The following is a 57,671-nucleotide window of genomic DNA, read 5'->3' on the forward strand; positions in this document are numbered from 1 at the left end:
GAGCCGGTCGCGCGGGCCCAGCTCCATGCTGCGCAGCTTCGGCGTGGGCGTGGGGGTGCCGAGGTCGTAGTCCTGGAGGTAGCGGTAGCCGTCCTTGTTGATCAGCCAGCCGCCCTCCGCTCTGGCCGCCTCGGTGATGAGGATGCCGGTGAACGGCAGGCCGGTCGGGTGGTACTGGACGAACTCCATGTCCTTCAGCGGCGCTCCGGCCCGGTAGGCCAGGGCCATGCCGTCGCCGGTCTTGATGGCGGCGTTCGTGGTGAAGGGGAAGACCTTGCCGCAGCCGCCGGTGGCCAGGATGACGGTCCTGGCGGAGATGGTCTCGATCCGGCCGGTCCTGATCTCGACGGCCACGACACCGTGGACGCGGCCGTCGTCGACGAGGAGGCTGGTGACGAACCACTCGTCGTACCTGATGACGTCCTGGTACTTGAGGGTCGTCTGGAAGAGCGTGTGCAGGAGGTGGAAGCCGGTCTTGTCGGCGGCGTACCAGGTGCGCATCTTCTTCATGCCGCCGAACGGGCGGACGGCGACGCGGCCGTCGCTCTCGCGGCTCCAGGGGCAGCCCCAGTGCTCGAGCTGGATCAGCTCCTGGGGCGCCTCGGCCACGAACGCCTCGACCGCGTCCTGGTCGCAGAGCCAGTCACCACCGGAGATCGTGTCGTAGCAGTGCTCGTCGAGCGTGTCACCGAGGCCGATCACCGCGGCGGCGCCGCCCTCGGCGGAGACGGTGTGGCTGCGCATCGGGTAGACCTTCGACACGACCGCCACGGTGAGCGAGGGGTCCGTTTCGGCGACCGCGATGGCCGCCCGCAGGCCCGCTCCGCCTCCTCCGACGATGAGCACATCGATCATTGAGTCACTTCCCGTGGTCCGGTTGTATCGGGTCCTTCACCCGCTTGCCGTCGTGGCGGATGGCGGACAGGTGGATGCTTCCGTCGTGGTACTCGTGACGGATCCGCCGGCAGCCACAGTCGAAGAGCTGGTCCCTGATGACCAGGCCGTAGCCGTCGTCGTCGAGGAGACGTTCACCGCCGGACTTCTTCCCGCAGGGGGCCGTCTCGGGATCGAAGGGAATCTTCGTACCGGTCATCGCCGATCTCCTTAGATAGGCGAAACGTCATCTCCACACAAGCACCGCGATCAGGTTCGGGAAAGGGTCAGCCGGGCGCGTCCTGGCGCGGCGGCGCCTCGGGGGTCTCCGGGGTGTCGCCGGAGGTCTCGCTCTCTTCGACCTCGGGGGTCTCGTCCGGTTGTTCCCTGGGGTAGTGCAGGTCGAAGGCCGGTCTCTCGGAACGGATCGGCGGCATCGAGGTGAAGTTGTGCCGTGGCGGCGGGCAGCTCGTGGCCCACTCCAGCGAGTTGGCGTAGCCCCAGGGGTCGTCCAGCGTGACCTTGGGCGCGCGCCTGGCGGTCTTGAACACGTTGTAGAGGAAGGGCAGCGTCGAGGCCCCGAGCAGGAACGCCCCGACGGAGGAGATCTCGTTGAGCGTGGTGAAGCCGTCGGCCGCGCTGTAGTCGGCGTAGCGCCGGGGGAAGCCGACCTGGCCGAGCCAGTGCTGCACCAGGAACGTGGTGTGGAAGCCGATGAACAGCGTCCAGAAGTGCACCTTGCCGAGCCGGTCGTCGAGCATCCGGCCGGTCATCTTCGGCCACCAGAAGTAGAAGCCGGAGAACATCGCGAACACCACGGTGCCGAAGACCACGTAGTGGAAGTGGGCGACCACGAAATAGGTGTCGCTGATGTGGAAGTCGAGGGGCGGCGAGGCCAGGATGACCCCGGTCAGCCCGCCGAGCAGGAACGTCACCAGGAACCCGATCGCGAACAGCATCGGCGTCTCGAAGCTCAGATGGCCCCGCCACATCGTGCCGATCCAGTTGAAGAACTTCACGCCGGTGGGCACCGCGATGAGGAACGTCATGAACGAGAAGAACGGCAGCAGCACCTGCCCGGTGGGGAACATGTGGTGCGCCCACACGGTCATCGACAGCCCGGCGATGGCGATGGTCGCGCCGATCAGGCTCATGTAGCCGAACAGCGGCTTGCGGCTGAACACCGGGATCACCTCGGAGATGATCCCGAAGAACGGCAGCGCGATGATGTAGACCTCGGGATGGCCGAAGAACCAGAACAGGTGCTGCCAGATCAGCGCCCCGCCGTTCTCCGAGGCGAAGACCTGGGTGCCCAGCTTGCGGTCCGACTCCAGCACCAGCAGCGCCGCGGCCAGCACGGGGAAGGCCATCAGCACGAGCATGCTGGTCAGCAGCACGTTCCAGGTGAACAGCGGCATCCGGAACATCGTCATGCCCGGGGCCCGCATGCCGATGATCGTGGTGATGAAGTTGACCGCGCCGAGGATCGTGCCCAGGCCCGACAGCGCCAGCCCCATGATCCACAGATCGGCGCCGACCTGCGGCGAGTGGATCGAGGACGACAGCGGCGTGTAGGCGAACCAGCCGAAGTCGGCCGCCCCGCCCGGGGTGAAGAACCCGGCCACCACCATCAGCCCGCCGAACAGGAACAGCCAGTACGCCACCGCGTTCAGCCGCGGGAACGCCACGTCGGGCGCGCCGATCTGCAGCGGCATGACCACGTTCGCGAACCCTGCGAACAGCGGGGTGGCGAACAGCAGCAGCATGACCGTGCCGTGGATGGTGAAGAGCTGGTTGTACTGCTGCTGGCTGACGATCTGCATGCCGGGCGCGGCGAGCTCGGCCCTGATGAACATGGCCATCACGCCCGCCACAAGGAAGAACCCGAACGAGGTGATCAGGTAGAGGTACCCGATGACCTTGTGGTCGGTCGTCGAAAGCCAGGACGCGATGACCGTCCCGGTACGGCGGCGCCTGACCTGCTCGATCGAGGTCTCTCGAACGGTCGTCACGGCTGCTCCCTCCAGCGCGGAGTTTTGCCTGCCCCGATCTACCCATTCCACGCCAACGATCGCCGCGGGGGAAGTCGTTCTTTAACATTCGCGTGCGAGAGCTTTGACAGCGGCCCCGTCCACATTCCGGATAGCCGCCGGTTCACCAGGTGACATCTTCTATCCTTCGTAGCCGAACCGACTCGGAGGAGATGCTCGTGACCGCTCAGCGTGACTACGCCGACCTCGTCCAGCGAGGGCTCTCGCTCGACCTCACCAGGGGCAAGCCGTCGCCGCGCCAGCTCGACCTCTCCAACCGGATGCTCGGGCTGCCCGAGTCGTACCGGGCGGCCGACGGCACCGACGGCCGCAACTACGGCAACCTGCAGGGCCTGGCCGAGCTGCGCGAGCTGTTCGCGCCGCTGGTCCAGGTGCCGGCCGGCCAGCTCGTCGTCGGCGGCAACGCCAGCCTGACGCTGATGCACGACACGATCGTGCACGCGCTGTTGACGCCGATGCCGGGCGCCGCGCGCCGGTGGGTGGAGGAGCCGGAGATCACGTTCCTGTGCCCGGTCCCCGGATACGACCGGCATTTCACGATCTGTGAGCGGTTCGGGATCAAGATGGTCCCGGTGCCGATGAACGCCGACGGTCCCGACATGGACGTGGTCGAGCGGCTGGTCGCCGACGACGCGAGCGTCAAGGGCATCTGGTGCGTGCCGAAGTACAGCAACCCGTCGGGCATCGTCTACGGCGACGAGACGGTCCGCAGGCTGGCCGCCATGACCACGGCCGCCCCCGACTTCCGCATCTTCTGGGACAACGCGTACGCGGTGCACCACCTCACCGACAGCCCGGCCGAGCTGGCCGACATGCTCGCGCTCAGCGCCGAGCACGGCAACGCCGACCGTGTCTTCGTCTACGCCTCCACCTCCAAGGTGACCATGGCGGGCTCCGGCGTGTCGTTCTTCGGCTCCTCGCCGGCGAACGTCAAGTGGTTCCTGCACAACACCTCGAAGCAGTCCATCGGCCCCGACAAGATCAACCAGCTCCGCCACGTGGAGTTCCTGCGCGACGCCGAGGGTGTGGCCGAGCACATGCGGCGGCACGCCGAGCTGCTCGGGCCGAAGTTCGAGCTGGTGGACAAGGTGCTGGCCGAGCGGCTCGGCGACCTGGCCACCTGGACGAGCCCGAAGGGCGGCTACTTCATCAGCCTGGAGGTGCCGCACGCCGCCGAGGTCGTGGCCAAGGCCAAGGCCGCGGGCATCGCGCTCACGCCGGCGGGGGCCACGCACCCGTACGGCAAGGACCCGGAGGACCGCACGATCAGGATCGCGCCGAGCTACCCGGAGCTGGACGAGCTGGAGCAGGCCATCACCGGCTTGGCCGTCTGCGTCCGCCTGGTGGCCGAGGAGCGGGGCTGACCGCCCTCAGCGGTGGCCGTTGCCCCTGAAGCCGAAGATGTACTCGCGCGTCTCGCTCGGATGGAACGAGACGCCGACCCCCGGCTCGAAGGCGACGTTGTCGCGGGTGCAGTAGTAGAGGCTCTCCCAGACGGCCAGGGCCTTCTCCCTGGCCGGGGCCTCGATGCCGTCGCGCTTGCGGGCGCCGTACGAGCCGAGCACGTTGAGCAGGCCGAAGCCCCAGAACAGGCCCGTCAAGCAGAACGGGGCGAGCAGCACCTCGCCCCACTTCGGGTCCTGCCCCATCGCGATCACCAGCGACACGACCAGGTGGACGAGGGCCGCGACGAGAAGCAGCACGTAACCCTGGTTCCTGGCCCACGGCGTGTAGTGGCGGCTGGGGAAGGACAGCCAGACCGCGAGCTGCGTGCGGCCCATGACATGCTTCGACGCGCCCAGGGACGCGGCCATGGGCAGATCGGCGACCTCACGCGCGGCCGGTAACCTGACCCGCCCGATCTTGTACGTGGTTCCGGCGGCGACCGCGCCGGGGACCGCGACAAGCTGGTCAGTCTCCGAACACACCGGGCACCTGACTTCCACCTGGGCAGTCTGGCCTTAAGGAACGCACTGCGCAAACCGTAGGGTGCATAGTGTGAGACCGATTGATGCCTTGGTGAACTCTCTGTCCGAAGCGCGGGTCGTGACCGACCCTGACGTGATCGACTCCTATGCCCGCGATCGCACGTTCCTGGAGCCGGGCAAGCCGCTCGGCGTGGTGCTCGCCACCTCCCGTGACGACGTGGTGACGACCTTGAAGTGGGCCACCGAGCACCGGGTTCCGGTCGTGCCGCGCGGCGGGGGCACCGGCCTGGCGGGCGCCTCCGTCGCCGGGGACGGCGCGATCATCCTGTCGCTGGCCAAGATGACCGCGATCAGGGAGCTCCTTCCCGGCGACGAGATCGCCGTCGTCGAGCCGGGCGTCATCACCGCCGACCTGGACCGGGCCGCCAGGGAGCACGGCCTCATGTACGCCCCGGACCCGTCCTCGTACGAGATCTCCACGATCGGCGGCAACCTGGCCACCAACGCCGGCGGCCTGCGCTGCGTCAAGTACGGCGTGACCAGGGACTCGGCGCTCGGCCTCGAGGTCGTGCTGGCCGACGGGCGGATCCTGAACACCGGACGCCGCACGATGAAGGGCGTCACCGGCTACGACCTGACCGGCCTGTTCGTGGGCTCGGAGGGCACCCTCGGCGTGATCACCGCCGCCACGGTGCGGCTGCGCCGCGCGCCGGTCGCGCCGCCGGCGACGTTCGCGGCCGAGTTCGGCTCGCTGCGCGACGCCGGGGCGGCCGTGTCGGCGATCATGGCGGCCGGCTGCCAGCCGTCGCTCATGGAGCTGCTCGACCGGGCCACCCTGCAGGCCATCGACGAGTGGCGCAACATCGGGCTGGAGCCGACGACGCAGGCCATGCTGATCGGCCAGTCCGACGCGGCCGACGCGCAGGTCATGGCCGAGCGCATGGAGCGGCTGTGCATGGAGAACGGGGCCTCGTTCGTGGCCGTGTCCTCCAGCCCGGAGGAGACCGAGGAGCTGATCGGGCTGCGGCGGCTGGCGTACGGGGCCAAGGAGCGCCAGGGCTCGTGCCTGGTCGAGGACGTGTGCGTGCCGCGGTCGGTACTGCCCGACATGATCACCGCGATCGAGGCGGCGGCGGTGCGGCACGGCGTGCGGATCGCCACGGTGGCGCACGCCGGCGACGGCAACCTGCATCCGGTCTTCATCTTCGAGCACGGCACCGTGGAGCCGCCCCCGGAGGTGTGGGCGGCGGCGGACGAGGTGTTCCGGCGCGCGCTGGAGTTCGGCGGCACGCTCACCGGCGAGCACGGGGTGGGGCTGCTGAAGCAGCGCTGGCTGGCGCTGGAGTCGGGGCCGGTGGGCACCGAGGTCCAGCGGGGGATCAAGGCGGTTTTCGACCCGCTGGGCATTCTCAATCCGGGCAAAGCGATTTGATCTCGGCTTGACCAAGCCGTGACCTTGGGTCCGGATGTGCACACGACCTGGGAGAAAACACTGACTTTTCTCGTCAGAACGTGAAACTTCTGACACGTCCGGCAGACGCCCCAAGCATCACGCTGGTAGCGTTTTGCCACATCTATTGGGTTGTAATGGGGGTCCGACGTGAATCAGTTCCAGCCGTTGGCGGCGGACGATCCGCGGCGGCTGGGGGCGTATGACATCGTCGCCCGGCTCGGCGAGGGCGGCCAGGGAGTTGTCTATCTGGGCAAGAACGACTCCGGGGAACAGGCCGCGGTCAAGCTGCTGCACCACGCCCTGGTGGCCGACGCCGACGCCAGGACCCGGTTCCTGCGCGAGGTCGCGGTGGCGCAGCGGGTGGCCCGGTTCTGTACCGCTCCCGTGCTGCACGCCGACCTTGACGGGAGCCGGCCGTACATCGTGAGCGAGTACGTGCCCGGTCCCTCGCTGCGCGAGCTCGTCCTCAACGAGGGCCCGCGGCGGGGCGCGGCGCTGGAACGGCTGGCGATCAGTACGGCCACCGCGCTCGCCGCCATTCACCGGGCCGGCATCCTGCATCGCGACTTCAAGCCCGCCAACGTGCTCATGGGCCCCGAGGGTCCCGTGGTGATCGACTTCGGCATCGCCCGCGCGCTGGACTCTCCCGGCGCGACGGCCACGGGGATGGCCATGGGGACGCCTTCGTACCTGGCGCCCGAGCAGCTCAGCGGGGCCGCGGTGTCGGAGGCGGCCGACGTGTTCGCGTGGGGCGTCACGATGGTGTTCGCCGCGACCGGCAAGCCCGCGTTCGGCGCCGACTCCATTCCCGTGGTGATGAACCGGATCCTGAACGAGGAGCCGGAGCTCGGGAAGATGGAGGGCGGCGTGCTGGGCGACCTGGTGGCCGCCTGCCTGTCCAAGGACCCGGCCCAGCGGCCCAGCGCCGACGAGCTGATCATCCGTCTGACGGGCCAGCCCGCCCCGAAGGCCGCCATCGAGCCGGTCACCGGCGCCCAGGCCGGCGCGGTCGCCGGCGCTGAGGGATCCGGCGGTCGCACGGGTTCGCAGAGCGGCGCCGCCGGTTCCGGCCAGGGCGCCGGTACAGGTGCCGGTTCCGGGAAGGACTATCCCGGCCCCTGGACTCAGCCGACCGGCCCGCACGCCGTCGGCAGCCCGCTCCAGACCGGTCCGCAGCCCGTGGCCCCGCCTCAGACGGGCGACTACGGCCAGGCCGCGGCCGCCGCGGCCCAGCTCCCCGGTCAGCAGCTCCCCGGTCAGGGTGGCCCGGTCCATGGCGGTGTGCCTGGCGGTATGCCCGGTGGCGCGGCCCAGGGCGGGCCCGGTGGCCAGGCGCAGAGCGGCCAGCAGGGCGGCCGGCAGGGTGGCCAGCAGGGCGCGATGCCGCATGGCGGCCCGCACGCCGGCGGCCCCCAGAGCGGGATGCCCCAGCCCGGGATGCCGGGCGGCCCCGGGATGGCAGGCGCGGCCGGGATCGCGGGTGGGCCTGGGATGGCCGACGCTCAGCCCGGTGCAATGGGTCAGCCCGGTGCCATGGGTCAGGCCGGAGGCATGAACCAGCCCGGTGCCATGGGCCCGGGCGGAAACATGGGGCAGGCCGGAGGCGTCGGCGGCGCCATGAGCCAGGCCGGCGCCATGGGTGGTCAGGGTGCCATGGGTCACCCCGGCAACATGAATCAGGCCGGGGCGCACGGTGGGGTGGCGGCCGGGATTGCGGCTCAGGGTCCCGGTGGGCAGCGTTTTCCGGCGGGAGCCGCAGGTGGAAAGCCTGGTGGGACGGCCGACGGGGCGCCGGCCAAGCAGCGGCGTACGCTGACGCTCGCCCTGTCCGGAGCCGCCGCGGCGGCGCTCCTTGTGGTCGTCGGCGCCGTGGTGGTGCAGGCGAACAGCAAGGAGGTGCCGGTGGTGGCCGTGGGCAACTCCTCCAACAAGAGCACCTCGGGCGACGGCTCGGGCGCGGGCCAGCCGCCGGCCTCCACCGACCAGCAGACCGTGGTCCCGGTGCTTCCGAGCACCGACGTCTCGGTGCCGGTCCTGGACATCGAGACCGAGGACGGCGAGAAGCCCAAGGAGAACAAGGGGTCCAAGGAGCCCATCGCCCAGGTTCCGACCGTGGTGACCGAGGCGCCGCGGCCCCAGACGACCACGAAGCGCCCCGACCCGGAGCCCACTCCGACCAAGAGCAAGAAGAAGGTCGACACGACCATGGTCGAGCCCGACATGGAGCCGACCACCAGGCCGACGACCTCTTCCGGGCCGAACACCACGTCCGCGCCCACCAAGAACCCGACGACCAAGCCGACGGTGAAGCCGACCACCAAGCCCACCACCAAGCCGACGGTGAAGCAGCCGTACAAGAGCACGTTCACCCCCACGAGGGTCTGCGGCCCGGGCTACAAGGTGATCGACAGTCGCTCGCTGGGCAGCGCCACCATCTACCTGGCCTACAACGCCAGCGCCCGGATGAACTGCGTGGCGACCCTGTCGGCCATGGTCTATCCGAACAAGGTCCAGATGAACGCCATCCTCCAGGTGAAGGGCGGCGCCAGCGGGAGCAACCCGGGCAAGTTCACCGCGTACGCGGGGCCGGTGCGCCTGTCGGCGTACAAGAAGTGCGTGATCTGGGGCGGCACCTGGGGCACGAAGACCTGGAAGTCCGGCTGGAGCCACTGCACCTGATCGGTCCACGATGATGAGCCGCCGTCCGGATGACCGGGCGGCGGCTCTCTCTGTTTCCGGGAGCCGCACTGCGCTACGGTAATTGACGTGATCGTCAGATCTCCGATGCCGACGTCCAAAGGTCGGCGGACGCGGGCCGCGCTGCTGCAGGCCGGGCGCGAGGCGTTCGAGGAGCACGGCTACGACGCCGTGCGGATCGACGACGTCTGCGGGCGGGCCGGGGTCTCCCACGGCACCTTCTACACCTACTTCGGCTCCAAGGAGGCGCTGTTCGGCGAGGTGGCGGAGGCGGTGGTCGGCGAGATGTTCGCGGCGAGCGTCGTCGGCGCGGCGGCCCCCGACGACCCCTACGCCCGCATCGAGGCGGCCAACCGGCTCTACCTGCGGGCCTGGGCCGCCAACTCGCGCCTGGTGCGGATGTTCGAGCAGGCCGCCACCGCCGACGGCCGGTTCGGGCGGCTGCTGCTGGAGCTGCGCGAGGTGTTCGTGCGCCGGGGCGCGGAAGGGCTGCGGCGGCTGCAGGAGCAGGGGCTGGCCGACCCGTCGCTCGACCCCCGGCTGACCGCGATCATGCTGGGCGGGATGGTGGAGCACTTCGCCCACGTCTGGCTGGACCTCGGCGAGCAGGCCGACGAGGAGACGGCCGTGGGTCACCTGACCCGGCTGTGGGCACGGGCCATCGGATTGACGTCGGCGTCAGTTCCGGGCAGTCCACGTTCGCCAGGCTCGGCCCCCACGTCGGCGTCGGCTGCGGCTCCGGCGTCGGTTCCGGCCCTGGCGTTTCCGGAGGAGGAGGACGTGTGATCAGGAGCAGGCTCGACACGGGCGGCGAGGAGCACCGGCTGCGGCGCGAGGCGATGCTCGCCAAGCTGGCCGAGCTCGACGCCGAGCACGCCAAGGCGGTGGGCGGAGGCGGCGAGAAATACGTCGAGCGCCACCGCCGCCGCGGCAAGCTCCTGGCCAGGGAGCGCATCGAGCTGCTGGTCGACCCCGACTCCCCCTTCCTGGAGCTGTCGCCGCTGGCCGCGTGGGGCAGCGAGTTCCCCGTCGGGGCGAGCATGGTGTCGGGGATCGGGGTGATCGAGGGCGTCGAGTGCGTGATCACGGCCAACGACCCCACGGTGCGCGGCGGGTCCTCGAACCCCTGGACGCTGAAGAAGAGCCTGCGGGCGGCCGACATCGCGCTGCGCAACCGGCTCCCGTACGTGAACCTGGTCGAGAGCGGCGGCGCGGACCTGCCGACGCAGAAGGAGATCTTCATCCCGGGCGGGCAGATCTTCCGGGACCTGACCCGGCTGTCGGCGGCGGGGATCCCGACCATCGCGCTCGTGTTCGGCAACTCCACGGCCGGTGGCGCCTACGTGCCCGGGATGAGCGACTACGTGGTGATGGTGCGGGAGCGCGCCAAGGTGTTCCTGGGCGGGCCGCCGCTGGTGAAGATGGCCACCGGCGAGGAGTCCGACGACGAGTCCCTGGGTGGGGCCGAGATGCACGCCAGGGTCAGCGGGCTGGCCGACCACTTGGCGCACGACGAGCACGACGCGCTGCGGATCGGGCGGCAGATCGTCCGCTCGCTCGACTGGCGCAAGCGGGGCCTCGTGCCCGGCGCGAACGTGCGCGAGCCCGCCTACCCGGCCGACGAGCTGCTCGGCATCGTGCCCGAGGACCTCAAGGTGCCGTTCGACCCGCGGGAGGTGCTCGCGCGGGTGGTGGACGGCAGCGAGTTCGAGGAGTTCAAGCCGCTCTACGGCGCCTCGCTGGTGACGGGGTGGGCGCGGATCCACGGCTACCCGGTGGGCGTGCTGGCCAACGCGCGCGGGGTGCTGTTCAGCGAGGAGTCGCAGAAGGCCACGCAGTTCATCCAGCTCGCGAACCAGTCGCGCACGCCGCTGGTGTTCCTGCAGAACACGACCGGCTACATGGTCGGCAAGGACTACGAGCAGGGCGGGATCATCAAGCACGGGGCCATGATGATCAACGCGGTGTCCAACTCGACGGTCCCCCACCTGACCGTCGTCATGGGGGCCTCGTACGGGGCCGGCAACTACGGCATGTGCGGGCGGGCGTACGATCCCCGTTTCCTGTTCAGCTGGCCGAGCGCCAAGTCGGCGGTGATGGGACCCGCCCAGCTCGCCGGGGTGCTGTCGATCGTGGGCCGGGCGTCGGCCGCGGCGAAGGGGCGGACGTACGACGAGGAGGGCGACGCGGCGATGCGTGCCATGGTGGAGGCCCAGATCGAGGCCGAGTCACTGGCGTTCTTCCTGTCAGGACGCCTGTACGACGACGGGGTCATCGATCCCCGCGACACGCGTACCGTGCTGGGCATGTGCCTGTCGGCGGTCAACAGCGCGCCGGTGCCGGAGCCGGCCGGGTTCGGGGTGTTCCGGCCGTGATCACCCGTCTGCTCGTCGCGAACCGGGGCGAGATCGCCCGCCGCGTCTTCCGCACCTGCCGCTCGCTCGGCATCTCCACGGTCGCCGTCTACGCGGACCCCGACGCGGACGCGCCGCACGTGGCCGAGGCCGACCTGGCCGTACGCCTGCCGGGCGCGCGGCCCGCCGACACCTACCTGGACGTCGAACGCGTCCTGGCGGCCTGCCGGGAGTCCGGCGCGGACGCCGTGCACCCCGGCTACGGCTTCCTGTCGGAGAACGCCGGCTTCGCGCGGGCCGTGCTGGCGGCCGGCCTGACGTGGGTCGGCCCGCCGCCCGAGGCCATCGCGGCCATGGGCGCCAAGATCGAGGCGAAGCGCCTGATGACGGAGGCCGGGGTGCCCGTCCTGCCGTCGCTCGACCCCGACGCGCCCGGGGAGTTCCCGCTGCTGGTGAAGGCGTCCGCCGGCGGCGGCGGGCGGGGCATGCGGATCGTGCGCGCGGCCGGGGAGCTGGCGCGGGAGGTCGAGTCGGCGCGGCGCGAGGCCACGGCGGCGTTCGGCGACGGCACCGTGTTCGCCGAGCCGCTGCTGGAGCGGGCCAGGCACGTCGAGGTCCAGGTGCTGGCCGACCGGCACGGGAATGTGTGGGCGCTGGGCGAGCGCGAGTGCAGCGTGCAGCGGCGCCACCAGAAGGTGGTCGAGGAGTGCCCCTCGCCCGGGATCTCCGGCGAGACGCGGGAGCGGCTCTACGACGCCGCCGTCAAGGCCGCCAGGAAGATCGGCTACGTCGGGGCCGGGACGGTCGAGTTCCTGGTCAAAGGGGACCGGGTGGCGTTTCTGGAGATGAACACCCGGCTCCAGGTCGAGCATCCGGTCACCGAGCTGGTCTACGGGGTCGATCTCGTACGGCTGCAGCTCGAGGTGGCCGAGGGCGCCGTACTGCCGGCGGAGCCGCCCGCGCCCTCCGGGCACGCGGTCGAGGCGCGGCTCTACGCGGAGGACTCCGGCTATCTGCCCCAGACCGGGGTGTTGCGGCGGTTCGAGGTGCCCGGGGAGGTGCGCGTCGACTCCGGGGTGGAGTCGGGGTCGGTGGTGTCGCCGTACTACGACGCGATGCTGGCCAAGATCGTCGCCCATGGGCCGACGCGGGCGGCGGCGGTGCGCAGGCTGGTGGCGGCGCTGCGCGGGGCGAGGCTGCACGGGCTGACGACGAACCGGGATCTGCTCCTGAAGGTCCTGACCCATGCGGAGTTCGCCGCAGGAGACACCCACACCGACTTCCTCGCCCCGGACGGCCCCGTCGCGGCCGTCACCACGCCCGTCACCACGCCCGCCGGCGCGCCCGCCGTCGACGACCTGGCGGTCCTGGCCGCCGCCCTCGCGCTCGCCGCCGCCAACCGCCGCCGGGCGAAGGTGCTGGCGGGCCTGCCCGGCGGCTGGCGCAACGTCCGCTCCCAGCCTCGCCGGGCCCGCTTCGAGGAGGCCGAGGTCGTCTACGACCCGCTGCCCGAAGGCGTCACCGTGGTCGCCGCGGACCCGTGCCGGGTGATCCTGGAGCGCGGCGGTGTGCGGCGCGCGTTCGAGGTGTCTCGCTACGACGACGGAATGGTGTACGTCGACCACCCCGGCGGCCACGCCGAGCTGACCCCCGTCCCCCACCTCCCCGAGCCGGCCGAGCACGTCGCCCCCGGCTCCCTCCTGGCTCCCATGCCGGGCACCGTGCTGCGGGTCGAGGTGGCGGCCGGTGACCGGGTGACCAAGGGGCAGGCGGTGCTGGTGCTCGAGGCGATGAAGATGGAGCATCGGATCGCCGCGCCGTCGGATGGCGTGGTGGCCGGCGTACACGTGGAGAAGGGCCGGCAGGTCGACGCGGGCGCCGTGCTGGCGATCATCCAGGAGGGGAACTCATGAGCCTGGTGCATCAGGACCTGGCGGGGGGCGTGGCGACCATCACGCTGGACTCGCCGCCCAACCGCAACGCGCTGTCCGTACGCCTGCTCGGCGACCTGTCGGACCGGCTGCGCTGGGCGCTGGCCGAGCCGCTGGCCAGGGTGATCGTGCTGACCGCCACCGGCACGGTGTTCTGCTCCGGGGCCGACCTCAAGGAGCAGCGGCGTTCCGGGGCGCCGGTGACGGCGTCGTTCCCGGAGATCCTGGAGTTGATCTGGGACAGCCCCAAACCGGTCGTCTGCCGCCTCAACGGCACCGCGCGGGCGGGCGGACTGGGGCTGGTGGCGGCGTGCGACTTCGCCGTCGCGCCGCTGACGGCGTCGTTCGCGTTCACCGAGGTACGCCTGGGCGTCGTGCCCGCCATGATCTCGGTCCCGGTGCTCAGGAGGCTGAGCCCGCGCGCCGCGGCCGAATACTTCCTGACCGGCGAGGTGTTCGACGCCGCGACGGCGGCGGAGATCGGGCTCCTGTCGCGTGCCGTGCCGGAGGAGAAGCTGGACGCCACCGTCGCCCACTACGCCGAGTCGCTGATGCGGGGCGGGCCTGAGGCGCTGGCGATCACGAAACGGCTGGTCAGGGAGGTGCCCGCGATGCCGTTCGCGGAGGGGCTGCGGCGGATGACCGAGCTGTCCGCCGAACGCTTCACCTCGGAGGAGGGCCAGGAGGGCATCGCCGCGTACGTGGGCAAGCGGCCCCCCGCGTGGGTCCCGCCGGAGGTGTGAACGTGACGCCCCTGCGCATCGCGAACTGCAGCGGCTTCTACGGCGACCGGCTCTCGGCCGCCAAGGAGATGGTCGAGGGCGGGCCGATCGACGTGCTCACCGGCGACTGGCTGGCCGAGCTGACCATGCTCATCCTGGCCGGCAACCGTCTCAAGGGCCGCCCCGGCTACGCCCCGACATTCCTGCGGCAGCTCGAGGACGTCCTGGGCACCTGCCTCGACCGGGGCATCAAGATCGTGACGAACGCGGGCGGTCTGGACCCCGCGGGGTGCGCGGAGGCCGTGCGCGAGCTGGCCGCCCGTCTCGGCCTCTCCCCCTCCATCGCCCACGTGACGGGCGACGACCTCACGGGCCGCCCGCTCGACCTGCGCAACGCCGACACGGGTGAGCGCCTCGAGGCGACGCCCCTGACCGCCAACGCCTACCTCGGCGGCCGCCCGATCGCCGCCGCGCTGTCGGCCGGCGCGGACGTGGTGGTGACCGGCCGCGTGACGGACGCGGCCCTGGTGACGGGCCCGGGCATCTGGCGGTACGGCTGGGGCCCCGGCGACCTCGACCCGCTGGCGGGCTCGGTGGTGGCGGGCCACGTCATCGAGTGCGGCTGCCAGGCGACGGGCGGCAACTACGCCTTCTTCCAGGACGTCCCGGACCTCGCCCACTGCGGCTTCCCCCTGGCCGAGCTGCACGCGGACGGCTCCTCCGTGATCACCAAGCACCCCGGCACCGGCGGCCTGGTCTCCATCGGCACGGTGACGGCCCAGCTCGTGTACGAACTGGGCGGCCCCCGCTACCTGGGCCCCGACGTGGTCGCCCGATTCGACACCATCACCCTGTCGGACGACGGCCCCGACCGTGTCCGCGTCTCAGGCGTCCGGGGCGAGCCGCCACCGGGCACGCTCAAGGTCGCCGTCAACTACCTGGGCGGCTACCGCAACACGATGACCCTCGTCCTGACCGGCCTCGACGTCGAGGAGAAGGCCCGGGTGGCGGAGGAGGCCATCTGGGCCCGCATCCCCCGGGAGTCGTTCCACCAGGTGGACGTGTCCCTCAGTGGCACGGACCTGCTCCGCGTCACGGTCATGGACCCGGACGAGCGCAAGGCCGGCCGTGCCTTCTCCTCGGCCGTGGTGGAGACGGGCCTGGCCAGCTACCCGGGCTTCTACGGCCTCACCCCGCCGGGCGGCGCCTCGCCTTATGGGGTGTACTGGCCGGTCCTGGTCCCGGCGTCGGAGGTCCGCCCCCGGGTCTTCGTCGACGGCGAGGAGATCCCCGTCCCCGAGGTCGCGGCGGAGCCGCCCGGGACGGCCGTGGCACCGGCGCCGGGCCGGCGGGACGACGCGCGGCGGAGTCCGGCGCCGGCGGGCGTGCGCGTGCCCCTGGGCCGGATCGCCGGGGCGCGGTCGGGCGACAAGGGCGGGAACGCCAACCTGGGCGTCTGGACCGACACCCCCGGCCGTTACGACTGGCTGGCCTCCTACCTGACCGTCGACACCCTCAAAGAGCTCCTCCCCGCCCTGGCCGCCCACCGTATAGACCGCCACGACCTGCCCAACCTCAAGGCCCTGAACTTCGTCGTCCACGGTCTGCTCGGCCGCGGCGTGGCGGCGAGCCCCCGGATGGATCCGCAGGCCAAGGCCCTGGGTGAGGAGCTGCGCGCCCAGGTCGTGGAGCTCCCCTCCGGGCTAGGCCCCTGACAGGGCCCGCCACCCCAGCAGCCCCGCCCCCATCAGCCCGGCCAGCGCCCCCAGCCGGGACGCCCGGATCGGCGGAGCGGGCCGGAAGGCCAGCAGCCCGGCCAGCCGTTCCCTGAGGGGCACGAGCAGCGCGTCCCCGGCCTGCGCGACCCCGCCCCCGATGACGACGGCGCCGGGGTCCAGCAGCAGCGTGTACGTCGCCAGCCCCAGGGCGAGCGCCTCCACGGCCTCGTCCCACACCCGGACCGCGAGCGCGTCCCCCTCTCCGGCCCGCCGCACGACCTCCGCGGCCCCGTCCACCCCGCACCGCGAGGCGACGGCCCCACCCGACGCGTACGCCGCCAGGCACCCCCGTCCTCCGCACCCGCACGGAAGCCCGTCCGGGCGCACCGGGATGTGCCCGATCTGCCCGGCCCATCCGCCGGCGCCCCCGTACAGGGCCCCAGAAAGCACCACAGCGCCCGCGATCCCCGTGCCGATGGGCAGGTAGAGCACGTCGGTCCCGCCCTCCCCATGGGCCAGCTCGGCCTCCCCGGCCGAGCGCACGTCGTGCCCCAGCGCCACCGGCAGGTCCACGTCCGTGAACGCGGCGACGGGCACGTCGCGCCACCCGAAGGCGGCGGAGAAGACCGCGTGCGTGGGCGTGACGAGCCCGGGTACGGCCAGCCCGACCGCGAGCGGGCGTGCCCCGTCCCGTGGCCGGGTGAGGTCGGCGATGAAGGCGGAGATCGCGGCGATGACCTGGTCGGGACCCTGGGCGCGCGGGGTCGGCCGTCGCTGAAAGTCATGAATTGTCCCGTCGCGGGCGACAAATCCGCCTTTCATGGTGGTACCGCCGACATCGAGCGCCGCAACGTAGTCCATCCGGCCATCCTGCCCCCGGTCCGCACCGGGTTGACCGCCGGCTCAGCGCTCTCATAGGGTCGGATACTAGAATATCGTTCTGTCGAAGGGCGGTACATGACCTCCACCCACATCGACGTCGGCGCCATCGACTTCGCCGCGCTCGGCGCGTGGATGGACGACCAGGGGCTGCCCGGCGGCCCGATCGCCGGCACCGCGCCGGTCCTGGGCGGCACGCAGAACGTCATGGTCCGCTTCGAGCGCGGCGGCCGCCCGTACATCCTGCGCCGCCCTCCCCTCCACGCCCGCCGCAAGAGCAACGAGGTGCTGCGCCGCGAGGCGCGGGTGCTAACGGCGCTGCGCGGCACGTCCGTCCCCGCGCCCAGGCTGGTGGCCGCGCAGACCGAGCGCGAGCCGGTCTTCTACCTGATGGAGCCGGTGGACGGGTTCAACCCCTCGACCGGGCTGCCGGAGCCGCACGCCTCCGACCCGGCGATCCGGCACCGGATGGGGCTGGAGGCCGCGGCGGCGCTGGCCGAGCTGGGACGGGTGGATCCGGCGGTGCTGCCGGGGTTCGGCCGGCCCGAGGGCTTCCTGGAGCGGCAGGTGCCGCGCTGGCTCAAGGAGCTGGACTCGTACGGGGAGCTCGACGGCTATCCCGGCCCCGACATCCCCGGCCTGCGGGAGACGGCCGGCTGGCTCACCCGCCGCCTGCCCGGCACGTTCGCCCCGGGGATCATGCACGGCGACTACCACTTCGCCAACCTCATGTTCGCCCGCGACGGGCCCCGCGTGGCCGCGATCGTCGACTGGGAGATGTGCACGATCGGCGACCCGCTCCTCGACCTCGGCTGGCTGGTGGCCACCTGGCCCTCGAACAACGGCCACGTGCCGGGGCTGCCGCCGCCCCGGGAGATCATCGCGTACTACGCGGCGCTGTCCGAGCGCGACCTGTCGGCCATCGAGTGGTACGCGGTCATGGCCTGCTTCAAGCTGGGCATCGTGCTGGAGGGCACCCACGCGCGGGCGTACGCCGGCAAGGCGCCCAAGGACATCGGCGACCTGCTGCACGCGACGACTTTGGGGCTGTTCGAACGGGCCCAGGAGTTCATGGAAGGGGCGCTCGGGTGACGTCATAGCGTGATTTCCAGAAAAAGACGATCATACGTTCGCCCGGGGACGTACAATTGCGCGCAATTGCATCTGTTATCGGGGAAGGATCGTCATGCGAATGCGGTTCCTCGGCTCCACCTCGGAGGCGGGCGCCTGTCCCACCCTGTACGAGACCGATCGCGGCACCATTGTGGTGCAAGGCCTGCAAGTGACCGACGCGGAGGCACTCGCGGATCTCCGCGACGTTCTCGACGGCGAGACCGCTGTTGAGGTGCCCCGCGAGCTCCTGACCGAAATCGCCCGCCGAGTCCTGTCCGACCATTCGGCAACCGCTTTCCCGACCAGCGAGGGAACACCGACGGCAACCGGTTGATCACAATTGCGACAGACGCTGGCATGATCGGCATGGGCGAGACTAGCCTCTTGCGGCGTGACGTCCTTTCAGCAGGCGCGCATCGACCTCGGCGGTCAGCTACGTCAGCTCCGCGAGGCGGCCCATCTCTCGGGCAAGGAGCTGGCCGAGCGGCTGCGCTGGCAGCCGTCCAAGGTCTCCCGGCTGGAGAACGCCCGTCAGACGGCGACCGAGGACGACGTGGTCGTGTGGGCGCAGGCGGTCGCCGCCTCGCCCGACACGACCGACGAGCTGATCAGGCAGTCGATCGCGCTGCTGGAGCGGCACGACAACTGGAAGCAGCGCCACCGCAGCGGGCTGGCCGCCATCCAGGAGGACATCCGCGACCTCGAGGCCCGCACCAAGCTCTTCCGCGTGTTCGAGCCGGGCATCATCGTGGGCCTGCTGCAGACCTCCGAATACGCCAGGCACGTCTTCCGCAAGGTCAAGCGGCTCTACAGCGCCGCCGACCAGATCGACGCGGCCGTGCGCGTGCGCATGCAGCGCCAGGAGATCCTCTACGACCGGACGCGCACGTTCAGGTTCGTGGTGCCGGAGGCGGCGCTGCGCACCTGCCTGGCGCCGGCCGAGGTCATGCGCGGCCAGCTCGACCGCCTGCTCGCCGTCAGCACGCTGCCGAACGTGGAGTTCGGCGTGATCCCGTTCGGCACCGAGCTTCCGGCCAGCCCGATCAACGGATTCTGGATCTACAACGAGGCCATGGTCGCCGTCGCCACGATGACGAAGGACCTGATCCTGCGCGATCCCGATGACATCGCCTTCTACGTGCGAGCTTTCGACGATTACGCGAAGATTGCGGAGTTTGAGGAAACCGGACGAGAAGTCATCATCAGAATTCTTCACGAATTCCGGAAACAAACTCCACATTAACCGCAGCAATTGCTTGCCTCCCACCGCAAGATCGTGCAATTCTGGCGCGAGACGTTGCGGAGGTGACGCATGATGCTTGATACCGCGCTCTGCCTCGAGCGGTTCGCGTGGCACGCGGGTCGTCACGCCGACCTGTCGGTCCAGAACCTCGCCCTGTCCAGCGACCCGGCCTACGTGGCCGTCCGGAACCGGTTCTCGGCCACCCTCGCCGAGACCGTGACCTGCTCGGACGAGGGAGCGTTCATCACCTCGTGGGGCTACCGCCTCGGCACCACGGACGACGTCGAATCCGCCGCCGCCCGCCTGGCCTTCCTCCTGGCCGCCCTCCCCGCCTGACCCGCTGTTGCGAGATGTGATCCCTTGCGGTAATTGTGACTTCCGTGGCATCCGAGCAGACGAGCCAGGCACCCATCACCACGGCCGACGTGTGGGACCTGAAAGCCGATCCGGTGCGGCTCGAAACGCTGGCCGACGGCTGGCGCGGCCTCGGCTCGAAGGTACGCGGCGCGGAGGAGAAGATCACCACCGCCGCCCGCGCGGTGTTCACCGCCGAGGACTGGACGGGCGCGACGGCCAACGCGTTCAACGACTACCGCAAGCGGCTGGCCGATGACATCGACCGGGCCGGCACGTGGGCGGACAACGTCGCGCAACTCCTCGATCAGACGGCCACGACGTTGCGGGTGCAGCAGGGGCTCCTCGACGACGAGCGCGACAAGCTCAAGGAGGTTCCCTCCAGCGCGAACGCCCGGGGCCTGACCTTCCGGCCCGCCAACGCCGACCAGACCGGCCAGGTCAACGGCGCGATCCAGACGGCGGAGGAGATCCGGCGGCGGGTGGACACGCTGCTGGAGGACAAGCGGCGGGACATGGACTACTACCGGGAGCAGTTCGACCAGATCGCCGAGGAGTGGGCGTACCGCGCGAACCTCCCGGCCGACCCCGAGCCCGGCCAGGACGACCCGCAGACCTCCCCCGACAACCCGGCGGGCACCACACCCGACACACCGGCGGAGACCCAGCCCGAGACCGAGACCCAGCCCGAGAACCAGCCCGAGAACCAGGCCCAGCCCGAGAACCAGCCCGAAACGCCGGCCGAGAGCCAGACCGAGCCGGCCGCCGACACCCCGTCCGACGCCCCTGGCGAGATCCCTGGCGAGACCCCGGCCGCCGGCGGCCCTCAGGGCACCACCGTGCCGGTCATCGGCCAGAGCGCGAACACCGACCACAAGATCGTCGCGCACACCATCTGGGACCTCTAGGTGTCCTGAAGGTCGAAGCCCGCCTCGGCGCCGGTGAACTTGCCGTCGGCGAGCTCGTCGTCCATCTCCTTGAACGCCTTGATCACCTTGCCCAGCCGCTCGCCATCGGCGTCCAGCACCCCGATGAGAACGCCCGCGAGCTTGTCGGCGGACGCCTGCAGGGCCGTGTACGCCTCCTCGGAGGTGCCGCCGAAAGCTCCGGAGGCCGTCACCGAAGGCTCCCCCGACAACGCCCGGCGCCCCTCCTCCACGGCGATGCGCGCCTCGTCCATCCGCCGGACCAGCGTCTCGACCGAGCTGAACCTCATGTGTGCGTCAGCGCCCATGCGGACGAGTGTAACGACGTCTAACAACCGGCCTTGTAGAGGACCTTCTGCACCTCCGGCTGGTCCACGTTCCCGGCCGTGATGATCGTGGCCTCGGTCGGGATCGACGGGGTGACCTGCTGCCCCTTGACCGCCGCCACCGCCTGCTCCACGCCCTTGGCGCCGATGTCCCCGGGCAGTTGCGCGATCAGCGCCTGCACGACGCCGTCCTTGAGCTGCTTGACCTGCGCCGGCCCCGCGTCGAAGCCGACCATCTTGACCTGGCCGAGCTTGCCCGCCTGCTGCAGGGCCGAGCCCGCTCCCGTGGCCGAGTTGAGGTTCGTGGCGAACACCCCGGCCAGGTCGGGGTCCTTCGCCAGCGCCGCGTTGACGATCCTGGAGGCTTCCCCGACGTCGTTGTGCGAGTATTGCACCCCGAGGGAGGTGATCCCCGGGTGGTTCGCCTTGATCTCCTCCTCGAACCCCTTGATCCGGGCGTCCACGGTGCTGACCCCGGGGTCGGTGGAGATGACCAGGGCCTTGCCCTTCCCGCCGACCTGCTCCGACAGCGCCTTGGCCGCCGCCGCGCCGCCCTTGAGGTTGTCGGTGCTGATCCTGGACAGGCCGATGCTCTGGTCCTCGACCACCGTGTCCACCAGAATGATCTTGATGTCCTGCTGCTTGGCCTGGGTCAGCGGCGCGATCATCGCCTTGACGTCGGTCGGGGCGATGAGCAGGGCGTCCGGCTTGCCGGCGACGACCGAGTTCACGATCGGGGTCTGCAACGTCGGATCGAACTTCTGCGGCCCCTGTACGTCGAGCGTCACGCCCAGCTCCTTGGCCTTGGCCCGCGCCCCGCAGGCCATGGTCTCGTAGAACTCCTCCCCCGCCAGCCCCTGGACGAGCGTGACCCGGATCTGGTCGCCGCCGCCTCCGCCACCTCCTTCGCCGCCGCACGCGGTGATCATCAGCAGCGCTCCGAGAGCGGCCATGGCCTTGCGCATGGTGGTGCCTCCTCCTGGCTTACTGGTCGCGGGCCCTGCGCCTCCACTGATCGACGTAGACGGCGGCGACGAGCACGGCGCCCACCACCACCTGCTGCCAGAACGGCCGCACGCCGAGGATCTGGAAGCCGTTCTGCAGGACGACGGGGATGAACACGCCGATGACCGTGCCCGCCACCGTCCCGATCCCGCCGAACAGGGAGGTGCCGCCGATCACGACGGCGGCGATGGCCTGCAGGTTGTCGGTGGAGTGCGCGGACACGCCGGTGATGCCGTACTTGGCCAGCGACAACTGTCCCGCCAGCCCGGCCAGCAGCCCGGCCAGGCCGTACACCTTGACCAGGTGCCGGCGCACGGCCACGCCGCCGCGCCGGGCGGCCTCGGCGTTGGAGCCGATGGCGTAGGTGTGGCGGCCGAAGCGGGTGAAGGCGAGCGTGAGGGCGAGCGCGGCGGTGAGGACGGCGCAGATCCACACGATCAGCGGCACGCCGAGCCAGCGCGCCAGCCCGAGCCCCATGTTGAGCTCGGTGGGCGCGCGCAGGTCCACGCCGCCGGTGAGCAGGAGCGCGCCGCCGAGCGACATGCCGAGCGTGCCCAGCGTCACGATCAGCGCCGGGATGCGCCCCAAGGCGATCAGTACGCCGTTCAGCACGCCCCAGGCCAGCCCGGCCACGAGGGCGGCCAGGGCGCCCAGCGCGAGCGAGCCGGTGGCGTCCATGACCTTGGCCGCGGCCACGGCGGAGAACACCAGCACGCCGCCCACGGACAGGTCGATGCCGGCCGTGATGATCACGTACGTCATGCCGGTGGCCAGGAGCAGCAGGATGGCCGCGTCGCTGACCAGGTTGAGCAGGTTGAACGAGGTGGCGAACGTGCGTGGCGCCAGGACGGAGAACGCCACGACGAGCACGGCCAGCACGAGGCCGATCCACACGACCTGCAGCCGCCCCAGTTCCTTCATGCCCCGCTCTCCTGCTGTTCGAGGCTCTCCTGCTGTTCGAGCGCCCCGGTCATGGCCCCGACGAGCTCCTCCATCGACGCGTTCGCGGTCTCGAACCTGGCCACCCGGCGCCCCAGCCGCAGCACCTCGACCCGGTCGGACACGGCCATGACGTCCTGCATGTTGTGGCTGATGAGCACGACGGACACGCCGGAGTCGCGTACGGTCCTGATGAGGTCGAGCACCCGCCGCGTCTGCACCACGCCGAGCGCCGCGGTCGGCTCGTCCATGAACACCACCCGCCGCGCCCACGCCACGGCCCTGGCCACCGCGACCCCCTGCCGCTGCCCGCCGGACAGGCCGGACACGGGCGCGGTCTGAGAGGCCAGCCGCACGCCGAGCCGCTCGCAGGCCTCCCGGGTCTCCCGCCGCATGGAGGCGTTGTCCAGCACGCCGAGCAGCCCGAACAGGCCGGGCTTGAGCCGTTCCCGGCCGAGGAAGAAGTTGGCGGCGGGGCTGAGGTCGGCGCAGAGCGCGAGATCCTGATAGACGGTCTCGACCCCGGCGCTCCTGGCCTCCTCCGCGGACCCGAACGCCACCGGCACGCCATCGACCTCGATCGTCCCGGCGTCCGGCCGCTCGACCCCGGAAAGGATCTTGGCCAGCGTGGACTTGCCGGCCCCGTTGTCGCCGATCAGCGCGACCACCTCGCCGGCCCGCAGTGTGAAGTCGGCGCCGCGCAGCGCCTCGACGTGGCCGTAGCTCTTCGCGATCCCCCGGGCGTCGATCAGCGGTGCGGCCATAGCACCATCAAGAGTCCGATTGACATCGTTGTCAAGCCCGATCCCGGCCCGCCGCCCCCGGGCGGACGCGGGTACGCAGTGGCCGCACGCAGTGGCCGCACAGTGACCGCACAGTGGCCGGTGGCACGCACCGGCCACTGCGGCCCTCACCCCGTTTGCGGCGCGCAGTCGTAGAGGCCGTCCTGGCCGTCCACCGCCGCGCAGTTCTCCTGGGCCCAGGTGGTCACCTCGGAGTTGCCCCGGCCGGGGCCCCCGCCCTGGCCGGACATGACGTAGCGCAACTGGCCCGAGGCGATCAGCGCCTGGAGCCGGGCCACGGTCATGGCGGGGTCGCTGCCGGTGAAGCCGCCCATGGCGATCACGGGCCTGCCGGTGGACAGGATCAGCCCCGACGCCTGCTGGGCGCTGCCGACGGCGACCAGCCAGGTGGCCTTGCCCTGGTTGGCGACCAGGTACTTGGTCATCGCGTCGCCGACACCGCCGCCGGGTCCGCCGCGGCCCATGAAACCGGACCGGGTGCCACGCCGCGCGTCGCCCGACCCCGCGTCCTGCCCGCCGGACTGCGCCTGACCATCGGGCTGGGCCTGGCCGTTCGGTGACGATCGGCCGTTCTCTGGTGGCCCGCCGCCGGGGAACCGGCCGCCGCCCGGACCGCCGAAGCCGCCCATCCCGCCCGTCGAGGGACCCGCGGTGGGGTTGGTGCCGTTGGTCTGGGACTGCAACGGCGTCACCGCGTACGCCGCCGGCCCGGCCAGCCCGGCGACCACCGCGGCCGCCAGGGCGATCGCGGCCACCCTCATGGCCACCCGCGCCCGCACCCTCGCCAGGACGAGCACCACCACGGCCACCAGGGTCGCCCCGAGCACGACCCAGGCCAGCCACGGCACCCACTCCGGCGTACGACGCAGCACCACGAACGACCAGATCCCCGTCGCGGCCACCGCCAGCGGCAGCGCCCAGGCCCACGCCCGCGACCCCCGGTACGCCCGCCACATCGCGACCACGCCCATCCCGCACAGCGCGGCCACGGCAGGCGCCATGGCGGTCGTGTAGTAGGGGTGGAAGGTGCCGCTGGAGAAGCTGAACACCACGTAGTGGACGGCCAGCCAGCCACCCCACACCAGCCAGGCCGCCCCCGAGGGCCCGTCACCGGCGGGAAGGCGGCGCAGCCGCGAGAGCGCCGCGAACGCCAGCGCCACCACGCAGAACGGCAGCAGCCAGGAGATCTGCCCGGCCAGGATGTCGTTGAACAGCCGTCCGGCCCCCGACTCCCCGCCGAAGCCGCCACCACCACCGCCACCGTTGCCCCGGCCCTGCCCGAAGATCCGGCCGAGCCCGTTGTACCCGATCACCAGGTCCCACACGGTGTTGTCGGTGGACCCGCCGATGTACGGCCGGGACCCACTGGGCCACAGGTCCACGATGACCATCCACCAGGCGCTGGACACCACCATCACGGCCCCGGCCGCCAGCAGGTGCCCCACCCGCCGGAGCCACGAGACCCTGGCACACGCCAGGTACGCCGACCCGAACGCCGGCACCACCAGGTACGCCTGCAGCATCTTCGCGTTGAACCCGAGCCCCACGAAGAACGCCGCCAGCAGCAGCGACCGCATCCGCCCGGTGCGCAGCGACTCCAGGCAGAACCAGGCCGCCAGCACCAGCAGCAGCACGAGCACCGTGTCGGGGTTGTTGTCCCGGTTGATCGCCACGGTGATCGGCGTGAGCGTCATGACCACGGCGGCCACCAGAGCGGCCACATGCCCCGCCGTGCCGGTCGTGTGTCCGTCCCGGCCGGTCTCCTGCCCCGCCCAGGCGCCGGAGGAGAAGGCGCGGCGGACGGCCGAGTAGACCAGCCCGACGGCGGCCACCCCGGCCAGGGCCTGCGGGAGCAGCATGCTCCAGGTGCCGTAGCCGAAGACGCGTGCCGACAGCCCCATCACCCACAGCGCCAGCGGCGGCTTGTCCACGGTGATGAAGGAGCCGGCGTCGATGGCGCCGAAGAAGAACGCCTTCCAGCTCTGGGTGCCGGAGAGGATGGCGGCGGCGTAGTACTCGTTGGCGTTGCCGCTCAGCGCCCACGCGTACAGGACGAAGGCCACGGCCAGCACCGCCCACATCGCGGGCCGCGACCAGCGCGGGTCCTGTTCGGCGCCGAGGAACACGCGGGCGGGCAGGCTGCGCGTCTTGGCGGCCCGGCGACCCGGCCGCTCCATGGTGACGGTCGTCATCCGGCCGTACCCCGCTTGGGGTTGAAGACCCACACGCGCAGCAGCAGGAAGCGGACGAGCGTGGCGGCGGCGTTCGCGATGATGACCGCGACGAGCTCCACCCCGTGCGAGACGCCGGCCGGCAGCAGCGAGAGGCTGCCGGAGGTGAGCGCGAGCCCGACGAAGAACGCGATCAGCCCTTCGAGCTGGTGCCGCATCGCCCCGCCCGAGCCCTTGACCCCGAACGTGAACCGGCGGTTGGCGGCGGTGTTGGCCACGGCCGTGACCAGCAGCGCGACCGCGTTGGCCGCCAGCGGCGAGACGAGCTGGCGCAGCAGCGAGTACAGCGCCAGGTACGCCAGCGTGCTGATCACCCCCACGACCGCGAAGCGCGGCAACTGCCTGGCCATGCCCTTCGGCAGCTCGGCCCGCTCGATCCGGGCGGGCACCGGGATGCGGGCCGCGCCGGACAGTGTCCTGCGCGCCACCCTCGCCAGGCCGCGCAGGTCGTCGAGCGCGGTCTGGACGATGTCCACCCGGCTGTCCGGGTCGTCCACCCAGTCCACGGGGACCTCGTGGATGCGCAGCCCGTGGCGTTCGGCCAGGAGCAGCAGCTCGGTGTCGAAGAACCACTGCTCGTCTTCGACACCGGGCAGCAGGGCCTGGGCGATCTCCGTACGGACGGCCTTGAAGCCGCACTGCGCGTCCGAGAACCCGGCGCCCATGCCGAAGCGGAGCAGCAGGTTGTACGAGCGGGAGATGAACTCGCGCTTCGGCCCCCGCTCCACCCGCGACGCCCTGGCCAGCCGGGTGCCGATGGCCAGGTCGCTGTGTCCCGACAGCAGCGGCGCCACCAGGGGCAGGAACGCGTCCAGGTCGGTGGACAGGTCCACGTCCATGTAGCTGACGACGTCGGCCTCGCTCTCCGACCAGACCCGGCGCAGCGCCCGGCCGCGCCCCTTCTCATCGAGGTGGACGGCTCGTACGTGCCGCAGCTCGGCGCCCAGTTCGGCGGCGATCTGCCAGGTGTTGTCGGTGCTGGCGTTGTCGGCGATCGTGATGCGGAAGCCGTAGGGGAAGTTCCGGGTGAGGTAGGTGTGCAGCCGGGTGATGCTGGCCCGCAACGCCCGCTGCTCGTTGTAGACCGGGACGACCACCTCGACCAGGCGGGTCCTTACCGCTGTTGTCTCCATGCAGCCAGCTCACGTTTTGGGTCTTTAAGGGGACTTATCCGATTCTGAGTGACGGATGAGAGTTCCCGGTAGATCCATGGTTGCGATCGCTCCGCCACCCGGCGCGTTCGCCAGCCGCACCTCGCCCCCCGCCTCCGCGACGGACTGCGCCACGATCGCCAGCCCCAGCCCGGACCCGGGCAGCCCACGGGCCGACGGGGAGCGCCAGAACCGCTCGAAGACGTGCGGCAGCTCCTCTTCCGGCAGTCCGGGGCCGTGGTCGCGCACGGTGAGACGGCCGTCGCGCAGCTTCACCTCGACCTGGCCGCCGGGGCTGAACTTGGCGGCGTTGTCGATGAGGTTGAGCACGGCGCGTTCGAGGGAGGTGGCGCCGCCCACGACGTACCAGGGGGAGAGGTCGGTGACGACCTCGGCGCCGCGCAGCCTGGCGCGTTCCACGGCGGCCGTGACGACCTGGTGGAAGGCCAGCTCGACGTGGGGCTCCCGGTCGGTGTCGCCCCTGGCGAGCTGGAGCAGGTCGGCGACCAGCGTGGACAGCTCGGCGAACTGGGCCTTCACGTTGACCAGCAGGCGCTCCTTGGCGCCGGGGTCGAGGCTGCGGCCGGTCTGCTCGCTGCGGAGCAGGAGGTCGATGTTGGTGCGCAGAGTCGTGAGCGGGGTGCGCAGCTCGTGCCCGGCGTCGGCGACGAGCTGTTTCTGGCGTTCCTGGGAGCCGGCGAGGGCGGCGGTCATGGCGTTGAAGGAGGCGCTCAGCCGGGCGATCTCGTCGGTCCCCGAGACGGGGATGCGGACGCCGAGGTCCTCGGTCTGCGCGATGTGCTCCACCGCCCTGGTGAGGTCTCCGACGGGCCGGAGAGCGGCACGCGAGATGGCGAGCCCGGCCCAGGCCGCGCCGAGCACCCCCAGCGCGGTGATGCCGCCGAGCATGAGCGCGGCCATCTGCATCGTGCGCTTGATGTATCCCAGCGGCCTGGCCTCCATCACCGCCACGCCGGGCTTGAAGTTGATCGTCACCACGCGGACCTGCTTGCCGTCACGCGTGGTGCCGTAGCGGTAGACCGGATCGCACGGCTTCAGCGCCGCCATGTCCAGCTCGTAGTCCGGCTTGATGGGAGGACCGATCGAACAGGTGGTGCCGTCGGCGAACAGCAGCGTCGCCATGCCGTCGAACGGGCCCGGCGAACCCGTGGGAGTGCAGTTGTGCTCGAGGTAGCCCCTGTCGCTCTCCTTCGCGGACTCCTCGATGGTCATGTCGAGGTTTCCTCGGAGCCGGTCCTGCAGGATGAAGTACGACAGGCCCGCGCACATCGCGATGGCCAGCGCCACGGCCACCGTGACGAGGAGGGTCAGCCGCGTGCGGAGGCTGCCGCGCGTGGCCAGGCGGCTCAGCCGGGCGCGGAGGCCGCTTCCGTTCACGGCGTGACCCGGAGCACGTAACCCACCCCGCGCACGGTGTGGATCACCCGCGCCTCGCCCCCGGCCTCGGTCTTGCGCCGCAGGTACATCACGTACACGTCGAGCGAGTTGGACGTCGGCTCGAAGTCGAAGCCCCACACCTCGCTCAGGATCTGGTCCCTGGTCAGCACCTGGCGCGGGTGCGCGAGGAACAGCTCCATCAGCAGGTATTCGGTCCTGGTCAGGTCGAGCCGCCGGTCGCCGCGCGTGACCTCCCTGGTCGCCGGGTCCATGCACAGGTCGCCGTACGTCAGCGTGTCGCCCTCCGGCGTGCCCGAGTTCAGCGCGCCGCGCCGCAGCAGGGCGCGCACCCTGGCCAGCAGCTCGTCCAGCTCGAACGGCTTGACCAGGTAGTCGTCGGCCCCCGCGTCGAGCCCCGACACCCGGTCGCCCACCGCGTCGCGGGCGGTGAGCATGAGGACCGGGATGTGGTTGCCCGACGCGCGCAACCGGCGGCAGGCGGTCAGCCCGTCGAGGCGCGGCATCATCACGTCGAGCAGCACCGCGTCATAGGCGTCGGCGGCCACGGCCTCCAGCGCCATCTGCCCGTCGTTGGCGGTGACGACCTTGTAGCCCTCGAATTCGAGGCTCGACTGCAGCGCCTCGCGCAACGCGGGCTCGTCGTCAACTACCAGCAACCGTGCGGGCTCACTCATGTTACGAACGCTAGATGCTCATCATGAAAACGTCATGAACGCGGCCATCCACGTTGATGGGGATCACCACGTTACGGGCATCGCCTTGAGCCCGAAGATGGCTCCATCGTACTTGGCCGGCAGTTCCTCGTCGGCCACCGTGACCCGCAACCCCGGGATCCGCTCGAACAACGTGCGCAGGCTGATCTCCAGCTCGGCCCGCGCCAGGTTCTGGCCCAGGCACTGGTGCACGCCATAGCCGAAGGCCACGTGGTGCCGGGCGCCGCGCCCCACGTCGAACTCGTCCGGCCGCTCGAACGCCAGCTCGTCCCGGTTGGCCGAGGCGCCGAGCACGAAGATGCCCTCACCCCTCCTGACGAGCTGCCCGCCGATCTCCTGGTCCTCGGTGGCCACCCGGTCGAACGCCACCCAGTCCACGATCGAGTGGTAGCGCAGCAGCTCGTCGACCGCCATCGGCCAACCGCCGGGGTCGGCCCGCAGGGCGGCGAGCTGGTCGGGGTGGCGCATGAGGGTGAGCGCGGCGAGCGGGATCATGTTGGCGGTCGTCTCGTGACCCGCGACGAGCAGCAGGAAGGTCACGCCCACGAGCTCGTCGTGCGTCAGGCCGCCGTTGAGGATCAGCCGGCCGAGCAGGTCGTCCTGGGGGCGACGCTCGGTCTCGGTGATCAGCTCGTCGAGGAAGGTCATGATCTCGACCACCGCCGCGTACGCCTCCTGCGGGTGCCGCGCGGCGACGATCGAGCGGGTACGCGACTGGAAGAACTCGCGGTCGGCGTACGGGACCCCGAGGAGCTGGCAGATGACCAGCGAGGGCAGCGCCAGCCCGAACGCCTCCACCAGCTCGGCCTCGGGGCCCTGGGCGAGCATGTCGTCGATGAGCCCGTCCACGAGCCGCTGGATGCCCGGCCGCAGCTCCTTGACGCGCCGGACGGTGAACTCGGGGATGAGCAGCCGGCGGAACCTGCTGTGCTCGGGAGGGTCGAGGTCGATGAAGTGGCCGGCGGTGAACCGCCCCAGGACGGCGTGCTGCTCGGGCGTCCGGCCGCCGTCCGCCGAGAGCGCCGCGTTGGGATGGCCGGGGGTGGACGGGCTGGTGCTGATGCCGCCGCCCGCGAGGACCTGTTTGGCCTCCGCGAGCCGCGTGACCAGCCAGACCTCGCCTCCGGGGAGCGCGGCGCGGACGAGCGGGGCCTGCTCGCGCATGCGCTCGTACTCGGGCGGGGGCGCGAACGGGCACGTGCGCTGGACAGGGAAGGTTTCCGCCATAGTCTGCTCCCTACAAGCCGGACCGCATTGCTTACTTACGTGAAAGTAAGCAATGCGGCGGCCGGTGGTCAAGTAAGGGAGTGCCATGGCTGGGCGGCGGACTGACACACGAGAGCGGATCGAGCAGGTCGCGTTGGAGCTCTTCGCCGAGCGGGGCTATGACAAGACGACGCTGCAGGAGGTGGCGGAGCGGCTGCAGATCACCCGGCCGGCGCTCTACTACCACTTCCGTACGAAGGAGGCCATCCTCGGCAGCGTCGTGGACCGGATCGGCGAGTCGATCGACGAGCTGGTCGGCTGGGCCCGCGGGCAGCCCGCGACCGTCGAATCCCGCAGGGAGATCCTGCGGCGGATCTCGGAGCTGCTGGAGGACCAGTGGCGGCCGCTGTTCAGGTTCGCGCAGGTGAACCAGGGCGCGATGCGCGACCTCCCGGCCGGCGAACGCCTGCGGGCCGGGGTGGTCAGCATGCTGTCCCTGCTGGCCATGCCGGGGGCGGGCGCGATCAAGCAGTTCGAGGCCAGGCTGGCGGTGTTCGCGGTGGTGCTGGGGAGCGTGCCGTTCCTGTTCGACATCGGGCTCGACGAGTCGGAGCGGGCGGCCGTGGCGCTGGAGGTGGCCACCAAGCTCATCTCCGACGACTGATCACCCTCCGCCGGCCATCTCCCCTGGCCGCCTCCGCTACCCGTTCACCCGTTTCCGCGCAGGATCGCCATGGCGGCGTTGTGCCCGCCGATGCCGCTGACCCCGCCGCCCCTGCGGGTGCCCGCGCCGCACATGAGGATGCGCTCGTGCTCGGTCTCCACGCCCCATCCCCCTTCGTCGGCGTACGGCCAGCTCAGGTCGACGTGGAAGATGTGGCCGCCCGGCAGGCCGGCGTCCTTCTCCAGGTCGACCGGGGTCTTGGCCTCGACGCAGGGGGTGCCGTCGGGGGCCTTGAGCAGGCAGTCCTCAAGGGGTTCCGCGAGGACGGAGTTGATGGAGGCGAAGGTGGCCTCGAGAGCCAGCTTCTGCGATTCATCAGGATTTTTTCGGAAAAGTCGGGCGGGCATGTGGAGCCCGAACAGCGTCATCGTCTCGGCCCTCCCCCTCAGCTCGGGGCCGAGGATGGACGGGTCGGTCAGCGAGTGGCAGTAGACCTCGGCGGGGGGCAGGCCGGGGATCTCCCCGCGTACCGCCTGCTCGTACGCCCTGGCGAGCTGGTCGCGTCCCTCGTTGATGTGGAACGTGCCGCTGAAGGCCGCCACCGGATCCACGGACGGGTCCTTCAGCCTGGGCAGGCGCGTGAGCACCATGTTCACCTTGAGCTGCGCGCCCTCGGACTCGGTCGCGGGCCGGCCGAGCAGCCGGTCGAGCACGGCGGGCGGCAGGTTGACCAGCACGTGCCCGCCGTTCACCGTGTGCTCGCCGTCCTCGGCCACGAACGTGACCTCCCCGGACGGCGAGATCCCGACGATCTCCGCGCCGGTCCTGATCTCGGCCCCGGCCCGCCTGGCCGCCGCCTCCAGCGCGCCCGAGACCGCGCCCATGCCGCCGACGGGGACGTTCCACTCGCCGGTGCCGTCGCCGATCACGTGGTACAGGAAGCACCGGTTGGCCAGCAGGTCGGTGCCGGTGTCGGCGAACGTCCCGATCAGCGCGTCGGTGAGGACCACCCCGCGCACGGTGTCGTCCCGGAACCGCTCGTCCACGGTCTCCCCGATGGGCCGCGCGAACAGATCCCGCCACGCCTCCGGCCCGACCATGCGCTCGACCTCGGCCGCGCTCCGCAGGGGTTCGAGCAGGGTGGGGGCCAGGGTCCTGGCGACGCCGGAGACCAGGCCGTAGAAGCGTCCCCAGGCCTCGTGATCGTCGTCGCCGCCCGTGATCGTCCTGAACGAGGCCGCCGTGCGCCCCGCGTCCCCGTTGTCGACGAGCAGCCCGGCGCCGCCCTTGGGGGTGTAGGAGGCGTAGCGGCGGCGGCGCAGCTCCAGGTCGAGTCCCAGGTCGCGGACGATCTCGGAGGGCAGCAGGCTGACCAGGTAGGAATAGCGCGACAGGCGCACGTCCACGCCGGGGAACGCACGGGCCGAGATGGCGAGCCCGCCGAGGTGGCCGTACCGTTCCAGGACCAGCACCCGGCGCCCCGCCCGGGCCAGGTACGCCGCCGCGACCAGCCCGTTGTGCCCGCCACCGGCCACGACCACGTCATACGAACCCATTCCCGCACCATACGGCTCCCCCCACACCACCCGTCAACGCCCAGCAGGGCACATTTCCCCTCAATTCATCCCCGGCTCAGGGGCGGCTGGCGATCGCCAGCAGGGTGGCGGCGGGACCGGTGAGCGGGCGGCCCCGCCGCCACACCGCCCGGAGGCTCCTGACCAGGTTGAGCCCCGTCAGCGGCACCTCGACCAGCCGGCCGGTCGCCACGTCGGCCTCCACCGCGTACCCGCTCAGCACGGCGGGCGCCGACCCCGCCTGGGCCGCGCCCTTCACCGCCGGGTTCGACCCCAGCTCCAGCCGTGGGCTGGCCTGGTAGAGGCCCTTGAACGCCACGTCCAGCGTCTCGCGCGTGCCCGACCCGGGCTCGCGCACCACGAGCGGCGTGGCGGCCAGCTCCGCGCCTCTCAGCGCCGTACGCCGCCGCGCCCACGCGTGCCCCGGCGCCACCACGACCACCAGCCGGTCGGTCCCCACGACCCGGCTCGCCAGCCCGTCGGGCACGCTGGGCCCCTCGACGAACCCCAGCTCCACCTCGCCGCCCAGCACCCGGGCCGCGACGTCGGCGGAGTTGATCACGTCCAGCCCCACCTGGACGTCGGGCTCCCGGTTCTGCAACTCCCCCAGCCACCGCGGCACCAGGTACTCGGCCACCGTCATGCTGGAGGCCACCCGCAGATGCGCCGCCTCGCCGTGCCGCACGGCCTGCACGGCACGCATGAGCTCGTCGGCGGCGCCGAGCACCTGAGCGGCCCACCCGGCCACCATCTTCCCCTCGGCGGTGAGCGTGGAGCCGCGCGGGGTGCGCTCGATGAGCGGCAGGCCGAGACGGCGTTCGAGCTGGGCGATCCGCTTGCTCGCCGACGGCTGCGCGATCCCCGCCGCCCTCGCCGCCTGGCCCAGGCTGCCCAGCGCGCCCACGTCCACCAGGAGCTTCAGCGAGTCGAGATCGGGCAGCGTACTCATAGCCACAGGCTATGACCTCCCAGGCAACGCATGGCTACCGGCCGCTCCTGGCGCTCACAAGACTGAGATCATGTCCGCCACCGCACAGTCGTCCCCCCTGCCCGGCCGCCCGAACGTCCCCCGACGTCCCACCGGCCGGACACGGAACACCCTCGCGAAGTGGACCCGCCTCACTCCCCCCGGACCCGACCAGACCACGCCCACCGGATCCGACCCGGCCACGCCCACCGGACCCGACCCGGCCATGGCCACTGGGTCCGACCGGACCGCGGCCACCGGGTCCGACCAGAGCACGCTCACCGGATCCGGCCGAAGCACGGCCACCGGATCCGGCCGAAGCACGCTTGCCGCGGCACGGCCCGGCCGGGTGTCGCGGGCCTTGGCACGGCCCGGCCGGGCGTCGACCGGGTCCGCGCGCTCCGGTGGGGCGCCGGGTGGGGCGGTGTGGCCCGGTGTCGTGGTGGCCGCCGTGGCGGTGGTGTTCTCGCTGCTCGTCAGCCACCACCTCCCGGCCCTCACCCCCGCCGTCGTCGCCGTCGCCTCGGGCGCCACGCTGGCGACCCTGACCGGCGTCGGAGAGCGGTTCAGACCGGGCCTCGCGTTCATGTCCAGGCGCGTGCTGCGCGTGGCGATCGCCCTGCTCGGCCTGCAGATCGCGCTTCCCCAGGTGCTCGCGCTCGGCTGGCAGACCCTGGCCGTGGTGAGCGCCGCCACCGGGCTCACGTTCGCCGTCACGCCCTCGATCGGCCGCCGCCTGGGCCTCACCCGGGGAACCTCGCTCCTCATCGCGACGGGAGTGTCCATCTGCGGCGCCGCGGCCATCGCCGCCATGCGGGAGGGCACGAGCGCCGCCGACGATGGCGACGCCGATGACGACGCGGCGCGCGCCCTGGGCGTCGTGGTCCTGTACGGAACCGCGGCCATCCCCCTGATCCCCCTCCTGGCCTCCCTCATGGGCCTGTCGCCCGCCCAGCTCGCCGTGTGGACCGGCGCCGCCGTGCACGAGGTGGCCCAGGTGGCCGCGATCGGCGCCGCGTCGGGCGTCCTCGCCGCCGCCGTGACGGTCAAGCTGGCCCGCGTCGTCCTCCTCGCCCCGCTCGTCGCCCTGACCTCCTCCCTGCACCGCCGCCACGCCGCCGCCCCCGTCTCCGTACACGCCGCCGTACACCCCGCCGGCCACGCGGCCGAAGGTGCCTCCGTAGGCACCTCCGTACGCGGCGCCAGGCCGCCGATCGTGCCGCTGTTCGTGGCCGCGTTCCTGGCGATGGTGACCCTGCGCAGCACCGGGCTGGTCCCGGCGGCCGTGACGGAGGTGGTGCCGCCGATAACGAATGTGCTCATGGCCGCCGCCCTGTTCGGCCTCGGCACCGGCATCGACCTGCGCAGACTGTTCCGGGGCGGCCGGGCCGTGCTGCTCGGCGGCATCGCGACGGCGATCATCGCGGTCACTTCTCTGGCGGGCGTGGCACTTCTCGTGTGATCCTCGAGTGGACGGCTGAGCCGGGGGACCGTAACCTGCTCCGTTCGGAACAAAAGTCGCGAAAACCGCCGTTCCCCTAAAGCAGGCCAGAACCACTCAAGGAGCACAAAAACCGCCATGCGCCGCACCACCGCCGACTCCGTTCTCCAGCCGTCCGACGAGGTCGCCGAGGCCCTGGCGAACGGCGCGCCCGTCGTGGCGCTGGAGTCCACGATCATCTCCCACGGGCTGCCGCAACCGCGCAACCTGGAGGTGGCGCGTGAGCTGGAAGGCGTCGTACGGGCGGCGGGCGCCGTACCGGCCACGATCGCCGTGCTGGACGGCGTGCCCCGCATCGGCCTGAACGAGGTGGAGCTGGAGCGCATCGCCACCGAGTCCGGCCTGCGCAAGCTGGGCCAGCGGGACCTGCCGGTGGCCGCGGCGCTGAAGGCGAGCGGCGCGACCACCGTGTCGGCCACCTCGTTCCTGGCGGCCCGCGCCGGGATCCGGATCTTCGCCACCGGCGGCCTGGGCGGCGTGCACCGCGGCTGGACCGAGGACCAGGACGAGTCCGCCGACCTCGACACGCTCGCCCGCACGCGCATCACCGTGGTCTGCGCCGGCGTGAAGTCGATCCTCGACGTGCCCGCGACGCTGCAGCGCCTGGAGACCAGGGGTGTGAGCGTGGTGGGCTACCGTACCGACACCTTCCCCGGCTTCTACCTGCACTCCTCGGGCCAGCCGATCGACTGGCGGATCGAGTCGCCCGGCGACGCCGCCACCGTCATGCGCGGCCAGGACGCGCTGGGCGGCCAGGAGACGGCGCTGATCGTGGCCAACCCGGTCGCCGAGGAGCTGCAGCTCGACCCCGAGCTGCACGACCGGGTGCTGGCGGAGGCGCTGGCCGCCGCCGAGCGCGAGGGCGTCAAGGGCCAGGCGATCACCCCGTTCCTGCTCGGCTACCTGGTGGAGGGCACCGACGGCGCCTCGCTGGAGGCGAACCTGGCCGCCGTGCGCGGCAACGTCGCCCTGGCGGCCCAGATCGCCCTCTCCTGGGCCCGGCCGTGACCGACGGGGGCCTCCTGGTGGTCGGTGACGTGGTCACCGATGTGGTGGCCCTGCATGGTTCGCCGGTCATGTCGGGCACCGACACCGCCGCCGACATCGTGCTCCGCCCCGGCGGCTCCGGCGCGAACACCGCCGCCTGGGCCGCCCGCCTGGGCGCCGACGTCCGCCTGCTGGCCCGCCTCGGGTACGACAGCAGCGAGTGGCACACCACCGAACTGGTCAAGACCGGTGTCCGCCCGCACCTCACGGTGGACCCCGATCGCCCCACGGCCGTGGTGATCGCGATGGTCGACAGGAGCGGCGAGCGCTCGATGCTCACCAACCGGGGCGCCGGCGGCCTGATCTCTGAGGCCGACTGGAACCCTACCCTGCTCGACGGCGTCGCCCGGCTCCACCTGTCCGGTTACATCCTGTTCGCCGAATCCGGGCTCCGGCTGGCCCGGCTGGCCATGGAGCAGGCGGCCGCCGCCGGCGTCCTGATCAGCCTCGATCCGGCCTCCACGGGCCCGCTGCGCGAGTTCGGCGTTGAACGTTTCATCCGCGAGACCGCTCCCGCGAACCTGATCATCCCCAATCTCGACGAGGCCATCCTCCTCACCGGCGCCACGACGGCGGAGCGCGCGGCCGTGGTGCTGAGTGAGACATATGGCACAGCGGTCGTGAAGCTGGGCGCCGATGGGGCATTGGCCGCCGTGCGGGGTGAGATCGTGGCTACCGTGGAGGCCATGTCCGCCGAGGTGGTGGACTCGACGGGCGCGGGTGACGCGTTCGCCGCCGGATTTCTCACAGCGACTTTGCAAGGTGTCAGGGAAGAGGCCGCTTTGCAGGCAGGTTGCCGCGCTGGTGCCGAATGTGTGGCCCAGGTGGGGGGCCGTCCACGGTACGGTTTGGATCTGAACCGTCTTTACCCTATTCACACTGATTGATAGCTTGCCGCGTAGGCTGCACCATTAGCCACACGCTTCACGGGCAGCACCACGCGGCTCACTGGGGAGGATAAGGTCCGCCGATGGAAGTCGAGTCATCGATCTGCCTGAGCGACCTAGTCCCTGCGCTGCGCTGGAGCCGTCCGCAGCAGGTGGCCGAGGCGCTGGGTGATCCGCGCCTGCCCGCGGGGTGGTGGTCCTCCCTCGCGCTGTCCAAGGCGCTGGGCACGGCCGGCCTCGACTGGATCTGCGAACGCCTGGCGCGGCTGGCCTCCTCCCGCTGGGACCATCTGCCGCTGGCCGACTTGCTGCCGGCGCTGGCGGTTCACCACATCGACCCGGCGCTGCCCGGCTGGCCCGAGGCCACCCGTACGGCGGTCACCGGCCTGGGCGGCTGGCAGCGGCTGCGCCGCCTGTCCCCCAGCGACCTGAGCACCCCGTCGGCGACGCCCGAGGTCGTGATCGGCTCGGTGTTCCGCGAGATCCTGAGCCGCATCCCGGCCCAGCGTGAGGCTCCGGTCCCCTCGCAGACGGCCCATCCGGAGGTCACCCGGCCGCTGCAGGTCGGCACCATTCCCGGCCAGTCGTCCCGTGGCACGGGCTCCTTTCCGGTCCAACCGGACAGCGCACCCCAGACCGGCACCTTCGCAAAGATCGCCCCGTTCCCCGCCCCGACCGAGACCGCCCCGCCGCCCGCCGCCCCCGCCGCGGGCCAGAGCCCGAGGGAAGGGCAGAAGCAGGGCGAGGGCCTGTTCCAGCGCCCCACGGGCTCCTTCCCGGCGCAGTCGCCCGACTCGGCCGCCAAACAGCGCCAGACCGGCACCTTCCCGGCCGTCCCGCCCTCCGAAGGCCCCGCACCGCGTCAGACCGGCTCCTTCCCCGGCCAGTCGCCGGATCCGGCCGCCCAGCGTCAGACGGGCTCCTATCCGGGGCAGTCGCCCGATTCGGGCACCCAGCAGCGCCAGACCGGCACCTTCCCGGCCGTCCCGTCGTCCGAAGGCCCCTCACCGCGTCAGACCGGCACCTTCCCGGCCGTCCCGCCCTCGGAAGGCTCATCGCCGCGTCAGACGGGGTCGTTCCCGGCGCAACCCCAGAGCGGCGGTCCGCGCCAGAGCTTCGCGGGCGAGGGCCTCTCGCAGCGCCCGGCCCCCGGCCAGTCCCCGAGCGGCCTCCCACAGCGTCCGGGCGGCCCTCAGCCCACCCGCCAGGACACCGCCACGGGCTCCCCCTCACTCCCCGGCGGCCCGTCGGGGACGGGTTCCCCGTCGGTTCCCGGCGGTCCGGCCGGATCCGGTTCCGGTGGGCCGTCCCTTCCTGGCGGCCCCTCTTCTTCGGGCGGCTCTCCTTCGGGCGGCTCCCTTTCCGGCGGCCCGCACACCGGCTCGATCCCGCCCGTCCCCGGCGCCGACGGCCCCAAGGCGACGACCCCGGGCGCGTCCTCGTCCCCGGCGTTCTCGACGCCCGCGCCGCCGAGCGCCGCCGCGTCGTCCAGCCCCGTCCCCACCGACGCCGACCACGCGATGGTCCGGGTCGTGGACAACCTGTTCCGCAGCCTGGACAAGCTGGAGCTGGCCGTCGCCGTGCACCGCCTGTTCGCGGAAGACCCGGTCAGCCTGCGTACGCTCGCCCACAAGATGCTCGTGGACCGCGACGCGCTCTCCCACTCGCAGCGCACCGCCGAGGAACGCGTCCTGCACTGGCTGCGCTCCTCGGAGTCCGCCCCCGTCACCGGCCACATGTTCCGGCTGACCGAGTGGCTCGGCGCCGCGGCCACCGAGGACCAGCTCATCGGCGCCGACCCGGCCCACCCCGTGACGGTCCCGTCGCTGCGTACGCCGCTCTGGCGCGTGCTCGTGACGCTCATGCCCGACCGCCGCCTCCAGGACGGCTGGCTCGTCGTGGGCGATCTCCACGGCCTGCAGGCCCGTACACGGCAGCTCCTGGCCTCCAGCCCGCCCGACGCCGACCTCGTGGCGCTGATGGGCGAGCTGGGCATCCGCGCCCACTCCGCGCAGTCCTGGCTCGACGCCCTGCCCAGCGAGGCGGCCCAGGACCTGTCGGCCTCGGCCCCGTCGCCCGCCCAGCCCCTCCCACGCCGCACGCCGGGGGCCAACGGCCACCACCACCGCGGCGGCCAGCCCATCCCGGCGGCCACGAGCAACTCCATCGACCCGTCCGCCGCCCTGGCCACGCTCTCGGCGCTGTCGGGCGGCCGCTCGGCCATGATCCCCGCCGGTCTGGCCGGCGCCTCGTCCACGCCGCCTCCGCCGCTGCCGAGCCCGTCCTCCGACCCGCGCCGGTGGCAGCGCATCGAGGTCACGCCGGAACACCTCCGGGGCGGGCCGGTGCCGGTGCCCGAGGGGTACGCGGCCCAGCTCGGCATGCGCCCCGGCACCCTGCTGTCGGTCACGGGGCCCGGAGACAACGCCATCGTCCTGGTCTGGCAGGGTCACCAGCCAGTCTTCGACTCCCTCCAGCCGGTCCTCATGCGCCTGAACGCGCGGCCGGGCGACCAGGTGTACGTCACGGTGGACGGCTACCGCCTCGAGGCCCAGCTCACCGGCTGACAGGTCACCACGCCCCCGGGTCCGGCGCGCACGTAACGGCGCCCGGCCCTGTGGCGGTCAGCGGCCGCTCTCCTGGAGGCCATCAGCCCTGGTCGGCGGGTGGCGGCGGGCTCGGCTCGCCGTAAGGGATGGATGGCCCGAAACCCTCCGTCCGGCAGAAGCCATCACAACGAAAGCCCCGCTGGACGGGAGTGGAGTGGGGCGGGTGGTCACTCGAACAGGCCCAGTCGGTGTGCCGTGGCCGCCGCCTCCCCTCGCGTGGAGACGCCCAGCTTGGCCAGGATGTTGGAGACGTGCACGCTCACCGTCTTCACCGAGATGAACAGCTCCTGCGCGATCTCCCGGTTGCTCCGCCCCCTGGTCACCTCCCGCAGCACCTCGAGCTCCCGCGCCGTCAGCCCCAGCGGCTGCCCGTCGCCCACCTCCTCAGAGGAGCCGCCGCCCCCGAGCCGCGCCCGCCGCCCGAAGACGTCGAGCTGCTCCAGCAGCGGCGTGGCCGCGAGCTCCCCGGCCAGCTCCCGCGCCCGCGTCAGCCGGGCGGCGGCCTCCTGCCGGTCACCGGACGCGAGCGCCGCCTGCGCCGCCCCCACCAGGCTCCGCGCCTCCGCGTACGGCTGCCGCAACGCCGCCCACGCCCCCACGGCCTGCTCCCACGCCTTGAACCGCCAGCCCTCGGGATCCTCGTCGCCGGGCCCGGTCAGCGCCGTGAACGTGAGATGCTGCGCCCGCTGCAGATCGCCCTCGACGTCGAGCTCCCGCCCCAGCTCACGGAGTTGCGGCAGCAGCGACTGGGCGAGCGGCGCGACCGCGGAGGCCGGCATGACGGCCTCCATGAGCTGGGCGAACGTCACCAGCAGCGGCCACGCGTATCGCGGGCTGGCCATCAGGTCGCGCTCCTCCAGGACGCGTGCCATGGCCCGCACGGCCTCCTCCACCTGCCCGCGCGCCCGCAGGAGCTGCACCTCCCTGCACAGGTGCGGCAGGACCGTCTGGTCGCGGAAGGTCCCCCGGGACAGCACGCTCCGCGAGGCCTCCAGCAGCGTCTCGGCCCGGTCGTAGTGCCCCCGGGCCAGCGCGATGTCCGTGGCGAACCCCTGCAGGCTCGCCCGGTAGGGGGCGGGCGGCGCGAGGTCGAGCGCGTGGTCGATGACCTGGAGCGCCTCGTCCCAGCGGCCGAGCGACACCAGCGGCTCGGCCAGGTTGATCGACAGGAACGTGCCGGACGTGCGGGCCAGGCCGTAGTGCCCGGCCTCCTCGACGCCCTCGCGGGCCACCTGGGCGGCCCGCTCGTGCCGGCCCGCGCCCTCGAGCGCGTCGGACTCGGAGATGGCGCAGCGCATCACCGCGTTGTAGGCGCCGCCGCGGTGGGCGATGCGGCGCGCCTTCGCGAACATCTCGAGGCGCGGCTCCATGTCCGTGTAGCACGAGTGCGTCCACGAGAGGTTGATCAGGCCGTGGGCCTCGATGTTGGCGTCGCCTATCTCGTGGCCGATCTCCATGGCGAGCCGGGCCGTGGCGAGCCGCTCAGGCCAGTCTTCGGCCTTGTGGAGCATGCGCGACAGGCTCTCCAGCACCTGGCCGCGTAGTTTCGGCTGGTCGGCGGGGACGAGCGCGGCCGCCTGGCGCAGGTCGTCGAGGTAGCCGGGGCGGCCCAGGTCGTAGCGGGTCAGGCCGCGCTGGCGCAGCACCATGGCGGAACTGATCGGGTCGGCCTCGTGGTCGAGCTCGGCGAGGGCGGCGCTGGCCAGGGCGATGCCGCGCTCGTATTCGCCGGCCAGGTGGGCGACGGTGGCGGTCTGCCTGAGCACGTGGACACGGTCGCCGCCGATGCGCTCGGCCGCGTCGGGCACCTGGTCCCACAGCTCCAGCACCCTGGACAGCATCCGGAGCTGCTCGTCGTAGGCGGTCGACTTGCGGGCGGCGGCGGCCGCGTGCCAGGCGCTGACCAGCGCCCAGGTGGAGTCGTGGGCGGAGTGCCAGTGGTGGGCCAGCTCGATCGCGCCGCGCGGGGCTGGCAGGATCGACAGGTCGTGCTCCAGGGCCTCGGCGTAGCGGGTGTGCAGGCGGGTGTGCTCGCCGGGCAGCAGGTCGTCGTGGAGGGCCTCGCGGATGAGCGCGTGGCGGAAGCCGTAGCCCTCGCCGTCGACCACCAGCACGTTGCCCGCCACCGCGGGTCGCAGGGCGCGTGAGAGCTCGTGCTCGTCGAGCCTGGCGACGGCGATGAGCAGGTCGTGCTCGATGCGCTGGCCGCCGGCACTGGCCACGCGCAGCAGCTCCTGAGTCTCGTCGGGCAGCCGCTCGACGCCGGCCAGCAGCAGGTCGCGCAGCGACTCGGGCAGCGCCTCGCCGCCGTCGGCCTCGCTGAGCAGCGCCTCGACGAACAGCGGGTTGCCCTCGCTGCGCGCGTAGATCAGGTCCATGGCGGCGGCGGACGGCTCGCGGTCGAGGATGCCGGCGGCCAGCGCGACGGCCTCCCTGCGGGTGAGCCTGCGCAGCTCCGCCCTGGTCACCCACTCGACGCGGCCCAGCTCGGCCAGCAGTGGCCGCAGCGGGTGGGTGCGGTGCAACTCGTCGGTGCGGTAGGTCACCACGATCAGCAGGCGGCCCGCCGTGCGCTGGTAGCGCACGAGGAAGGACAGCAGGTCGCGGGTGGATCGGTCGGCCCAGTGCGCGTCTTCGATGACCAGCATCGTGAGCCGCTCTTCGGCCAGCCGCTCCAGCAGCCCGAGCACCTGCTCGAACAGCCGTGCCCTGGCCTCGGCCCCGCCTTTGTCGGGCTCGCCGAACTCCGGCGACAGCCGGGCCAGCCCCCGCGTGTTGCCGCCGGGCACGAGCGCGGCGACGCCGTCGCGGCCCAGCCGGCGCACGAGCCCGCGCAGCACGGCGGTGAACGGCGCGAACGGCAGGCCCTCCGTGCCCAGCTCCAGGCACCCGCCGACGAGCACGAGGGCGTCGTCGGCGCGGTTGCCGGTGAACTCGGTGATCAGCCGGGTCTTGCCGACCCCGGCCTCGCCGCCGACGAGCACGGTGGCCGATGCCCCGGCACGCGCCCTGCCCAGCGCGTCCCCGAGAGCGGCGAGCTCGCGGGCGCGCCCGACGAACAGAGGGCTGACGGCGTGGATACTCACGTCCCAAGGATGCCATCCGGCGGCGACAGAAAAATCCGCCCCCGGCCCCTTCCGACGTGATCCGCGTTCCCGCACCTCCCCGAGGCGACCAGAGCCCGCGATCCGCGCCGGTGATCCGCGCCGGTGCGCAGGGCTCGTGATCCGCGCCGGTGCGCAGCGTGGTCCAGGCCGGTGCGCAGAGCAGGCGTCCGCGATCAGCGCCGGCGGGCGGCGCCCGCCGGGCAAAGCGCCGAGCTACCGAAGGACCTTGCGGAAGAACGTGGCCGACGCCTCGTAGCCGAGCGCGTGATAGAACTCCGGCGCCCGCCGCGTCGCCATCGCCACGTAGCGCGCCTCGCGTGAGCGGGCCCACCGCTCGAACTCCTCCAGCAGCGCCCGCCCGATCCCCTGCCGGCGCGACCCCGACTGGACCATGGCCTCCTCGACCCAGGCGACCGGCCCGTTGGCGAACAGCGTCAGGTGCACGAAGCCGAGCAGATAACCGTGGACCCGCCCGTCCAGCACGGCCGCGAGCAGCAGGGCGTCTTCGTTCGCCAGCAGCGTGGGCAGCGCGGCGTCGAACGCCTCTCGTTCCGGCCGGAACGTCAGCCCGAACTCGCGGGCCAGCGCGAACACGGCGTCGGCGTCCGCCTTCTCCGCCCTCCTGATCAGGAGATCGTCAGCCGTCATGACTGTTGACACTAGATCGTCCCGCGTCTCTCATGCAAACCTCGTCTCACAGGTCGCCGAGGCCGAGCTGCCGGGCGATGAGCATGCGCTGGACCTCGCTCGTGCCCTCGCCGATCTCGAGGATCTTGGCGTCACGATAGAAGCGGCCGACGGGGAACTCGTTCATGAAGCCGTACCCGCCGAACACCTGCGTCGCGTCCCGCGCATTGTCCATCGCCGCGTTCGAGGAGACCAGCTTGGCGATCGCCGCCTCCTTCTTGAACGGCAGCCCGGCCAGCAGCCGCTCGGCCGCGTGGTAGTAGGCCAGGCGGGCGGTGTGGGCGCGCGCCTCCATGTCGGCGATCTTGAACTGGATGGCCTGGTAGTGGCCGATCGGGTGGCCGAACGCCCTCCGGTCCCTGATGTAGGTGAGGCACTCGTCCACGCAGCCCTGCGCCAGCCCCACGCCCAGGGCGGCGATCGCGATCCGGCCCTCGTCGAGCGTCTGCAGGAACTGGGCGTAGCCGCGACCACGTTCACCGAGGAGGTTCGCGGCGGGCACGCGGCAGTCGCTGAAGGCCAGCTCGCGGGTGTCGGAGGCGTTCCAGCCGACCTTGGAGTACTTCTTCGACACCACGAACCCGGGCGTGCCGCTCGGCACGAGGATGGTGGAGATCTCCCGTTCGCCGGTGAGCGCGGCCACGCCGATCACGCCGGTGATGTCGGTGCCGGAGTTCGTGATGAACGCCTTCGTCCCGTTGATCACCCATTCGCCGCCGTCGAGCACGGCCGTGGTGCGCATCCCGCCCGGCACGTCGCTCCCGCCGCCGGGCTCGGTCAGGCCGAACGCGCCCAGCATCTCCCCCGAGGCCAGCTTGGGCAGCCACGTCGCGCGCTGCTCGTCGGTGCCGAACCTGAAGATCGGCATCGCGCCCAGCGACACCGCCGCCTCCAGGGTGATCGACACGCTGGAGTCGACGCGGGCCAGCTCCTCCAGCGCCAGGCAGAGGGCGAAGTAGTCGCCGCCCATGCCGCCGTACTCCTCCGGGATCGGCAGCCCGAACAGCCCCATCGCGCCCATCTGGCGCACAATCGCGTACGGGAACTCCTCCCGCTCGTAGAAACCGCCGATCACCGGCGCGACCACCTCGCGGGCGAACGACTCGACGGTCTTGCGCAACTCTTCGTACTCGTCCTTGAGCATGTCAGCCTTTCGAAAGCGCCTGTACGACACGGGATGGGCTGGGCCGGCCGAGCAGGTCCGCCAGCCAGGTGCTGGTGGCCACGAGCTTGCCCAGGTCGAGCCCCGTCTCGATGCCGAGCCCCCGCAGCATCCAGACCAGGTCCTCGGTGGCGAGGTTGCCCGTGGCGGACTCGGCGTAGGGGCAGCCGCCGATGCCGCCCGTGGAGGCGTCGATCGTCGTCACCCCCGCCCTCAGCGCGGCGAGCGTGTTGGCCAGCGCCTGGCCGTAGGTGTCGTGGAAGTGCACGGCGAGCCGTTCGGGCCGCCGGAAGGCCCCGATGAGGGCGGTCACGTGCCCGGGGGTGCCGACGCCGGTGGTGTCGCCGAGCGACAGCTCGTGGCAGCCGAGCCCGAGCAGCCGCTCCCCGACCGCGACCACCTGCGCGACGGGCGTCGGCCCCTCCCAGGGGTCGCCGAAGCACATCGACACGTACGCCCGCACCTTGAGCCCGTTGTCCAGCGCCCTGGCCACGACCGGCTCGAACATCTCGAACTGGCTCTCCAGGCTGCGGTTCAGGTTCTTCGCGGCGAACGTCTCGGTGGCGCTGGCGAAGATCGCGATCTCGTCCACGCCCAGCTCGAGCGCCCGGTCGAGCCCGCGCAGGTTCGGCACCAGGACCGGGTAGCGCACGCCGGGCTTCCTGTGCAGCCTGCCGAGCAGCTCGTCGGCGTCGGCGAGCTGCGGCACCCACTTCGGGTGCACGAAGCTGGTCGCCTCGATCACCTTGTGCCCCGCGTCCGCGAGCCGGTCGATGAACTCGGCCTTCACCTCGACGGGCACGACCGAGGACTCGTTCTGCAGCCCGTCGCGCGGGCCGACCTCGTAGATCGTGACCTGGTGCGGAAACCCTTCCATGGGGTACGGCATCACGCCTCCTCAACGCTGATGACGGCCAGGACGGCGTCCATGTCGACCGGCCGGCCCGCCTGCGCGGGCAGCTCGGAGACCACGCCGTCGCACGGGGCGGTGACCGTGTGCTCCATCTTCATGGCCTCGACGACGACCAGCGGCTGGCCCGCGCTCACCCGGTCGCCCGGCTGCGCCTTGACGACCAGGACGGTGCCGGGCATGGGGCTCCTGACCACGCCGTCGCCGGTCCCGGCCGCTCCGGGGCGGTCGCCGGGGTCGCCGATGAGGTGCCGGGTGAAGGCCCAGGAGGCGCCGTCCTTGCCGAGCCAGAGCGTGTCGCCGTCGCGTACGCGCAGGTAGCGCTCGGTACGCCCGCCGATCGTGACCTCACCGTCCGCCCCGGCCCGCGCGGGCACCGCCGCCCCGCCCTCCGTCCGGACCTCGGCGGACTCCCCGGGCAGGCCGCGCACCTGGACCGCGTGCACGCCGTCCCTGGTCTCCAGCCGCCACGTCGTCCACGCCCGCTCCCCGAGCCGCCAGCCGTCGGTGACCTCCCACGGGTCGTCCCCCTGCGGGAGGGCGTGGAAGGCGAGCGCCGCCGCCGCGAGCACCTCGACGGGCGTGTGCGCGTCGGGCAGCAGGCCGGGCAGTACGCGTTCGACCAGGCCGGTGTCGAGCTCGCCCGCCACGACGGCGGGGTGGGTGGCCAGCGCGCGCAGGAACGGGATGTTGGTGACCACGCCGAGCACGGCGGTCCCGGCGAGCGCCCGGTCGAGCGACCTGAGCGCGGAGGCCCGGTCGGGCCCCCAGGCGACGACCTTGGCGAGCATCGGGTCGAACTCGCTGCCCACGACCCCGCCCTCGGCCAGCCCGGAGTCCACCCGGACGCCCGGCCCGCCGGGCTCGCGCAGGGCGAGCACCCGGCCGCCTGTCGGCAGGAAGCCCCGCGCCGGGTCCTCGGCGTACACGCGGGCCTCCACGGCGTGGCCGTCGAGCCGTACGCCGTCCTGCCCGAACGGCAGCCGCTCACCGGCCGCCACCCGCAGTTGCAGCTCGACCAGGTCGAGGCCGGTGACGAGCTCGGTGACCGGGTGCTCGACCTGCAGGCGGGTGTTCATCTCCATGAAGTGGTAGGCGCCGGTGGTGCCGTCGACGATGAACTCGACGGTTCCGGCGCCCACGTAGCCGACCGCGCGGGCGGCCTCCACCGCCGCCGCTCCCATGCGGGCGCGCGTCTCGGGGGTCACGAAGGGGGACGGCGCCTCTTCGATGATCTTCTGGTGCCTGCGCTGCAGGCTGCACTCGCGCTCGCCCAGGTGGACGACGCCGCCGTGGGCGTCGGCCATGACCTGGATCTCGATGTGGCGCGGGTTCTCGACGTAGCGCTCGATCAGCAGCGTCCCGTCGCCGAACGCCGCCAGCGCCGTACGCCGGGCCGACTCGATCGCGTCGGGCAGCTCGTCGGCCGACCGCACCAGCACCATGCCCTTGCCGCCGCCGCCCGCCGACGGCTTGATCAGGGCGGGGAAGTCGCGCCACTCCGCCAGCGCGTCGCCCGGCTCGGCCCCGCCCGGCACGACGGGCACCCCGGCGGCCGACACCGTGGCCTTGGCGCGGATCTTGTCGCCCATGGCGTCGATGGCCCGCGCCGGCGGCCCGACGAACGTCAGGCCCTCCTCGGCGCATCTGCGGGCGAACCCGGCGTTCTCCGAGAGGAACCCGTAGCCCGGGTGGATCGCCTGCGCGCCGGCGTCGCGGGCGGCCGCCAGGATCGCCTCGATGTCCAGATATTTCGGGATCTGGAGGGCCACGTCGGCTTCCCGCACATGGCGGGCACCGGCGTCCGAGGCGGTGTGCACGGCCACCGACGTGATGCCGAGCCCGCGCAGCGTGCGCGCGATCCGTACGGCGATCTCACCCCTGTTGGCGATCAGAACACGGTCGAACAGCATGCGTCACATCCGGAAGACGCCGTAACCGGCGGGCTCGAGCGGGGCGTTGGCCGCCGCGGACAGTGCCAGGCCCAGGACCGTGCGGGTGTCGACCGGGTCGATCACGCCGTCGTCCCATAGCCTGGCCGTGGAGTAGTACGGGTTGCCCTGGTGCTCGTACTGCGCCCTGATCGCGTCGGGATCGGCGTCGCCGACGGTGGTGAGCACGTTCGCGGCCTGCTCGCCGCCCATGACCGAGATGCGGGCGTTCGGCCACATCCACAGGAACCTGGGCGAGTACGCCCGGCCCGCCATCGCGTAGTTCCCCGCCCCGAACGAGCCGCCGACCACCACGGTGAGCTTCGGCACCCGCGCGCACGACACGGCGGTCACCATCTTGGCCCCGTGCTTGGCGATGCCGCCCGCCTCATAGGCCTTGCCGACCATGAAGCCGCTGATGTTCTGCAGGAAGACGAGGGGGATGCGGCGCTGGTCGCACAGCTCGATGAAGTGCGCCCCCTTCATGGCGGACTCACTGAACAGGATGCCGTTGTTGGCCACGATGCCGACCGGGTGGCCGTGGATGTGGGCGAAGCCGGTGACGAGGGTGGCGCCGTATTCGGCCTTGAACGCGAGGAACCGCGATCCGTCCACGAGCCTGGCGATCACCTCGTGCACGTCGTAGGGCTGCCGGGTGTCGGCGGGCAGGATGCCGTAGAGGTCGCGGGGGTCGTGGCGGGGCGGCTCGGGGGAGATCGTGTCCCAGGGGCGCTCGGCGCGCGGGGCCAGCGTGGAGACGATGTCGCGGACGATGGCCAGCGCGTGGGCGTCGTCCTCGGCCAGGTGGTCGGTGACGCCGCTGACGCGTGCGTGCAGGTCGCCGCCGCCCAGCTCCTCGGCCGTGACCTCCTCGCCGGTGGCCGCCTTCACCAGGGGCGGGCCGCCCAGGAAGATCGTGCCCTGGCCGCGGACGATGACGGCCTCGTCGCTCATCGCGGGCACGTACGCGCCGCCGGCGGTGCACGAGCCGAGCACGGCGGCGATCTGCGGGATGCCGCGCGCGGACATCGTGGCCTGGTTGTAGAAGATGCGGCCGAAGTGCTCGCGGTCGGGGAACACCTCGTCCTGCTTCGGCAGGAAGGCCCCGCCGGAGTCCACGAGGTAGACGCAGGGCAGGCGGTTGTGCAGGGCCACCTCCTGCGCGCGCAGGTGCTTCTTGACGGTGAGCGGGTAGTAGGTGCCGCCCTTGACGGTGGCGTCGTTGGCCACGATCACGCACTCGCGGCCCGACACCCGGCCGACGCCGGTGATGATGCCGGCGGCGGGCGCCTGGTCGTCGTACAGGCCGTTCGCGGCCAGCGGTGACAGCTCCAGGAAGCGGGAGCCCGGGTCGAGCAGGCCGTCCACGCGGTCGCGCGGCAGCAGCTTGCCGCGCTCGACGTGACGCCGCCGCGAGCGCTCCGGCCCGCCGAGCGCGGCGCCCGCGAGGCGTTCGAGCAGGTCGGCCGAGAGCCGCTCGTTGAGCTCGGCGTTGCGCTTGAACACCTCGCTCGCCGGCTCCGCGGCCGTCTTCAGCACCGGCCATTCGCTGCTCATGAGTCCCCTCCCATGGCACGGATGTTAGTCATCATTAACGTCAGCGTCTAGTATGTGAGACGTGAGCACGGCCTACCCCACACCTACCCGCAATCGGCGCAACAGGCGTGCGGAGATCCTGGAGGCGGCCGCCCGGCTGTTCGCCGCGCGCGGCTTCCACGGCGTCTCGATCGAGGACATCGGCGGCGCGGTCGGCGTCTCGGGCCCGGCCCTCTACCGGCATTTCAGCGGCAAGGACGCGCTGCTGTCGGAGATGCTGCTGGACGTCAGCTCACGGCTGCGCGAGTCGGCCGTCGCCGTGGTCACCTCCGCCTCGCCGGGCCCGGCCGAAACGCTGGACGCCCTGCTCAACGTGCAGATCACGTTCGCGCTCGAGCAGCCGGCGCTGATCACGGTGCACGACCGGGAGCTGGGCAACGTGCCCGAGCCCGCGCGCCGGCAGATCAGGCGACTGCAGCGGCTCTACGTGGAGGAGTGGGTGACGGTGCTGGCCGAGCTGCACCCGGCCTGCCCGGCCGCGCGGCTGCGGGCCGCCACGCACGCGGTGTTCGGGCTGCTCAACTCGACGCCGTACAGCGCGGGCGAGCTGCCCGCGCAGGACATGCGCCCGCTGCTGCACGCCATGGCCAGGGCCGCGATCGCGGCCTCAGTTAAGGATCACTAACATCCTCCGGGGTCACCGAAATGGCCTTGCTCAGTCAACTATCTAGATATATCGTCACCATATCTCGATAGTTGGAGGAATCATGCGTGATCCCGACTTCTGGGACACACCCCCACCACCACCCCCGCTGCCCCCGTTTCCTCCCGGACCGCCGCCGGACGCCGTGCCCTTCCCGCCGGGGCCGCCGGACCCGTTCATGCAGTGGTCGGCGACCGCCCCGCGGATCCGCCGCGGCGACGTCAGGGCCGCCCTGCTCGCGATGCTCCATGAGGAGCCGCAGAACGGTTACCAGATGATCCAGGGCATCGAGGAGCGCAGCCGCGGGGTCTGGCGGCCCAGCCCCGGGTCCGTCTATCCGGCGTTGCAGCAGCTCGAGGACGAGGGGCTGGTGGCCGGTGACGAGTCCGGCGGGAGCCGTACGTACCGGCTGACCGAGCTGGGCCGTGAGCAGGCGGCCCGGCACGCGGACGACGCGCCGTGGATCGAGGTCGCGCGTACGGTGCCGGAGGACCACCACGAGCTGCGCCTGCTGTGGGCCCAGCTCAACGAGGCCTTCTCCCACCTGATCCGCACGGGCGGCGACCGGCAGGTGGCGGAGGCCAAGAAGCTCATCAGGCAGACGCGGAAGTCCATTTTCCAGATACTGGCGGAGGACTGAATGGGCACCGAGGCGGCCGTCGCCGTACGCGGGCTGAAGAAGACGTACGGCAAGGTCGAGGCCGTCAAAGGCGTCGACTTCGAGGTGCGTCCCGGCGAGGTGTTCGGGTTTCTCGGCCCCAACGGCGCCGGCAAGACCACCACCATCAGCATGCTCTGTACCCTGGTCAACCCCACCGGCGGCAGCGCCGAGGTCGCGGGACACGACGTGGTCAAGGAGCGCGACGAGGTACGCAGGAACATCGGCCTCGTCTTCCAGGACCCCACCCTCGACGGCTACCTGAGCGCCGAGCAGAACCTGCGCTTCCACGCCGAGTTGTACGGCGTGCCGAAGGGCGTGGTCGGCGACCGGATCCGGCAGGTGATGGAGATGGTCGCGCTGTGGGACCGCAAGGACGCCAAGGTGATGACGTTCTCCGGCGGCATGAAGCGGCGGCTCGAGATCGCCCGCGGCCTGCTGCACTCGCCGCGCGTGCTGTTCCTCGACGAGCCCACCGTCGGCCTGGACCCGCAGACCCGCTCGGCCATCTGGGGCTACATCAACCAGTTACGGCTCATGGAGGACATCACCATCTTCATGACCACCCACTACATGGACGAGGCCGAGTACTGCGACCGGATCGCGATCATCGACCACGGCGAGGTCGTGGTCATCGACTCGCCCGAGGCGCTGAAGGCCAGCGTCGGCAAGGACCGCGTGCAGATCCAGACCCCTGACGACGACGAGGCCATCAAGGCGCTGCGCGAGCGGTTCGGGCTGGAGGCGGCCGTGCACGAGGGCGCGGTGACGTTCGCGGTGGCGTCGGGCGAGGAGTTCGTGCCGAAGCTGTTCGCGGAGCTCGGGATGCCGATCAAGTCGGTGAGCGTCTCGCGACCGTCCCTCGACGACGTGTTCATGTCCTACACGGGTTCCACGATCCGCGACGCCGAGGCCGGCGACGGCGGCAACGCGTGGATGAGAGCGATGGCGAGGCGGTAGTCATGGCGACAGAGGCCATCAGTGTCCGGGTGCCGGCCCGCAGCGCCGGTCACGACCTCCGGGCGGTCAAGATCGTTCTCCATCGGGAGATGCTGCGCTTCGTCAACGACCGCACCCGCATGCTCTCGATGCTCATGCAGCCGGTGCTATGGCTGTTCGTCATGGGCACGGGGCTGGGCTCGCTGGTGCAGGGCTCGATCCCGGGGGTCGACTACCGGACGTTCATGTACCCCGGCATGATCTCCATGACCGTGATCATGACGGGTATGTTCTCGGCCGGGTCCATCGTGTGGGACCGCGAGTTCGGGTTCCTGCGCGAGATGCTGGTCGCGCCCGTCTCACGGGGGGCGATCGTGGTCGGCAAGTGCCTGGGCGGGGCCATCGTGGCCACCGGGCAGGGCATCGTCATCCTGGCCATGGCGGGGCTGGTGGGGGTGCCGTACTCACCGTCGCTGATCGTCACGCTGCTGGCTGAGATGTTCCTGGCGGCGTTCACGATCACGGCCTTCGGGGTGATGCTGGCCGCGCGGATGAAGAACATGCAGACCTTCTTCGGGCTGATGCAGATGGCGATCATGCCCATGATGTTCCTGTCGGGGGCGATGTTCCCGCTGGCCAACCTGCCGTCGTGGCTGCACGCGCTGACCGTCGTCAACCCCATGACGTACGCGGTGGACCCGATGCGGCAGGCGGTGTTCTCCCATCTCGACGTGCCGCCGCAGGTCAACGCGGTGCTCAATCCCGGGGTGCGGTGGTTCGACTACCAGGTGCCGGTGCCGCTGGAGCTGGGCGTCGTGGCGGCGCTCGGCGCGGTGCTGCTGGGGATCGGGATCGCCGAGTTCCGGCGGGCGGAATAGGACGGCGCACCTGGCGTGCGCATGGGCGAGGCCCGGGGTGGTCTCCCCGGGCCTCGACCGTTGTCAGGCCGTCAGCGCTTCACGCGGACATGGTCTCTGCCGCTGTGATCGCCGTTGGTGTCGTTGTCGCCGCTGAACACGAACTTCCAGTAACCGGAGTCCCAGGCCTTGGCCTTGGTGTAGAGCCGGCCGCTGTCGCTCGACCGGACGGTCTTCACGTACTCCCACTTGCGCGAGCCCTTGGGCAGGAAGTACAGGGCCACCTTGCCCGAGTAGCCTTCCCACGAGCCCTGGTCGTCGACCTGCAGCCGGCCCGTGAACTTGAGGTACTTGCCGCGCTTGATCGGCTCGGGGTAGGCGTTGAACTTGATCAGCCGGGTGTCCGCCTTCGCCACGGGCGGCGGGGCGGGCTGGTCGACCCTGACCCAGTCGGCGTCGCTGACCGAGCCGTTGACGCGGCGGTTGCCCGCGTACTCGGCCCGCCACCAGCCCGAGGTCACCGCGGCGGCCGAGGCCCAGAAGCGGCCGTGGCGTCCGGTCACGTCACTGGTGACGTACTCCCACTTGTGCGAGCCGCCGGCCTTGAAGAAGATCGAGACGCGCTCGCCGGCGACGCCGCCGCGGCGCTCGACCTGAAGGGAGCCGGTGAAGGTGAGCTTGCCGCCCTTGTCCACCGGTTCGGGACGGGCGTCGAAGCCTGCGATCCGGCTGCCGAGCCTGCCGCGCCTGACGTCCACGCGGTCGGCGTCGCTGACGGACGCCTTGGCGTCGGCCGTCGCCGCGAACTCGGCCCGCCACCAGCCGGTGGCGTCGGCCCGTACGGTGGCGCCGAACCAGCCGCCGCGGCCGGTCGTCACCTTGGTGACCGCGCCGTAGGCGTCGGCGCCGCGCGCGCGGAAGGTGACGGAGACGCTCTGGCCGGCGTAGGCCTTGCCGTCGGCGAGGAGCCTGCCCGTGACCCTGATCGAGGAGCCCTTGGCGACCAGGTCGGGGCTGGCGTCGAAGTCGGCGAACTTGGTCTCGAGCGGCTTCTTGACGATGACCTCGAACGTGCCGCGGCGCGAGGTGCTGCCCGCGATGGCGAGCCAGCTCCAGGTGCCGGCGACCGCCGAGTCGAAGGACTTGGTGCCGGTCCACTGCCTCCAGTCGCCGGCCTTGTGGGAGGTCAGTGTGATGGGCGTGCCCACGCTCGCGTCGCCGGGGGGCTTGAGCTGGAATTCGGCCGTGTCCGTGTTCCGGGTGAGGAAGGTGAACGTCGCCGTGACCGCACCCTTGGTGACATCGATGGGCGGGGAGGGGCTGATGCCGACCCGGGCGATGACCGGTGCGGGGGCCGCCGTCGCGGTCGAGGGTGCCAGGGTGACGACCCCGGCGCCCACGACTATGGCGAGGGCGGCGACACGGATGCGTTGTAACATGCGGGTTCCTTTCTGGAGACCCCAGTGGTTCAACGCGGCATTGAGGGTGCCACGTGTGTCATATAAGTAGACGTGCGGCTCGGCGGGAAAGTTGGAAGTTCTGACAAACAGTTATATGCCGGGGTCAAACGGACCGGTCCACAACATGTCACCCGCGTCCGGCAGACGTCAGAGCCGATCAAAGACATAATCGGAGCTGTGGCGCGGGACACTGTTGAGACTCATTTCACCCAGGCGGTTGCGACGCTGAAGGCGGGCTCGGCGCGAGATCCGGGGCTGCCGGTCCACGAGGGCACCTCGCTGACCGGCGAGCGGTGCAGGGCGCTGTTCCGGCGTCAGCTCGACAGCCGCCTGCTCGACATCGCCGCCCGCTGGCTGCGTGAGCAGGACGAGGGCTACTACACGATCGGCTCCGCCGGTCACGAGGGCAACGCGGCCGTGGCCGCCGCCCTGCGGCCCAGCGACCCGGCGCTGCTCCACTACCGCTCCGGGGCGTTCTACCTGACCAGGTCCGAGCAGGCCGGCCGGCTGCCCGAGCAGGGCATCCGCGACGTGCTGCAGGGCCTGACCGCCGCGGCCGACGAGCCCATCGCGGGCGGCAGGCACAAGGTGTTCGGCCATCCGGAGCTGGCCGTCATCCCGCAGACCTCGACGATCGCCAGCCACCTGCCCAGGGCGGTCGGCGTGGCGTTCGCCATCGAGCGGGCGCGGGCGCTCGGGGTGCGCTCCGCCTGGCCGCACGACGCGATCGCCGTGTGCAGCTTCGGCGACGCCTCCATCAACCACGCCAGCGCCCTGTCGGGCTTCAACACCGCCTCCTACGCCACCTACCAGGGGCAGCCGCTGCCGCTGCTGTTCGTGTGCGAGGACAACGGCATCGGCATCAGCGTGCGCACGCCCAAGGGCTGGGTGGAGACGGCGGCGCGGCGGCCGGGCCTCGAATACTTCGCCGCCGACGGCTGCGACCTGGCCGACGCCTTCGACGTCGCCGCCCGGGCCGTCCAGCACGTACGCGACCACCGCTCCCCCGCGTTCCTGCACCTGTCCACCGTGCGGCTCATGGGGCACGCCGGGTCCGACGTCGAGTCGGCTTACCGCACCGCCCGCGAGATCCGGACGGACCTGGAGCGCGACCCGCTGGTGCGCACCGCGGCCCTGCTGGTCGAGGCGGGGCTGGAGACGCCCGACGAGCTGCTCAAGACGTACGAGTCCGCCCGCGAGCACGTGCTGCGGATCGCCCTGGAGACCACCCGCAACCCGCGGCTCGGCTCGGCCAAGGAGGTCATGGAGCCGATCGCGCCGCGCAGGCCCGAGCTGATCGCCAAGATCAGCCCGATGGCGGCCACCAACTCGGCCAGGAACAAGGCGTTCGCCGGCGCGCTGCCGGAGAACGACAAGCCGATGACGCTCTCGCAGGCCATCAACCGCACGCTCGCCGACGCGCTGGCCGTCTACCCGGAGATGACGGTGTTCGGCGAGGACGTCGCCAAGAAGGGCGGCGTCTACGGCGTGACCCGGGGGCTGCAGAAGCGATTCGGGGCGGGGCGGGTGTTCGACACGCTGCTCGACGAGCAGGCCGTGCTGGGGCTGGCGCTGGGCGCCGGGGTGTCAGGGCTGCTGCCGGTGCCGGAGATCCAGTATCTGGCCTACCTGCACAACGCGCTCGACCAGATCCGCGGCGAGGCGGCCACGCTGTCGTTCTTCTCGCGCGGGGCCTACACCAACCCGATGGTGGTCCGGGTCGCCGGTTACGCCTACCAGAAGGGCTTCGGCGGCCACTTCCACAACGACAACGCGGTGGCCGCGCTGCGTGACATCCCCGGGCTGGTCGTCGCCTCGCCGGCGCGTCCCGACGACGCCTCGGCCATGCTGCGCACCTGCCTGGCGGCGGCCCGCACGTCGGGATCGGTGTGCGTGTTCCTGGAGCCGATCGCGCTCTACCACACGCGCGATCTGTTCGACGCGGGCGACGGTGGCTGGCTGGCGCCCTACGCGGCGCCGTCGCGGTGGGCCGAGACGCACGTGCCCATCGGGCGGGCGCGCTCCTACGGCGACGGGCGCGACCTGACGATCGTGACGTTCGGCAACGGGCTGCGGATGAGCCTGCGCGCCGCCGTACGGCTGACCCAGGAGGGCTACGGCTGCCGGGTCCTCGACCTGCGCTGGCTGGCGCCGCTGCCGATGGACGACCTGCTGCGCGCGGCCGAGCTGACCGGCAACGTGCTGATCGCCGACGAGACGCGGCAGAGCGGCGGCGTCTCGGAAGGCATCGTGGCCGGGCTGCTCGACGCCGGGTTCGGCGGGTCGATCGCCCGGGTGGCCTCGGCCGACAGCTTCATCCCGCTCGGCGGGGCCGCCGAGCACGTGCTGCTGTCGGAGGAGGAGATCGAGCAGGCGGCCCGCAAGCTACTGGGTTGACCGGGCGACCGCGCCCCTGATGCAGGTCGGCTTCGACCAGGCGACCGTGGAGGTCTCGGAGATGCGCAGCGGCACGCCCACCAGAAAGCAGTAGCCGCTGGCCGGATCCAGGCCGGCCACCCGGGTCGAGGTGGCACCCTGGCCGAGGGCGGTGATGGGCTGCTCGCCCTTCTTGACCGGGGAGCGCTGCAGGACGACGGGGTAGTCGCGGGCGCCCGCGGGAAGCGTCCAGCGCAGCTCCACCAGGGCGCCCTGGTCGGCCGACAGCTTCACGTTGCGGGGGGCGAGGGCGGCGATGTCCTGCTTGTCGATGGGGGCGCCGTCGTCCTGGTCCTTCGAGGCCTGGGGCTGGACGGGGGTCTGGGGGCCGGAGGGCTGCTGGAGCGACAGGTACACCGCCACGGTCGTGCCACCGACGATCACCACCGCCACCGCCGCGCCGATCAGGATCGTGTTGCGCAGCCGCGTCGCCCGGTCGGCGGCGGATCGCTGGGGCACGGTCTGCGCGGGGGGCGCGGGGGAGCCGGTCACGTGCGAGCCCGTCGCGTGTGAGCCGATCGCGTGCGAGCCCGTCGCGTGGGAGCCGGTCATGCCGGGCGGCCCTTGCTGGTGGGGGCCTGGTTGCGGGCTCGGCCCTGGTGGGTGGACCGCTGGGGGGAGGTGCTGGCCGGTCACCGGGAAGGGGCTGTTCGCCACGGGCAGGTGGTGGCCCGTGGACAGAGGCTGGTGGCCACCGGGGGGCTGCTCCGGGAGGTCCTGGCGGTGGCGCGGCACCGTGGACAGCGCCGGTCCGGGGCCCGGGTCCTGGCCCACCAGATCGGTGACCGGCAGGCCCAGCTCGGCCTGGACCGCCTGGAGGTGGCGGGCGAGCTCGCGCGCGGACCCGTACCGGAGTTCGGGCTGTTTGGACATCGAGCGCAGGATCGTCTGGAACACCAGCGGCGGGACGTCAGGGCGGTTGATGGGCGGCGGCTCGACGCTCAGCACCCGGTACATCAGCGGCGCGATCGACGGGTCCGCCGGGTTGTGGAAGGCGGGCTGGCCGGCCAGCAGGTGGTAGAGGGTCGAGCCGAGGGAGTAGATGTCGGTCGAGGCCGAGTGGGGCTGGCCGGTGAGCACCTCGGGGGCGGCGTGCAGCGGGGTGAAGGCCTGCGAGGTGGCCGAGATCTCCGCGGAGTCGACGACCCTGGCCACGCCGAAGTCGGCGACCGCGAGCTCGCCGTAGCGGGAGATGAGGATGTTCTGTGGCTTGATGTCGCCGTGCAGGACCCCAGCCTCGTGTACGGCGGCCAGCGCCCCGGCCAGCTTCACCCCCGCCCGCAGCACCTCCTGCAGCGGCAGTGGGCCCTCCTTGCGGATCTTGTCGCGCAGGGAGCCGTTCTCGAAGAAGTCCATCGCGATGTACGGCTTGCCCGAGCGCGTCACGCCGGTGTCGAAGACCGTCACGACGTTCGGATGGCCGGTGAGGCGGCCCGTGAGCTGCAACTCGCGCTGGAACCGGCGCATCGTGCGCTGGTCCACCCGGTCGACGGACAGCACCTTCAGCGCCACGACCCGGTCGAGGCGCTCCTGATAGGCGCGGTATACGACGGCGAACCCGCCCTGGCCCGCCTGATCGAGTACCCGGTAGCCGGGCGCGTCCTCGACTGGCAGCACCGGCACACCCCCCTGTTGCAGTGCTCACAGGCGAGTTTAGTGTGAAATTTCGATACTAGAGCGGGTTCATGAGGTAAGCGCCAAATACTACGGATACCAGCGCCACCATCAGGAAGAAGAACACGTAGAAGCCGCCGGGCAGGAACGTCAGCCTGGCGAGCTGGTCGGCGTCGGAGTCTCTGGCCTGGCGGCGGCGCCGTTTGCTCTGCAGCTCCATGATCGGCCGGATCCCGCCGAACAGCAGGAACCACACCGCGACCAGGGCGACGACCTGCTGGACCTCGGCGGGAGCGTACATGCTCAGCGCGAACACCGCGCCGCCCGTGGCGAGGAGGATGAGGGCGCCGTACAGGTTGCGGATCAGCAGCAGCATGCAGACCAGGA

48 protein-coding genes (2 of these 48 cut by a window edge) are annotated in these 57,671 nt (G+C 71.7%); 23 read left to right on the forward strand and 25 right to left on the reverse strand.

Features of this window, described 5'->3' with window-relative positions:
* The 3 genes from frdA to ctaD all read right to left on the reverse strand — a co-directional run.
* Nucleotides 1–855, reverse strand: the beginning of a protein-coding gene (gene frdA / locus AB0I15_RS27015; RefSeq protein ID WP_358101059.1) for a fumarate reductase (quinol) flavoprotein subunit. It extends 879 nt beyond the left edge of the window; only the first 855 of its 1,734 coding nucleotides appear in the window; it begins with the start codon at nt 853–855; the stop codon falls past the left edge of the window.
* 4 nt (nt 856–859) lie between these two features.
* The gene (locus AB0I15_RS27020) at nt 860–1,093 is read right to left on the reverse strand and encodes a hypothetical protein (RefSeq protein WP_358101062.1); all 234 of its coding nucleotides are present in this window, start codon (nt 1,091–1,093) and stop codon (nt 860–862) included.
* Between the two features lie 67 nt (nt 1,094–1,160).
* Nucleotides 1,161–2,885, reverse strand: coding sequence for a cytochrome c oxidase subunit I (gene ctaD, locus AB0I15_RS27025; RefSeq protein WP_358101065.1), 1,725 nt, complete (start codon nt 2,883–2,885; stop codon nt 1,161–1,163).
* A 161-nt stretch (nt 2,886–3,046) separates the two neighbouring features.
* Between ctaD and AB0I15_RS27030 the strand changes: the two genes are divergently transcribed.
* A complete protein-coding gene (locus AB0I15_RS27030; protein WP_358101415.1) occupies nt 3,047–4,288 on the forward strand; it encodes an aminotransferase class I/II-fold pyridoxal phosphate-dependent enzyme in 1,242 nt (413 codons plus the stop codon).
* Between the two features lie 6 nt (nt 4,289–4,294).
* On the opposite strand, the gene AB0I15_RS27035 is transcribed toward AB0I15_RS27030, so the two are convergent.
* Nucleotides 4,295–4,852 carry a hypothetical protein gene (locus AB0I15_RS27035; RefSeq protein WP_358101068.1) on the reverse strand — a complete coding sequence of 186 codons (558 nt, stop codon included), beginning with the start codon at nt 4,850–4,852 and terminating at the stop codon, nt 4,295–4,297.
* A gap of 91 nt (nt 4,853–4,943) precedes the next feature.
* Between AB0I15_RS27035 and AB0I15_RS27040 the strand changes: the two genes are divergently transcribed.
* The 7 genes from AB0I15_RS27040 to AB0I15_RS27070 all read left to right on the forward strand — a co-directional run bounded on the left by AB0I15_RS27040 (nt 4,944) and on the right by AB0I15_RS27070 (nt 15,724).
* Entirely contained in the window at nt 4,944–6,284 is a 1,341-nt protein-coding gene (locus AB0I15_RS27040) for an FAD-linked oxidase C-terminal domain-containing protein (RefSeq protein WP_358101070.1), read from the forward strand.
* 168 nt (nt 6,285–6,452) lie between these two features.
* Nucleotides 6,453–8,984 carry a protein kinase gene (locus tag AB0I15_RS27045; RefSeq protein ID WP_358101073.1) on the forward strand — a complete coding sequence of 844 codons (2,532 nt, stop codon included), beginning with the start codon at nt 6,453–6,455 and terminating at the stop codon, nt 8,982–8,984.
* 87 nt (nt 8,985–9,071) lie between these two features.
* Nucleotides 9,072–9,788, forward strand: coding sequence for a TetR/AcrR family transcriptional regulator (locus tag AB0I15_RS27050; protein ID WP_358101075.1), 717 nt, complete (start codon nt 9,072–9,074; stop codon nt 9,786–9,788).
* A gap of 53 nt (nt 9,789–9,841) precedes the next feature.
* Nucleotides 9,842–11,377: a carboxyl transferase domain-containing protein gene (locus tag AB0I15_RS27055; protein WP_358101418.1), complete on the forward strand. Its 1,536-nt coding sequence runs from the start codon at nt 9,842–9,844 to the stop codon at nt 11,375–11,377.
* The gene (locus tag AB0I15_RS27060; RefSeq protein ID WP_358101078.1) at nt 11,374–13,269 is read left to right on the forward strand and encodes a biotin carboxylase N-terminal domain-containing protein; all 1,896 of its coding nucleotides are present in this window, start codon (nt 11,374–11,376) and stop codon (nt 13,267–13,269) included. The genes AB0I15_RS27055 and AB0I15_RS27060 overlap by 4 nt, the downstream gene beginning before the upstream one ends.
* Complete coding sequence (locus tag AB0I15_RS27065; RefSeq protein WP_358101080.1) at nt 13,266–14,030, forward strand: enoyl-CoA hydratase-related protein; 765 nt, start codon at nt 13,266–13,268, stop codon at nt 14,028–14,030. Before AB0I15_RS27060 ends, AB0I15_RS27065 begins: the two co-directional genes overlap by 4 nt.
* Nucleotides 14,031–14,032: 2 nt before the next feature.
* Nucleotides 14,033–15,724 carry an acyclic terpene utilization AtuA family protein gene (locus tag AB0I15_RS27070; RefSeq protein ID WP_358101083.1) on the forward strand — a complete coding sequence of 564 codons (1,692 nt, stop codon included), beginning with the start codon at nt 14,033–14,035 and terminating at the stop codon, nt 15,722–15,724.
* Here the strand turns inward: AB0I15_RS27070 and AB0I15_RS27075 are convergent.
* On the reverse strand, nt 15,713–16,588 hold the full coding sequence (locus tag AB0I15_RS27075; protein WP_358101086.1) for an ROK family protein: 876 nt from the start codon (nt 16,586–16,588) through the stop codon (nt 15,713–15,715). The two genes, AB0I15_RS27070 and AB0I15_RS27075, sit on opposite strands and share 12 nt — an antisense overlap.
* 96 nt (nt 16,589–16,684) lie before the next feature.
* Between AB0I15_RS27075 and AB0I15_RS27080 the strand changes: the two genes are divergently transcribed.
* The 5 genes from AB0I15_RS27080 (at nt 16,685) to AB0I15_RS27100 (ending at nt 20,224) form a co-directional block, all read left to right on the forward strand.
* Nucleotides 16,685–17,698: a phosphotransferase family protein gene (locus tag AB0I15_RS27080; protein WP_358101089.1), complete on the forward strand. Its 1,014-nt coding sequence runs from the start codon at nt 16,685–16,687 to the stop codon at nt 17,696–17,698.
* A gap of 94 nt (nt 17,699–17,792) precedes the next feature.
* Nucleotides 17,793–18,053, forward strand: a complete 261-nt coding sequence (locus tag AB0I15_RS27085) for a hypothetical protein (RefSeq protein ID WP_358101092.1) — start codon at nt 17,793–17,795, stop codon at nt 18,051–18,053.
* 57 nt (nt 18,054–18,110) lie between these two features.
* Nucleotides 18,111–18,962, forward strand: a complete 852-nt coding sequence (locus AB0I15_RS27090; RefSeq protein WP_358101095.1) for a helix-turn-helix transcriptional regulator — start codon at nt 18,111–18,113, stop codon at nt 18,960–18,962.
* Between the two features lie 69 nt (nt 18,963–19,031).
* Complete coding sequence (locus AB0I15_RS27095) at nt 19,032–19,298, forward strand: hypothetical protein (protein ID WP_358101098.1); 267 nt, start codon at nt 19,032–19,034, stop codon at nt 19,296–19,298.
* Nucleotides 19,299–19,342: 44 nt separating this feature from the next.
* Entirely contained in the window at nt 19,343–20,224 is an 882-nt protein-coding gene (locus AB0I15_RS27100; RefSeq protein ID WP_358101101.1) for a hypothetical protein, read from the forward strand.
* Here the strand turns inward: AB0I15_RS27100 and AB0I15_RS27105 are convergent.
* From AB0I15_RS27105 to AB0I15_RS27145, 9 genes are all read right to left on the reverse strand, one after another.
* The gene (locus tag AB0I15_RS27105) at nt 20,221–20,550 is read right to left on the reverse strand and encodes a hypothetical protein (protein ID WP_358101103.1); all 330 of its coding nucleotides are present in this window, start codon (nt 20,548–20,550) and stop codon (nt 20,221–20,223) included. The genes AB0I15_RS27100 and AB0I15_RS27105 overlap by 4 nt on opposite strands.
* Nucleotides 20,551–20,570: 20 nt before the next feature.
* Nucleotides 20,571–21,533, reverse strand: coding sequence for an ABC transporter substrate-binding protein (locus AB0I15_RS27110; protein ID WP_358101106.1), 963 nt, complete (start codon nt 21,531–21,533; stop codon nt 20,571–20,573).
* A 19-nt stretch (nt 21,534–21,552) separates the two neighbouring features.
* Nucleotides 21,553–22,494 (reverse strand): ABC transporter permease, encoded by a 942-nt coding sequence (locus tag AB0I15_RS27115; protein ID WP_358101109.1) that lies wholly within the window; start codon nt 22,492–22,494, stop codon nt 21,553–21,555.
* Nucleotides 22,491–23,276, reverse strand: coding sequence for an ATP-binding cassette domain-containing protein (locus AB0I15_RS27120; protein WP_358101112.1), 786 nt, complete (start codon nt 23,274–23,276; stop codon nt 22,491–22,493). Before AB0I15_RS27120 ends, AB0I15_RS27115 begins: the two co-directional genes overlap by 4 nt.
* Nucleotides 23,277–23,422: 146 nt before the next feature.
* A complete protein-coding gene (locus AB0I15_RS27125) occupies nt 23,423–25,507 on the reverse strand; it encodes a glycosyltransferase family 39 protein (protein WP_358101115.1) in 2,085 nt (694 codons plus the stop codon).
* Nucleotides 25,504–26,679, reverse strand: coding sequence for a bifunctional glycosyltransferase family 2/GtrA family protein (locus tag AB0I15_RS27130; protein WP_358101118.1), 1,176 nt, complete (start codon nt 26,677–26,679; stop codon nt 25,504–25,506). The genes AB0I15_RS27125 and AB0I15_RS27130 overlap by 4 nt, the downstream gene beginning before the upstream one ends.
* A 24-nt stretch (nt 26,680–26,703) precedes the next feature.
* The gene (locus AB0I15_RS27135) at nt 26,704–28,095 is read right to left on the reverse strand and encodes a HAMP domain-containing sensor histidine kinase (RefSeq protein ID WP_358101121.1); all 1,392 of its coding nucleotides are present in this window, start codon (nt 28,093–28,095) and stop codon (nt 26,704–26,706) included.
* Nucleotides 28,092–28,790 (reverse strand): response regulator transcription factor, encoded by a 699-nt coding sequence (locus AB0I15_RS27140; protein ID WP_358101124.1) that lies wholly within the window; start codon nt 28,788–28,790, stop codon nt 28,092–28,094. The genes AB0I15_RS27135 and AB0I15_RS27140 overlap by 4 nt, the downstream gene beginning before the upstream one ends.
* A gap of 63 nt (nt 28,791–28,853) precedes the next feature.
* Complete coding sequence (locus tag AB0I15_RS27145) at nt 28,854–30,056, reverse strand: cytochrome P450 (protein ID WP_358101127.1); 1,203 nt, start codon at nt 30,054–30,056, stop codon at nt 28,854–28,856.
* An 85-nt stretch (nt 30,057–30,141) separates the two neighbouring features.
* Here AB0I15_RS27145 and AB0I15_RS27150 point away from each other — a divergent pair, with 85 nt between their 5' ends.
* Entirely contained in the window at nt 30,142–30,699 is a 558-nt protein-coding gene (locus AB0I15_RS27150; protein WP_358101130.1) for a helix-turn-helix domain-containing protein, read from the forward strand.
* A gap of 44 nt (nt 30,700–30,743) precedes the next feature.
* On the opposite strand, the gene AB0I15_RS27155 is transcribed toward AB0I15_RS27150, so the two are convergent.
* On the reverse strand, nt 30,744–32,255 hold the full coding sequence (locus AB0I15_RS27155; RefSeq protein ID WP_358101133.1) for an NAD(P)/FAD-dependent oxidoreductase: 1,512 nt from the start codon (nt 32,253–32,255) through the stop codon (nt 30,744–30,746).
* Between the two features lie 76 nt (nt 32,256–32,331).
* Nucleotides 32,332–33,222, reverse strand: coding sequence for a LysR family transcriptional regulator (locus AB0I15_RS27160; RefSeq protein WP_358101135.1), 891 nt, complete (start codon nt 33,220–33,222; stop codon nt 32,332–32,334).
* 70 nt (nt 33,223–33,292) lie between these two features.
* Between AB0I15_RS27160 and AB0I15_RS27165 the strand changes: the two genes are divergently transcribed.
* From AB0I15_RS27165 to AB0I15_RS27180, 4 genes are all read left to right on the forward strand, one after another.
* The gene (locus AB0I15_RS27165; protein ID WP_358101138.1) at nt 33,293–34,702 is read left to right on the forward strand and encodes a putative sulfate exporter family transporter; all 1,410 of its coding nucleotides are present in this window, start codon (nt 33,293–33,295) and stop codon (nt 34,700–34,702) included.
* Nucleotides 34,703–34,819: 117 nt separating this feature from the next.
* Nucleotides 34,820–35,749 carry a pseudouridine-5'-phosphate glycosidase gene (locus AB0I15_RS27170; RefSeq protein WP_358101141.1) on the forward strand — a complete coding sequence of 310 codons (930 nt, stop codon included), beginning with the start codon at nt 34,820–34,822 and terminating at the stop codon, nt 35,747–35,749.
* The gene (locus AB0I15_RS27175; protein ID WP_358101144.1) at nt 35,746–36,675 is read left to right on the forward strand and encodes a sugar kinase; all 930 of its coding nucleotides are present in this window, start codon (nt 35,746–35,748) and stop codon (nt 36,673–36,675) included. The genes AB0I15_RS27170 and AB0I15_RS27175 overlap by 4 nt, the downstream gene beginning before the upstream one ends.
* An 83-nt stretch (nt 36,676–36,758) precedes the next feature.
* On the forward strand, nt 36,759–39,242 hold the full coding sequence (locus tag AB0I15_RS27180) for a hypothetical protein (protein WP_358101147.1): 2,484 nt from the start codon (nt 36,759–36,761) through the stop codon (nt 39,240–39,242).
* Between the two features lie 209 nt (nt 39,243–39,451).
* On the opposite strand, the gene AB0I15_RS27185 is transcribed toward AB0I15_RS27180, so the two are convergent.
* From AB0I15_RS27185 to AB0I15_RS27210, 6 genes are all read right to left on the reverse strand, one after another.
* Nucleotides 39,452–42,370 carry an AAA family ATPase gene (locus AB0I15_RS27185; protein ID WP_358101148.1) on the reverse strand — a complete coding sequence of 973 codons (2,919 nt, stop codon included), beginning with the start codon at nt 42,368–42,370 and terminating at the stop codon, nt 39,452–39,454.
* A gap of 234 nt (nt 42,371–42,604) precedes the next feature.
* Complete coding sequence (locus AB0I15_RS27190; protein WP_358101151.1) at nt 42,605–43,039, reverse strand: GNAT family N-acetyltransferase; 435 nt, start codon at nt 43,037–43,039, stop codon at nt 42,605–42,607.
* A gap of 46 nt (nt 43,040–43,085) precedes the next feature.
* A complete protein-coding gene (locus AB0I15_RS27195) occupies nt 43,086–44,222 on the reverse strand; it encodes an acyl-CoA dehydrogenase family protein (protein ID WP_358101154.1) in 1,137 nt (378 codons plus the stop codon).
* Nucleotide 44,223: 1 nt separating this feature from the next.
* Nucleotides 44,224–45,129, reverse strand: coding sequence for a hydroxymethylglutaryl-CoA lyase (locus AB0I15_RS27200; RefSeq protein WP_358101157.1), 906 nt, complete (start codon nt 45,127–45,129; stop codon nt 44,224–44,226).
* Nucleotides 45,129–47,063: a biotin carboxylase N-terminal domain-containing protein gene (locus AB0I15_RS27205; RefSeq protein WP_358101160.1), complete on the reverse strand. Its 1,935-nt coding sequence runs from the start codon at nt 47,061–47,063 to the stop codon at nt 45,129–45,131. Before AB0I15_RS27205 ends, AB0I15_RS27200 begins: the two co-directional genes overlap by 1 nt.
* A 3-nt stretch (nt 47,064–47,066) precedes the next feature.
* Nucleotides 47,067–48,638 carry a carboxyl transferase domain-containing protein gene (locus AB0I15_RS27210; RefSeq protein ID WP_358101163.1) on the reverse strand — a complete coding sequence of 524 codons (1,572 nt, stop codon included), beginning with the start codon at nt 48,636–48,638 and terminating at the stop codon, nt 47,067–47,069.
* Between the two features lie 61 nt (nt 48,639–48,699).
* Here AB0I15_RS27210 and AB0I15_RS27215 point away from each other — a divergent pair, with 61 nt between their 5' ends.
* The 4 genes from AB0I15_RS27215 (at nt 48,700) to AB0I15_RS27230 (ending at nt 51,795) form a co-directional block, all read left to right on the forward strand.
* Nucleotides 48,700–49,302, forward strand: coding sequence for a TetR/AcrR family transcriptional regulator (locus AB0I15_RS27215; RefSeq protein WP_358101166.1), 603 nt, complete (start codon nt 48,700–48,702; stop codon nt 49,300–49,302).
* A gap of 82 nt (nt 49,303–49,384) precedes the next feature.
* The gene (locus AB0I15_RS27220; protein WP_358101169.1) at nt 49,385–49,960 is read left to right on the forward strand and encodes a PadR family transcriptional regulator; all 576 of its coding nucleotides are present in this window, start codon (nt 49,385–49,387) and stop codon (nt 49,958–49,960) included.
* Nucleotides 49,961–50,938, forward strand: a complete 978-nt coding sequence (locus AB0I15_RS27225; protein ID WP_358101171.1) for an ATP-binding cassette domain-containing protein — start codon at nt 49,961–49,963, stop codon at nt 50,936–50,938.
* A 2-nt stretch (nt 50,939–50,940) separates the two neighbouring features.
* On the forward strand, nt 50,941–51,795 hold the full coding sequence (locus AB0I15_RS27230) for an ABC transporter permease (RefSeq protein ID WP_358101174.1): 855 nt from the start codon (nt 50,941–50,943) through the stop codon (nt 51,793–51,795).
* 71 nt (nt 51,796–51,866) lie between these two features.
* On the opposite strand, the gene AB0I15_RS27235 is transcribed toward AB0I15_RS27230, so the two are convergent.
* A complete protein-coding gene (locus AB0I15_RS27235; RefSeq protein WP_358101177.1) occupies nt 51,867–53,213 on the reverse strand; it encodes a hypothetical protein in 1,347 nt (448 codons plus the stop codon).
* A 198-nt stretch (nt 53,214–53,411) separates the two neighbouring features.
* Here AB0I15_RS27235 and AB0I15_RS27240 point away from each other — a divergent pair, with 198 nt between their 5' ends.
* Nucleotides 53,412–55,631, forward strand: a complete 2,220-nt coding sequence (locus AB0I15_RS27240; protein WP_358101180.1) for a thiamine pyrophosphate-dependent enzyme — start codon at nt 53,412–53,414, stop codon at nt 55,629–55,631.
* Here the strand turns inward: AB0I15_RS27240 and AB0I15_RS27245 are convergent.
* Nucleotides 55,620–57,287, reverse strand: coding sequence for a serine/threonine-protein kinase (locus tag AB0I15_RS27245; protein WP_358101183.1), 1,668 nt, complete (start codon nt 57,285–57,287; stop codon nt 55,620–55,622). The genes AB0I15_RS27240 and AB0I15_RS27245 overlap by 12 nt on opposite strands.
* A gap of 55 nt (nt 57,288–57,342) precedes the next feature.
* On the reverse strand, nt 57,343–57,671 hold the final stretch of the coding sequence (locus AB0I15_RS27250) for a M50 family metallopeptidase (protein WP_358101186.1). It continues 370 nt past the right edge of the window; 329 of the gene's 699 nt are visible here — the last part of the coding sequence; its start codon lies off the right edge, out of view; it ends in the stop codon at nt 57,343–57,345.

The organism is Nonomuraea sp. NPDC050643 (assembly GCF_040654715.1).
Classification (GTDB): Bacteria; Actinomycetota; Actinomycetes; order Streptosporangiales; family Streptosporangiaceae; genus Nonomuraea.

Bases quoted from the DNA above. Each gene is read 5' to 3' on its own strand.
- AB0I15_RS27020 (WP_358101062.1), bottom strand. From the start codon at position 1,093: ATGACCGGTACGAAGATTCCCTTCGATCCCGAGACGGCCCCCTGCGGG.
- AB0I15_RS27055 (WP_358101418.1), top strand. From the start codon at position 9,842: ATGCTCGCCAAGCTGGCCGAGCTCGACGCCGAGCACGCCAAGGCGGTG.
- AB0I15_RS27065 (WP_358101080.1), top strand. From the start codon at position 13,266: ATGAGCCTGGTGCATCAGGACCTGGCGGGGGGCGTGGCGACCATCACG.
- AB0I15_RS27075 (WP_358101086.1), bottom strand. From the start codon at position 16,588: ATGGACTACGTTGCGGCGCTCGATGTCGGCGGTACCACCATGAAAGGC.
- AB0I15_RS27080 (WP_358101089.1), top strand. From the start codon at position 16,685: ATGACCTCCACCCACATCGACGTCGGCGCCATCGACTTCGCCGCGCTC.
- AB0I15_RS27085 (WP_358101092.1), top strand. From the start codon at position 17,793: ATGCGAATGCGGTTCCTCGGCTCCACCTCGGAGGCGGGCGCCTGTCCC.
- AB0I15_RS27095 (WP_358101098.1), top strand. From the start codon at position 19,032: ATGATGCTTGATACCGCGCTCTGCCTCGAGCGGTTCGCGTGGCACGCG.
- AB0I15_RS27105 (WP_358101103.1), bottom strand. From the start codon at position 20,550: ATGGGCGCTGACGCACACATGAGGTTCAGCTCGGTCGAGACGCTGGTC.
- AB0I15_RS27110 (WP_358101106.1), bottom strand. From the start codon at position 21,533: ATGCGCAAGGCCATGGCCGCTCTCGGAGCGCTGCTGATGATCACCGCG.
- AB0I15_RS27115 (WP_358101109.1), bottom strand. From the start codon at position 22,494: ATGAAGGAACTGGGGCGGCTGCAGGTCGTGTGGATCGGCCTCGTGCTG.
- AB0I15_RS27120 (WP_358101112.1), bottom strand. From the start codon at position 23,276: ATGGCCGCACCGCTGATCGACGCCCGGGGGATCGCGAAGAGCTACGGC.
- AB0I15_RS27125 (WP_358101115.1), bottom strand. From the start codon at position 25,507: ATGACGACCGTCACCATGGAGCGGCCGGGTCGCCGGGCCGCCAAGACG.
- AB0I15_RS27130 (WP_358101118.1), bottom strand. From the start codon at position 26,679: ATGGAGACAACAGCGGTAAGGACCCGCCTGGTCGAGGTGGTCGTCCCG.
- AB0I15_RS27140 (WP_358101124.1), bottom strand. From the start codon at position 28,790: ATGAGTGAGCCCGCACGGTTGCTGGTAGTTGACGACGAGCCCGCGTTG.
- AB0I15_RS27145 (WP_358101127.1), bottom strand. From the start codon at position 30,056: ATGGCGGAAACCTTCCCTGTCCAGCGCACGTGCCCGTTCGCGCCCCCG.
- AB0I15_RS27150 (WP_358101130.1), top strand. From the start codon at position 30,142: ATGGCTGGGCGGCGGACTGACACACGAGAGCGGATCGAGCAGGTCGCG.
- AB0I15_RS27155 (WP_358101133.1), bottom strand. From the start codon at position 32,255: ATGGGTTCGTATGACGTGGTCGTGGCCGGTGGCGGGCACAACGGGCTG.
- AB0I15_RS27160 (WP_358101135.1), bottom strand. From the start codon at position 33,222: ATGAGTACGCTGCCCGATCTCGACTCGCTGAAGCTCCTGGTGGACGTG.
- AB0I15_RS27165 (WP_358101138.1), top strand. From the start codon at position 33,293: ATGTCCGCCACCGCACAGTCGTCCCCCCTGCCCGGCCGCCCGAACGTC.
- AB0I15_RS27170 (WP_358101141.1), top strand. From the start codon at position 34,820: ATGCGCCGCACCACCGCCGACTCCGTTCTCCAGCCGTCCGACGAGGTC.
- AB0I15_RS27180 (WP_358101147.1), top strand. From the start codon at position 36,759: ATGGAAGTCGAGTCATCGATCTGCCTGAGCGACCTAGTCCCTGCGCTG.
- AB0I15_RS27190 (WP_358101151.1), bottom strand. From the start codon at position 43,039: ATGACGGCTGACGATCTCCTGATCAGGAGGGCGGAGAAGGCGGACGCC.
- AB0I15_RS27195 (WP_358101154.1), bottom strand. From the start codon at position 44,222: ATGCTCAAGGACGAGTACGAAGAGTTGCGCAAGACCGTCGAGTCGTTC.
- AB0I15_RS27200 (WP_358101157.1), bottom strand. From the start codon at position 45,129: ATGCCGTACCCCATGGAAGGGTTTCCGCACCAGGTCACGATCTACGAG.
- AB0I15_RS27205 (WP_358101160.1), bottom strand. From the start codon at position 47,063: ATGCTGTTCGACCGTGTTCTGATCGCCAACAGGGGTGAGATCGCCGTA.
- AB0I15_RS27210 (WP_358101163.1), bottom strand. From the start codon at position 48,638: ATGAGCAGCGAATGGCCGGTGCTGAAGACGGCCGCGGAGCCGGCGAGC.
- AB0I15_RS27220 (WP_358101169.1), top strand. From the start codon at position 49,385: ATGCGTGATCCCGACTTCTGGGACACACCCCCACCACCACCCCCGCTG.
- AB0I15_RS27225 (WP_358101171.1), top strand. From the start codon at position 49,961: ATGGGCACCGAGGCGGCCGTCGCCGTACGCGGGCTGAAGAAGACGTAC.
- AB0I15_RS27230 (WP_358101174.1), top strand. From the start codon at position 50,941: ATGGCGACAGAGGCCATCAGTGTCCGGGTGCCGGCCCGCAGCGCCGGT.
- AB0I15_RS27235 (WP_358101177.1), bottom strand. From the start codon at position 53,213: ATGTTACAACGCATCCGTGTCGCCGCCCTCGCCATAGTCGTGGGCGCC.